We start from the raw sequence: 57,671 nt of genomic DNA on the forward strand, positions 1-57,671 counted from the left end.
AATCCAAAGAACAGCGTCATTATGAACACTTGACTACTTTCTGTCAGAAACTTCAAGAATACATACAAAAAATTGAAATCTGTGGTCCTAACCGAAACAGTTACTCTAAAACAGATAACTCCGCTACCTTTATGCGTATCAAAACGGATTACATGGGCAATGATCAGATTCTGCCGGCATATAATGTACAGATTGGTGTAGCAGATGAATATATTGCAGTTGTTGATGTGAACCATTATCGTTCGGATATGGATTGCTTTGTTCCTTTGATGGAGCACTTCAAACAAACTTATGGATTCTATCCCAAATATCCTGTGGCAGATGCCGGATATGGCTCATACAACAATTATATTTTCTGTGAACAGAACGGAATTGAGAAGTATATGAAATTTCCAATGTTTAAAAAGGAAACTAAGGATCGAAAATATCATGAAGACCCATTTCGTGCAGTTAACTTCAGAATTGATGAGCAAGGAGTCATGAGATGTCCTAACGATAAAGCATTCCATTTTTTATACAGAAAAAATGTGAGGGGAAATCAGTACGGGCGCAAGGAAGAAGTGTATGAATGCGAAGACTGTAGCGGATGTCCATATGCAAAGAAATGTAAGAAGACAGATAAGAATCGAACCGTTCGGATCAATCAGGAACTAACTTCCATGCATCAGGAAGTAATCGAAAACCTGGAAAGTATCCACGGTGCGTTATTGAGAATGAACCGTTCGATACAAGCAGAAGGTACTTTCGGAATTATGAAAAGCAACCGTTGGTACCAGAGAATTGTCCGAAGAGGTATTCATTCAGTCAAACTGGAAGTTTTACTCGTGGCGATAGGCCATAATTTATATAAATATCAGAAAAAAAAGACAAGAAACAGAACTGCCGCATAGATTCAAAAAAAGAATTTCTATGGGGTAGGGGAAGTGTGCTTTTTTTGTGTATGATTTCAGTCATTTATACACAACAAGTGCAAAAAGGGAGATGCGAAAAAACTCAATAGAGTTTTTTCACACCCCCTTCTTTTCATTTGGTCTACGGATTCTGTTCCTCCAAAAAATAAATCGCCTCAACCATATTCTGATAGCGATGAATATAATTTCTCTTTTCTCTAGTCCGAACAAAGTAATAAATGCCATAAACTAATTCGGTCGCAAGAACCATCATAAAGACAATGCCAAAGGCACTGAGTTTATTATTTTTTTCCATAATTTGGGGTTCCTGTAAATATCCAATCAATGAAGCAATCAATGGCAATACCACAAAAATAGAAGATATGATACTATCTGTCGTGTAGTGAAGATCTTCTATCTTTTTCTCATAGAGTTTTCTCAACTCGGCCAGTTGTTCAAAGTCACAAATATCTAATTCATCTTGTAAAAATTCTCCTAATTTATAGTAGGCACGCTTCCTCCTATAGAATTCATCGCTAGAAAATGCTGTCTTTGGTCTATTCTGCACCCCTGCAATTTGATAGATGCAAAGAGTGTAGAGAATCACAGATGCAGCAATCAACCATTTATTTTTCAACACAAAAAGCAATAGAGCAAAGAGGATAAAGACAAATAATCCTGTGTAAAATTTTTCTTTTTTAGCCAATTCCTCATTGCGCAGCCGCCAAAGAAAATCCCCTCTCTGTGCTCTCTCCCTTGTCCTAGCTCGCATACTTCCCTGCCGTCTTGAATTCGTCGATTCTGCCTGCTCCATCGTGCCAATGAGAATTTCTTCATACTTATTCATTATCAATTCTAGCATACCTTCCCTCCGCATTTCCATTATAATATTCTTTTCGTTATTATGACAACTTTTATTTATTTTTTTTGGTTACTGATGGCATTGCTATTTTTTTATTGTTCACTATAATAAAAGCATACAATATTTCGGAGGTATATTATGGCTAGTTTATCTTTAAAGGGAATTCAAAAGAAATACCCTAATGGTTATCATGCAGTAAAAGACTTTAATTTGGAGATTGCAGATAAGGAATTTATTATCTTTGTTGGTCCATCTGGTTGTGGTAAGTCTACCACTTTGCGTATGATCGCTGGACTTGAGGACATCAGTGATGGTACACTTTCTATTGACGGTCGAGTTGTCAATGATGTTGAGCCAAAAGACAGGGATATTGCGATGGTATTCCAAAACTATGCTCTCTATCCACATATGAGTGTATACGACAACATGGCATTTGCTCTAAAGCTTCGCAAAGTGCCAAAGGATCAAATCGATGCCGCTGTAAAGAATGCTGCAAAGATTCTTGACCTTGAGAAGTTGCTTGATCGCAAGCCAAAGGCTCTTTCCGGTGGTCAGAGACAGCGTGTAGCTATGGGACGTGCTATTGTGAGAAGTCCTAAGGTATTCTTGATGGATGAGCCACTTTCAAACCTCGATGCAAAGTTGAGAGTTCAGATGCGTATTGAGATCTCTAAATTACATGAGAGACTTGGCGCAACCATTATCTATGTTACTCATGATCAGACCGAGGCTATGACTTTGGGAACTCGAATTGTTGTTATGAAAGACGGTGTCGTTCAGCAAGTGGATACACCTCAAAACCTCTACAATAAACCATGTAATCAATTCGTTGCTGGATTTATCGGTTCCCCACAGATGAACTTCATTGATGCCATTGTCGAAGTATCTGGAGAGGATGTCTACCTTCTCACAGGTACATATCGCTTAAAGCTTCCTGTAGCAAAGGCGAAGACCTTGATTGCCGCTGGTTACAACAAAAAGACGGTTGTTCTCGGCGTTCGTCCAGAAGATATTCACGATTCTGAGGTATTTATCAACAGTTCACCAGATAGTGTCATCAAATCAAAGATCAAGGTATACGAGCTTCTCGGTGCAGAAGTATTCCTCTACTTTGATGTCGATGGTGCTCAAATGACTGCAAGAGTAAACCCTAGAACAACTTTAAGAACCGGTGATGAGGGTGTCTTTGCTCTTGATATGGACAAGGTACATATCTTTGACAAAGAAACAGAAAAGGCCATTGTCAACTAATCCGCCCATTGACGAAGTTTACAATGTCGAGTAAAATAGGATGAGATGTTCCACCACCTCTCCAGTGCTTGGAAAGTTTGCGAGCAGTCTGGATTGGTGGTGGTATTTTTTTGTAAATCAATCGGAGGGATTACTATGCAGGAGACATTACAAAATGCATTACATCATTTTACCAAATTGACTGGTCTGTCTCTCGACATCTCTCAAATTGACCCAAACAACTGCACTGCGCTCATTCAAAAAATCGAAAAAGTCTCGGATGCTTATAGGGAAAAATTTTCTCCCCACCATCTTCTCTATCAAATGCTCATCGGTCAAATTCCCAATGAACAAATATTAGAGGTTGCCAAAACTTTACATATGAAATCCACCCAGAGTCGTGCTCTATTTTTGATTCAACTTCGCTCACAGACAGATATTTCTACCTTGAAGCTCCTTCGCAATCTCTTTCCACATCAAAAGTTGATTGCTATGGATGAAAGTTTGATTGCTCTCATCTGTGATGTCGAAGAAAATACAGATGCAGAAATCTTAGATCACCAAGCACATCTTATTGTTGATGCCATCAATACAGAGGCAATGCTCGCTGTCAATGTGGCCTACAGCTTGACATTTGATTCTTTATTTTTACTTTCTTTTATTTATCAACAATGTCAAATGGCCCTCTGTATACGCCAAATCTTCTATGCAGAAAATTCCATTATCTGCAGCGAAAAATTGGGGCTGGGAAAGCTCATCTATTCCCTCCCACCACAACTTTGTGAGCACTTCTTGACGGAACAATTTCTTGATGATGCTAGAATACTGGATGATGCTGATGTGCAATCGATGATCAATACCTTTTTCGAGAATAATCTCAATATTGCAGAAACAGCACGCCAGTTACATATGCACCGAAATACATTAATTTATCGACTAGAGCAAATTGAAAAGAGTTGTAACTTACCGATTAAGGATTTTCGTGGTGCAATGAATTACCAAATTGCATTGATGATTAAAAATTATCTCAATTACAAAGAGGAGGAAAACCTTTATGAATGATACATTCTACGAGCAAATTGTATCACGCTCCACAGGAGCACTGGCGATGGTACTTCGCATTGTCATCTATGTCTTTCTTGCTGTCTTAGTATTGCTTTCTTTACTTAGAGTGCCACTTGCGTTTTTCATCGTAATTCCACTGGCAGGATTGTCTTTTTACTATGTCATTCCTAAGCTCTCTGTAGAATATGAATATGCTCTCCTAAATAGTGAGCTCAATATCGATGTCATTTTTAGTAAATCATCAAGAAAACATATTTTGACGATTGACCTCAGGGAGGCAGAAAAAGCCTTTCCAAAGTCTCGCCTCGATATCAATCACTACAGAGAATATAAATGTCGCAATTATATGGGCGAGGACGAAAGTAAGGCCTATGTCTTTGTTCTTCACTTAAATGGAGTAAAGACTCTCCTTTTTCTCACACCAGATGAGGAGATGCTCTCTCTTATGGAAAAACATATGCCAAGAACATTACAAAAATAAAAAAGTTTAGGGAGGATATCGCATCAAGCCATATCCTCTCTAAACTTTTTGTACTATTGATAGACCATAGCTGACTTTGCCTTGCAATGCACACGCAAAATGCCATCACAAATCTCTGTCTCCAATGCCCCGACATTGTAACCAAATCGATCACTCAATATTACCCGCTTTACTTTTTGATTTCTTTTAAATCCACCAATCCAAGCAGGAATTTCAAACTCTGTTTCTAACTCTCCAGTATAAATCACAACCAGCACATGCTCTCTCTGATAACTTCTTGCATAGGCAATCAAATCCTTTTCTGCCACAAGAGGAATCAGTGAGCCACGTTTTAATGCCGTGCTATTGGTGTGAATGCGATTGATATAGCGATGAAAGTCTATCAAGCTCAAATCTTCCTTGCCCCAAGGATAGGTTCTTCTATTATCTGGGTCTGTCCATCCACATACCCCAGCCTCATCGCCGTAGTAAATGGTCGGTGCTCCCTGCAATGTCATCTGCATCACCACGCCCTGACGCAATACAGACAGATCCACACCTAATTCTGCTGCCCTAGATCCATTTTGATGCAATCTTCCAATGACATGGTTGGTTCTTGTCAAAAATCGAGAATGATCATGATTAGATAATTCATTCATCGCTGTCATATAGGCTGGCATTGGCATCTTTGCCTTTGCATAGTTGAGCATATCAAAAAATACTCGCCCATTGCCCAGTAGCTCTTCCTTTCTTTGATCAGAATGCTTCTCCATCCCTGTCAAAAACCAACTCACAGGCTCCATAAAGGCATCATAATTCATCACGCTGTCCCACTGCCTTCCATCCAGCCAACTGGACGGATCTCCGTAGTGCTCAGCGAGAATAAATGCTTCTGGATTCGCTTCTTTGACTACCTGTCGAAACTTTCTCCAAAAGACATGGTTTAGCTCCCTTGAATGTCCAAGATCCGCTGCCACATCTAATCTCCAGCCATCGACACAATATGGTTCGCTCACCCACTTGACGGCCACGCCCATAATTTCCTCAACTAACTTTTCACTGTTTTCATAATACAATTTTGGCAAAGTGCTGTTTCCCCACCATCCATCATAGCTCTTATTATCTGGCCATGCGGTCTTTTTCTGATCAAAAAATTCAAAGTAGTTGTGATATGGGCTATTCTGTGCCGTATAGGCCCCTGGTGGATAACCAGCAAATTTTTGGTAAATCTTTTCTCTGTCCATCCACTTATTGAATGAGCCACAGTGATTGAACACGCCATCAATAATAACTCGCATCCCCCTCTTATGAATTTGCTGCATAAATTCTGCAAATAATGCATCACTTGCTTCCAAATTCTTTGGGTTCGCTGTTCGTATCATATATTTTGTCGCATACTCATTGGTCTGTGCATCTACTTCTAAGAGCTCTCCACCATCCTCAACAATTTTTCCATAGTGTGGATCGATATGCCAATAGTCCTGTGTATCATACTTGTGATTTGAAGGAGAAACAAAGAGAGGATTAAAGTAGATAACCTCCACTCCAAGATCTTGTAAATAATCTAACTTATCCCAAACTCCCTGTAAATCTCCGCCATAAAAATATCCCACATCGAATGTCGATGGATACTCACCCCAGTCCACAATATGTCTTGTCGGAATGCCAAGATAAATGTACTCATCATCAAGTACATCATTGTTCGCATCTCCTCGGTGAAAGCGATCGACAAAGATCTGATACATCAATGCACCCTTTGCCCATTCTGGCGTATGAAAGCCAGCCACAATACAAAAGGCACCTTCAATAATCAACTGCTCATTGATGCCAGCCTCTGTATAATAAAGTGTCTGTCCCGCCGCATGAATTTCAAAATAATAGCGAAAAAACTTCTCTGGCATCACAAGCTTAGCCTCATAGAACACAAAGTCATCATTCTCGCTCACCTTCTCCATGCTGTGATGTTTCCCACTCTCTATGTCCACAAGTTCTACAATCTCTGCGTCTTTTCCTGCTACACGCAGTCTTATCCTCATTCGTTCTCCAGCCTCTGGTTCTGCTGGAAAAACATAATCTTCTGTTTCATCTGAAAAAATGCCTTCTCTAATCATTTAAAATAACGCCTCAAATTCGTCAAATCCAATTTTTTCTCGTTCCAATAACAACGCACTGCATTTTTCCAACACATCTCGATGGGATTCAATAATCTGTCTTGCCTTTTGATAGCAATCGTCAATAATCCCCTTCACCTCTGCGTCAATCAATGCCGCTGTCTGCTCCCCATAGGACTTTGTATGTCCAAAATCTCTATTGATGAGCACATCGTCTCCATCACTGTCATAATTGACCATGCCAAGTTTTTTGCTAAAGCCATAGACTCTCACCATATCTCTTGCGAGTTTCGTCGCCTGCTTAATATCTTGGCTTGCCCCTGTTGTCACATCATCAAAGACTAATTCTTCGGCAATGCGACCGCCCAAGGAGACCATAATTTCGTGCAACATTTGATTTCTCGTATTAAATAGCTGATCATCTCCAGGAAGTGGCATGGTATAACCTGCCGCTCCCAACCCTGTAGGGATAATGGAAATGGTATGGACCACTCCACAATCTTTTAACTCCCTAAATAAAATGGCATGTCCTGTTTCATGATATGCCGTAATCCTTCTATCCTTCTCCGAGATAATCTTGCTCTTTTTTTCTGCACCGATGCCGACCTTAATAAATGCCTGGTCAATATCGGCCTGTGTAATAAACTTACGCCTTTGCTTTGCTGCCAAAATCGCAGCTTCATTCATCAAGTTCTCTAAATCTGCTCCCACAAACCCAACGGTAGAACGTGCTACCTTGTGCAAATCCACATCATTGCCCACAGGCTTGCTCTTGCTATGTACTCTTAAAATCTCTTCTCTTCCGCCAATGTCTGGACGCCCAACGCCCACTTTTCGATCAAATCGTCCTGGTCGAAGAATCGCAGGATCTAGAATATCCACACGATTTGTTGCCGCAAGGACAATAATCCCTTCATTGACACCAAATCCATCCATTTCTACCAGCATTTGATTGAGTGTCTGTTCCCTCTCATCATGACTCCCACCAAGCCCTGAGCCTCTTTGTCTGGCCACGGCATCAATCTCATCAATAAAAATAATACATGGGGCATTTTGTTTTGCCTCCTGAAATAGATCTCGAACACGAGAAGCACCCACACCAACAAACATCTCCACAAAATCAGAACCTGAAATGGAGAAAAACGGAACACCTGCCTCTCCAGCCACTGCTTTGGCTAGTAGTGTCTTACCTGTTCCCGGAGGTCCCACAAGAAGAATTCCCTTTGGAATCCTTGCTCCAAGTGCCGTGTACTTTGACGGATCTTTTAAAAAATCAACTACCTCTTCTAGGTCTTCTTTCTCCTCCTTTAATCCAGCGACATCTGCAAAAGTCACCTTCGTATCTTGGCTGCGCTTTGCACGATGTTTTCCAAAATCATTCATTCGCCCTGCTCCACCTGCAGCACCACCCATGCGTCCCTGAATCATCAACATGCATACAATAATTGTCCCTGCGGATATTAATATCGGAAGGACACTGGTCACAAAAATGCTCTGCTGTGGAACATTGTTCATTGTGTAGTCAATGTGATTGTCCTGCAATTCCTTAATTGCCTGATTGACATCAGATACATAATATTTGGACTTAAGCAGACCACTGTCACTGTACTTTAGAACCACTGCACCACTTGGTGTCTGCGGGTTTTGTTCCACAATGACACTCTCAATCTTTTTTGATTGGATTTCCTGTAAAAATGCCTGATGACTCAATTTTTCCTCACTGATATGATTGCCCAAGCTAAAGAGTAACCATGCCGCAAGCAAAATAATAATCAATACAGAAATTCCCCTTAGTTGTCTTCTTTCTTTTTTCAAGCTCTACCCCCCTTATTGATCAAATACAACCTCACCAATATATGGGAGATTCCTGTATTTTTGATTGTAATCCAATCCATAGCCTACAACAAACGCTTTCGGAATTTTAAATCCAGAGTAATCAACTTGAATATTCTCTACTACTCTGCGGTCATTTCTTTCCAAGAGCGTACAAAGCCTTACACTCTTCGCACCTCTTCCTCTCAACATATTTAAAAGATACGAAAGTGTTCTTCCCGAATCTATGATATCCTCCACAACAAGGACCTCTCTCCCCTCCACGGTCTCATCCAGATCCTTAATAATCTTGACCACTCCACTTGACTCTGTGCCCGAACCATAACTAGACACACTCATAAAATCCAATGTCACTGGCACAGTAATCCTTTTGGCTAGTTCACACATAAACATCACTCCGCCTTTTAAGACACAAACTAGACTAATCTCTCTGCCCGCATAGTCTCTATTAATGGCTTCCGCAATCTCACCAATTCTTTCATCTACTTCTTTTTCCGAAATCATTTCCCTAATGGTATACGACATCTTTTGTATCTCCTTTAATATATTTTATCTCCCTCACATAAGTTGTGGAAGATTTTATCTTATATGCCTGTGAAATTCGATAGCCAACAACCCACACAATGTGACTGCCGTCAGCAACTAATAAAATTTTATCTCTTATTAATGCAGGTATCTTTTCATCAATCATCAAGGCCTTGATACTCTTGTGCTTCCCACCTGCAATTTCGATGTAATCTCCAGTTTTTCTTGTTCGGAAGCAGACTTCTCCCTCAAAGGCCTCCTCATCAAACCATTTGACATCTTCTTGTGTCGGTATTTCCATATTTTGGGTATATAAAAATCTTCGACACTCAAATCTGCCATTCTCTTTCTCTTTGCTAATTTTTTGGGATTTGTGGATAATCCAAAGCTTGCAGTAATCCCTGTGTGCAAAGTAACCCTGTGGTAAATCCATATGGCTCCCTGTCTCCTTAGAAAACATATCTTTTAATCCTTCAATATGTATACTGGAGATATCCCGCAATCCGTCCATCGCCTCTTCCAATAAAAGACGAATGACTTCACCTTGCAAAAATAAAGGAAGCTCCTTCACTTTTTCGCAGGACAAACCTACTTTTTTGTCCTCTCGAACCACAACTTGTTCATAATGTTTTCTCGCCTGCACTTGAATATAATCAAAAACTTCTCCCAGCTGCCCTGCAGCTGCCGAAATATGCTTGATGCTTGCAATGTTGACTTCTGCCTCGAGCATTGGCAAGATACTTCTTCGCACTCGGTTTCTTGTGTAGTCTAAAGAAGCATTGGTACTATCGCTAATATACGAAATTTGATGTGCTTTTAGATATTCTTCAATCTCTCTTCTGCAAAAAAATAGTAGTGGACGAATAATATTTCCTCTCTGCAAGTGCATCCCCGTAAGGCCACGCAGACCACTGCCCCTGCAAAGATTCATCAATAGAGTTTCTGCTTGATCATTGCAATGATGTGCTACAGCAATACACACCTTTCTTTCAGTTGAATATTGCCCTGCGACCTCTGCAAAAGCTCGATAGCGGAGGATTCTTGCCCCTTCCTCTGTAGAAACCTTGTGTTCAAGTACATAGGATTGAACATCAACATGACAAAGAACAAAGGGGATATCCTTCTCTTTGCAGATATTTTCAACAAATACTGCATCTCGATCTGCCTCATTTTTACGCAATCCATGATGTACATGAACTGCCAATATTTCAAACCCCATCCCCTGTCGCAAATTGCAAAGAATATGCAATAATGCTATAGAATCTGCACCGCCACTCACTCCCACAATGCAGAGCTGTCCTCGGTGCAAGAGTTTATGTTCCTTGATCATTTTCTCTGTCTTTTCTACCATATCCATACTAAAAATCCCCCGAACCTGACTACAAATCGGTTTCGGAGGACAATTTTAATTTCCCGGTTTCAATATAATCTCATCCGGATATACAAGACCAAGTTTTTCTCTGGCAATCTCCTCAATATACTCATCCGACTGATAGCGCTCTTCCTTTTTCTTGAGTGCCTCACTTCGAACCTTCTCCTTTGCCGTATTCTCTGCGATCAATTGCAACCTTGCTTTATTTTCTTCGAGGCGCTGATGCAATCCTCTATTTCCCAAGCTAAAGAGAATGGCAACACTTGCGATAAAAGCGATCAGTATGACTACCGACCATTCACCGACTATCCTGTGGTTCTTCTTCTTTTTCGCAACCCCCATAACGCACCTCACGAAACTCTAACTTATAACTACCTATATTCTATAGCATTTACACTTCAATTTCAATAAATAAGCGGAAAGAGTTGCAAAATAGGTAAAGTTCACAAACAAAAATACCGCAAAGTAAATATTTAACTTACTTTACGGCATTTTTTGTATTAGAGATACTTAAACAACTCTTTTGCTTCGTCTTTTTTGGTTGTATCTGCCAATGCGAGTACCTCGACTTTTACTGACTTTCCACCAAAAAGAATTTCGATCACATCTCCCACCTTCACCGTATAGGATGCCTTCACAGCATTGCCGTTGACTAAAACTCTTCCTGCATCACAGGCCTCATTGGCCACTGTTCTGCGCTTAATCAGACGGGAAACTTTTAAAAATTTGTCTATTCTCATTCCTATTGATTTACGATATCCTTTAATGCCTTACCCGCTTTAAACTTTGGAGCTGTACTTGCTGGAATAATCATTGTCTCCTTTGTTCTTGGATTCTTTCCTTCTCTCTCAGATCTTTCTGATACCTCAAATGTTCCAAATCCAACAAGTTGAACTTTTTCTTTTTTCTGAAGTTGCTCTGCAACGGTGTCTGTAAATGCCTTCAATGCTGCCTCAGCATCCTTCTTTGTAATTCCAGCCTTATCAGCAATTGCTGTAATCAATTCTGCTTTATTCATCTTTTAAAATCCTCCTAAGAATGTCTAGTGTCAAACTAATTTATATCTTTTTTGCTCTCCTTTGTCAAGCTATTTTGCACTTTTAACAGTAGGGTATTCATCCTCTCTACAATCTCTAATGTCTTTTCTAGGCTATTTGTACAATCTGTTTGTTTCTTTCTCTGCCGATAAATCAGTTCTACCTCTTCGCCGTGACGAATCGACAATTCTGGAGAAAATGCTTCTAAAAGTTCTGGAAGTTTTTCCAGATTTACTTTTGCTTTTGGGTAAAATTGCATATGTACCTCCTGCTTCTCAATTTTAATTTCTGTAATGTAAACATTATGAGCCAAGCTTTTTACCCTCGCTACCGTAAGTAAGTTGTCCACTGCACTATTCATTTCTCCAAATCGATCAAGCAATTCATCTTGCATATCCAGATAGTCATCCAAAGTCTCAATTGAGGCAATGCGCTTATATACATCTAATTTTTGTTCTTCATTTTTAATATAAGATGATGGAATATAGGCACTAATATCCACATCGACGCTTGTCTCAAATTCCTCTTTTTCTACTTCTTCTCCCTTGAGTGCACGCACAGCAACGCCGAGCAACTTACAATACAGTTCATAACCCACAGCCTGCATATGTCCATGTTGCTCTGCTCCCAGCACATTTCCAGCTCCTCGAATCTCCAAGTCCCTCATCGCAATCTTTATGCCACTGCCAAGCTCTGTAAACTCTCGAATTGCCTTTAGTCTCTTTTGTGCCTCTGCATTGAGGAGTTTTCCCCTGCGGTACAATAAAAACGCATAAGAAGTTCTACTGCTTCTTCCCACTCGCCCGCGCAATTGATAAAGCTGAGAAAGTCCTAAATGATCTGCATCTTGAATAATCATTGTATTGGCATTAGGAATGTCCAAACCTGTCTCAATAATGGTAGTTGAAACAAGGACATCAATCTCCCCATTGATAAACTCGAGCATAATTTTTTCAAGTTCTCGCTCAGCCATCTGACCATGAGCATAGGCAACGGTCGCATCAGGAACAAGACTTTGAACATGTGCACTGACTTCTGCAATATTATTCACTCGATTGTATACATAATAGACCTGTCCTCGCCTTGCCAACTCTCTACGAATTGCTTCCTTAATAATTTCATCATGTTGTTCCATGACATAGGTCTGAATTGGCTGACGATCAATTGGGGGCTCTTCTAGGACACTTAAATCTCGAATTCCCACCAAACTCATATGTAGTGTCCTTGGAATTGGTGTAGCTGTCAAAGTCAACACATTGACATTTTCTCTCAGTTGTTTTAGCTTTTCCTTGTGCTTTACACCAAAGCGCTGCTCCTCATCAATAATAATCAATCCCAAATCTTTTGCCACTAAAGCCTTGGAGAGCACCTTATGTGTTCCCACAATAATGTCCACCCATCCATCTTTAAAGTCTTGAATGGTCTTTTTTTGTTCCGTGACTGTATTGAAGCGACAAAGTAAATCAACTCGCACAGGAAATTCCTTCATTCTTTGCACAAAGGTATGGTAGTGCTGTTGGGCAAGAATGGTTGTCGGCACAAGATAGATGACCTGCTTTCCTTCCTGTATTGCCTTAAATGCAGCTCGAAGAGCTACCTCTGTCTTTCCATAGCCAACATCGCCACACACCAGGCGGTCCATAATCTTTCCCGCTTCCATATCGTTTTTTATATCGGCAATGGCATTTTTTTGATCCGTCGTCTCTTCAAAGGGAAACATCTCCTCAAATTCCTTCTGCCACTGACTATCCTTGGCATAAAAATGTCCACGCCCCGATTCTCTGGCTGCATAGAGCATCACCAGCTCCTTGGCAATATTTTCTACCGCTGCCTTTACTCTCTTCTTTGTCTTTTCCCATTCTCCTCCACCGAGTTTGTTAAGCTTTGGCACTTTGGCCTGAGACCCTGCAAACTTTTGGATGAGATCAAGTTTCGTCGCTGGAATATAACAACTATCTTTACCCGCATACTCAATTTTAATATAATCCCGAATAATGTGGTCTCTTTCAATCTTTTCAATTCCTCTGTAAATACCAAGCCCATGATCTTCGTGTACCACATAGTCACCAATCGACAATTCGCTCAAAGAACTAATTTTACTTCCTTGATGCCCTGTCTTTTGCTTTCCCCTCTTTCTCTTTTGTCCCCCAAAGAGATCGCTTTCCGATAAAACCACAAATTTACATTGCAAATAAGCAAAACCTTTGTGCAAATTTCCATGTGCAACTAAAATTTCACCACACTCAACAACTTCATCGTCCTGTGTGGCGATTTTGGCAATAAATTGATATTCTCTCAAGCTCTGAGCAATTCTCTCTGCCCTTGTCCTTGACGGTGTGAGAAGAACCACACGATAATTTTCTCTTCTATATTTATTCAAATCAGAAATCATTCGATCAAGTGCATTGTGATAGGAGGGAACGATTTGTGATGCAAGCATAAAATTTTTCTTTATTGGAATTTCTTTTATTGGATGTTCTAATGCTGTCATACAGATCGTAATCGGTAGAGATAGCCTCTCTAAAATCTCCCTTGCTCCAAACAAATCGACAACATCTTCTCTCTTGATCTGCCCAGACTCAATTCGCCCACTCATTCCCTCCTGAAATTCCTTCTCGACAACTTCTGCCTTTTCTTTCACACGCATAGGTTCATCGACAAAAATCAATGTCTTTTCCTTGCAAAAATAGCACAAAAAGGATTCTTCTACTGCTGTCTCTCTTTCCTTCGCTGGATAAATATTCAATTCTTCTACTGCATCCTGTGAGCGCTGGGACTCAGGATCAAAAGTTTTCATTGCGTCAATATCTTCATCCCAAAGCTCTATGCGCACAGGCACATCCCAAGTCATCGAATAAATATCAACAATGCCTCCTCGAATGCCAAATTGTCCCGGTGCTTCTACTTGGGTCACACGCTCATAGCCAAGATCGACCAATTTTTTGCTCAATTGTTCCACATCAATTTTGTCATCACTGTGAATGGTGAGTACCTCTTCCCTAAATGTTTGATACCCTTCTAACTTGTCCATCAATCCATCCACCGTGGTCACCACAATGCCACTCTCATCTGTCAAGAGATGCTGCCACACACTCACTCTTTCTCTTGTGATGAGATTGCCCTGAATATCTGCCGAAAAAAAGAGGAGATCCTTTGCAGGATAGAGCCACACATTCTTGCCAAAGACGAGTAAATCCTCATAAATCTCTCTCGCTCTTGTCTCGTCATAAGTCACCACCAAACGCCATGGCTTTTCTTCCTTTAAAAGTTCAGCCACTAGATGAGCCTTTGGCGTATCCGCCATATCACTAATTTGTATGGGACCTTCCTTCTTCTTTATGGATGCTACAATATCTTGATAATCAATAAATTCCCCAAGGGGACTTTTAAATATACTCATCAAACCTCCTTCTTCTTATTGTATCTATTCATTGCTGCTTCAACCTCGCCCTCCATCATCATTTTTGCTGCCTCAGCAGCCTCCTTCAACGCCCCATTCAGGAATATGGCCTCATCTTCCCCCACTCTTCCCAAAACATAGTCAGCTAAATCCCATCCCTTTGGTTTTTCACCCACTCCAATTTTAATTCTTGGGAAATCCTGACTACCCGTCTGTGCAATAATGGACTTAATTCCATTATGTCCACCTGCACTGCCCTTTTTTCTAATGCGAATATTTCCTAAGGCTAGACTGACATCATCAAAAATCACCACTACATCTTCAATACCAACCTTGTAGTAGTCCATGGCCTGGCGGACACTCTCACCACTCAAATTCATATAGGTCTGTGGCTTCAATAAAATTACCTTTTCACCACCATACATTCCCTTGGCCATAAACGCCTTGAACTTTTTCTCTGTCACATCCACATTCATCAAAGAGGCAATGACATCGATTGCTTCAAATCCTACATTATGTCTTGTATGTTCGTACTCTCTTCCTGGATTTCCCAGTCCTACAATTATTTTCATCTTTTCTTTCTCCATTCCAAAATCTCTTCCCACTATATCAAAATAAAGGCATCTTCTCAAGCAAAAAGAGAGCCTGTGGACTTCCACAGACTCCCTCTATTTTATCTCTATGCCTCTAAATTTGTTTTTACTTTCTGATAGTTATAGGCATTTGAGAGGATAACAACCACAACATCTGGATGATTTGCAGCCTTAATCTTTTCCTTTGAGAACTTAAGAATTGGCTGACCAGCCTTTACCTTGTCTCCAGTCTCCACAAGGGCATCAAAGCCATCACCATTCATTGCAACCGTATCTACACCGACATGCAAAAATGCCTCCATACCACCATCGCTCTGTAATCCAATGGCGTGCTTTGTATCAGCCACGAGACTGATCACTCCATCAAATGGTGCATATAAAACGCCTTCGTCTGGCCAGATACCTACAGTCTCTCCCAAAACTCCAGCTGCAAATGTATCATCTGGAATCTCTGTCTTTGCGACAACCTTACCCTTTACAGGTGCAAGAATCTCTCCACCTTCGCAGCTAATTACAGGAGAACCCACATAGTTTTCAAGTTTCTCTTCCTTTTGTTCTGCATCTTTTTTTGCTGTTCCCTCATCTTCCTTCCAGAAAATCCAAGTGCCAACAAAAGCGATACCACCTGAGATCGCAAGAATAATCGTATATACAGCTGGATTATTGATGGTCAAATATCCTGGTAGACCAGTAACACCATAGGCTGTCGCACCAATCTTTGAAATTGCAGCGAAGAACGCACCAATGGCACCACCGACCATACCACAAATAAATGGCTTAAAGAAACGCATATTGACACCAAAGATAGCTGGCTCTGTAATACCAAGTGCTGCTGACATAGAAGATGGTACAGCAACAACCTTTGTCTTTTGCTTTGCAGCCTTTAAACCAACTGCAAGGCAGGCACCAAACTGTGCAAAGTTTGCTGCAGAAGCCACTGGCATCCAAGTGTTTAATTGTCCAGGCACTGCAAGCATACCTGCCTCAATAACATTGTACATATGATGGAGACCCATAACTACCGTTACTGGATAGAGTGCACCCATGGCCATCGCACCAATTGGATTTCTTACCAAAATCTTTGCCGCTGCAAGGATGTAAGTTTCTGCTGTTGAAAAAATTGGTCCAACAACAGTAAATGTAATCAGTGTAGTTACTAATACTGTACAAAGTGGTGTAATAAAGAGGTCAAACATCTCTGGCACACGCTTATGCAAGAATTTCTCAATCTGACACATACACCAAACAGAAATAATAACGGGAATAACATGGCCTTGATAACCCAATTGGTTAATCTGACCTAAGGTATAAGTTGATGTAATCTTGATATGTCCAAACAAGTACCAAACCTTATATCCATCTGCTGCATTCCAACCATTGGTCAAGTTCGTATGAATCATACAAAGACCAATAACGGCACCAAGGAATACATTTCCACCAAATACTCTCGCTGCTGAAATTGCTACAACTACTGGCAAATATGCAAATGTGGTGTTAGAAACCATATCAAGGAACTGGTACCAATCTGTATTTGCAAATCCAAGACCTGGAATCTTTCCCAGAGCTTCGACCAGACCCATCATCAAACCAGAAGCCACGATAGCTGGCAAAATTGGAACAAATACATCGCCCAATGCCTTAATCAGTCTTCGCCACAACGGTGCACTTGCCGCTGCCGCCGCCTTTACATCATCTTTTGTTGCTGCTGTCATGCCTGTCACAGCCAAGAATTCGTCGTATACTTTGTTGACTGTACCTGTACCAATAATCAACTGTAGCTGACCATTGGACTCAAAAATTCCCTGCACCCCTTCCACTTCATCGAGTGCTTCCTTGTTGACTTTGCTGTTATCTTTAATAACGAGTCGAAGTCTCGTTGCACAATGTGCTGCCTGTGCGACATTGTCTCGTCCACCAATAAGACCAACAATTTCTTCCGCACACTTTCTGTAATTCAGTGCCATTGTTCTACCCCTTCTAAAATTTTTTTATTAATATAACTTTCTATACCTTGAAAGTAATATCTTAAATTAAACCAAATTTTTCAAATGCTTTGTAGATTCCATCGTCGGTCACTGACGGACAAATATAGTCGGCATAGGTCTTCAATGTCTCAGAGCCATTCTCCATACACACTGCTGTTCCCACAGTTTCAAGCATCTCTACATCATTCATTCCATCACCAAACCCAAAGGTATCAGAAAGTGGAACATTCAAATACTCTGCAATCTTTTGAATGCCTCTTCCCTTATCAAATTGGCGATTGACTAATTCGCCATTGACACAACCATGGGCTGGAACATCTTGAATGACAAATTGAAAGTCCTTTTCCAGTGCCTGTCTACACTCATCAATCTGTTGCTCCTGCCTGGCCATAATCACAACTTTATAAATTGGCTGTCCATCATATTGAGACATTGGCTTGATGCCAAGATTTTCAGAGAGTGCTTTTCTCCAGCGCTCAATCTCCGAATTTCCGCCCTCTGTGCCGTCCAAAAGTTCTTTCAAATCCTCATCGCCGAAAGAGCCATCCTTACCTTCAATCGTACAAAACACACCTTTTTTATGAAGAAGCTCAAGTGCTGTATCTAGCTGCTCCTTCCTCATTGGAATATCAACAATGACCTTGTCCTTATAAGTGACATAACCACCAGAACTGCCTACAACACCATCAAATCCATAGACAAGAAGTGGCTTTAGCATATCTAAATTTCTTCCTGTGCAAAGAAATACCTTATGACCATTTTTTTGTGCCCTGCGAATGGCCTCCAGTGCACTGTCTGGCGGGACATTGGTTCCTGCCGGTGTCAAGGTTCCATCAATATCTAAAAAGATTAACTTTTCCATAATTCCCCCTATTTAAACTTTGTCACCAACCACACAAAGTCATGATTTGGAATTTCAACTGCCTTAGCTTCTCTCTTTTTATTGGTCAACATATCCTTATAATCTTCTGGCTCATCAATCCAAGCAGTTTGATAAAATGGACTAAAGTTAAAGAGTGCAATCAACTTCTCACCCTTATAATATCTTCCAATGCCAAGTACTGCGTCATTATAGGTTTCCACAATCCAAGTATCCGCTGCTCCATCAAATACACTGTGCTTACTTCTTAACTTCTCCAGCTTTTGAATGGCCTTAAAAATTCTTCCTTCTCTGCTCTTTGTCTGCTTTCTCTTCTTTGCCTCATCCCAACGGAAATCTCCTCTGTGCAAATATCGAGAATCATCCCATTTCAGTGGATTCTCGTGATAGCTATAATCATTGAGCTGACCAATTTCATCTCCCGAATAGAGCACTGGAATGCCCGATTGTGTGAGCAAGAAGGCATGTAACATAATATCTAGACGAATAGCACGGTCTAATTTTTCTGTATCCCTTTCATACTCTGCTGCCTCAATTCCACAAAGAGATGCCGTTGTTCCACAAAGTCTTGCATCACCAAGTCTAGGGTCATCATTATATAGCTCTCCTCTTGCATCTGAATAATCAGTATATCCTCTAAAGTAAGCATTTAAAAATCTCTTGTGCTCCACCTCATCTACACCAAATTGCTTGAGGAAATTGTAATCGAGTCCCCAACCAATATCGTCGTGGCAACGCAAATAATTTAAGAAGACATACTGCTTTGGAAGTGAAAACACCTGTCCGAGCTGATGCTTCATCAATCGCACATCATGTGTGGCCAATGTATGCCATGTCGTTGCCATTGTCGTTACATTATAAAGCATATTGCACTCTGGCTTTTCTACGGTTCCAAAATATGGAACAACCTTACTTGGTCCCATAACCACTTCACCGAGAAGGAGAGTTCCTGGACAAACAATCTCTGTTGCAATTCTCATAATGCGAACAAGGGTATGAACCTGTGGAAGATTTCGACATGAAGTTCCCAATGTCTTCCAAATATATGGAACTGCATCCAGTCGAATAACATCCACACCATGGTTGCACAAATTGAGCATATTGGCCATCATATCATTAAATACTACTGGATTGGCATAATTTAAATCCCATTGATATGGATAGAATGTCGTCATCACAACCTTTCCAACCTCTGGGCACCAACTAAAGTTTCCTGGTGCTGTCTGTGGAAATACTTGTGGAACGGTTTCCTCAAAGGCATTTGGAATATTCCAATTGTCAAAAAAGAAGTATCTCTTTTGATACTCATAATCCCCTGCTTTTGCCTTTCTCGCCCACTCGTGATCTTCTGATGTGTGATTCATTACAAAGTCAAGGCAAAGGCTTACATTATTGGCATGACATTCCCTAGCTAAGTCAGCCAAATCCTCCATTGTACCCAACTTTGGATCAACTTTTCTAAAATCCGATACCGCATAGCCACCATCTGATCTTCCCTCTGGACTCTCCAAAAGTGGCATCAAATGAAGATAATTTACACCTGATTCCTTGATATATCCCAAATTTTCCTTGACACCCTTTAAATTCTTAGCAAAGCAATTCGTATACATGAGCATTCCGAGCATATCATTGCCCTTAAACCAGTCCGGTGAAGCCTCTCGGATTAAATCCAACTCCTTCAATGCATCTTCTCTCTCTGTATAATAATCCTTCAATACTTTCATAAAATAGTCAAAGGCCTGTGTATCATTATTATAGAGCTCGCAATAGAGCCACTTTAATTCATCATAGTATCTCGCCAAGCGCTGATCAAAAACTTCTTCTCTCATGTTGTCTCCTTTATATATGGCATCGGTTCCAGTATTTTATACAAACAATTCTTGTTAATTATAAGCCAATTCCTTTATTTGTGCAATCAATTGCACTTTCAAACTAATTGCAATACTATACAAATTTTTTTTCTTAAATTGTGCAGTTTGCCAGCCTTCCACACAATTTAAAATTCCCAGATAGACAATTCTATCTGGGAATTTCATCACCCCTATGAGCTAAGCTCCAACTCTCTATGCGTCTGCCTTCCGACAACTTTACAACTCATCTTAATTTCTCGCACTACCATTTCTTCTCCAGAAATCATATTGAGCAAGAGTTTCGCCGCCTCCATGCCACCAGTCTTGTAGTAATAGTGTATTGAAGTTAACTCTGGTGTACTCATCATTCCCATATGGCTATCGCCCATGCCCGCAATCTGAATATCTTGAGGGATATTCATGCCAAGCTCTCTAATTCTTTTAATTGCCCCAAGAGCAATATTATCTGTTGCACAGACAATGGTATCCACATCTGGAACTTCCTGTAAAATTTTCCCTGCCTGCTCGTATCCAGCCTCTAGACTGTAATCTGCTTCCTTTGTAATAATCCGATTTGTATCGATGTTGTTCTCTCTTGATGCGGTCATAAACCCATCATAGCGATTTTTTCCCGTTGCACGATCCTTATTGCTCACTCCAATATAAGCAATTTTTCTTGCTGTCTTTACCATTAAATCCGTCAGTGATTTTGCCGCATCAAAATCATCATAATATACACATGGAGAACCTTCTAGTTGCTGTGCTAATACCACCACGGGCACCTCAGATTCTTCAATGGTGATTCTATGCTGCTTTGACAACACCGTACCAAGCAAAATAATTCCGTCCACATTGTACTCTTTCAATGCATTCAAATAAGTCAACTCTTCTTTAGAATTGTTCGCAGTGTCAGCAAGCAGTAGTTTAAATCCTTTTTTCTTTAAAATACTGCCAATACCCTCGACCATTCTGCTGACAGATTCAGAACTGATTTTTGGAATAATTACCCCAATCATTCCTGTTCGCTTTGTTCTGAGTGTCCTAGCCTGACTCGATGGCTTATAGCCTGTTTCTTCAATAATTCTCTTAATGTTTTCTCTCTTGTCTGAGCTAACATATCCATCGTTTAAGTATCTGGATACCGTTGCCTTTGATACACCCGCTAAGCGGGCAATGTCACTGATGTTCATATTCTGTCTTCCTCTTTAGCCTACCTCATTGCTACCACTCAGTGTCTCTCGTCCAAAAGATCCTCCTCATATTTTTCTAATACAATCTTTTGAATTTTTTCCCTTGTTTCTGTATTAATTGGATGAGCAATATCTCGATACTCCCCATCTGATGCAAGTCGACTTGGCATGGCAATAAATAGCCCCTTTTCACCCTCAATAATCTTGATGTCATGTACAACAAATTCTCCCTCGATGGTAATAGAAACGACGGCTCTCATCTTTCCTTCCTTGTCAATTCTGCGGATTCTGACATCAGTAATTTCCAATACTCTTCCTCCTCCCTATATTCAATCCTATATTGATTCTGGATAGCGTAAACTCTTTTCCACCACTACCCTAACCTTACCTGGTTCACCAATATACGAAGAATCTCTACCAATTGTATCTCGGCTCTCCACGATACAATTCTCAATGACACAATTTTCTCCAATGATGACATCATTTAAAATGATAGAATTTCGAATGACACATCCCTTTCCAATATTAACTTTTTGGAAAATAACAGAATTTTCTACTGTTCCTTCAATAATGCATCCGCTAGAAATTAAGGAATTTTTTACAACTGCCCCTGGATTGTACTTTGCTGGTGGCAAATCGCCTGACTTTGAAAAGATTGGTGGTGCACTCTTAAGGAAATAGTCTCTCACATCCTTCTTTAAAAAATCCATATTGGCTTCATAGTAGGATTGATTGGTTGCAATATTTTTCCAATATCCTTCAAGCATATAGGACTGAATCTTTTTGACTTCCATATATCTCATCACAATGTCAGCCACAAAATCCCTTCGTCCTTCCATCACGCTCTTTTTTAGCAAATCAATCAATAATCTTCTTCGAATAACATAGATGCCACAGGAGACAATATTGGACTTTGGCTTAATTGGCTTTTCTTGGAAACCAACAATTCTTCCCGTCTCATCGATATTGACCACACCAAATCGCTTGAGCTCTTCTTCGCTTACATCCATTCTCTTGCATACAACGGTGACATCCGCCATCTCATCGATGTGATAGCTAACCACTTTTTCGTAGTCTAATTTATATACGCCATCACCAGCTGCAATCACCACATAGGCCTCGTGGGAGCGTTCTAAGTAGGTAATATTTTGATACAATGCGTCAATAGTTCCCTTATACCAATCGGCATTTGATGGTGTAATGGTTGGAGTAAAGACAAATAATCCTCCTTGCTTTCGTCCAAAATCCCACCACTTTGAAGAATTCAGATGCTCATTGAGAGATCTTGAATTATACTGTGTAAACACTGCAACTTTTTGAATTCTTGAGTTACTCATATTACTCAAAGCAAAATCAATGCTTCGATAACTTCCCGCAATCGGCATTGCAGAGATTGCTCGCTTATCAGACAAAACCTCCATTCTCCTTGAGTTTCCACCAGCCAAGATAATTCCAATTGTTCTTCTCACCATTACTCCTCACCTGCCTTTATCACAAAACCACCGCTCTCCAGATAGCCATTTGGATAATCCTTCTCATCTGTCACACCCATAATCGCTACATTTCTTCCAATGCTCACACCGCTTGGAATCACACTCTTTTCTCCAATCACAGTCAATTCTGTGTTGTAGACCTTTTTGTCATATTTACTCTCTGCAAACTCACCTACACCGATATTGGTTCTCTCTCCAATATGGCATTTCTCAGCAACAATGCAGTGATCAAGTACAGCACCCGGTCCAATCACAACATCATTCATAATGATAGAGTCACGCACGACAGCACCCTCTTCAACCACTACACCTACACCAATGACTGAATTCTCTATCCTACCGTAGATTTCTGCTCCCTCACTGATAATACTTCTCTCAACTTGTGCATTTTCTCCAATGTATTGTGGGCGAATCGTTTCACTAGAAGTATATACTGGCCAAAAAGTTTCATAGAGATTAAATGCTGGAACAAGACTAATCAGTTCCATATTTGCTTCCCAATAAGACTGCAATGTTCCCACATCCTTCCAATAGTCATGGAAGGAATAGGCAACCACCTTTTCTCCCTTGCCAAAGATATAAGGAATCACATGCATACCAAAATCACATCCTGGCTCATCCTTTAAATCAATTAGAGCCTGGCGAAGCACTGGCCAACTAAAAATATAAATGCCCATGGATGCCAAATTGCTCTTTGGATTTTCAGGCTTCTCCTCAAACTCCATGATGCGATGTTCTTCATCCGTCACCACAATACCAAATCGCTTCGCCTCCTCCCAAGGAACAGGCATCACAGCAAGGGTTATAGCGGCATCATGAGCCTTATGAAAATCAAGGACAACTTCATAGTCCATCTTATAAATGTGATCACCTGAAAGAATCAACACATAATCTGGATTATATGCCTCAATATATTCCAGATTTTGATAGATTGCATTGGCTGTTCCTGAAAACCAAGATCCACCTCTTTTATCCTCATAAGGAGAAAGAATACTTACACCTCCAATATTTCGATCCAAGTCCCAAGGAATTCCAATGCCAATATGTGAATTTAACCTCAACGGTTGGTACTGTGTTAATACGCCCACTGTATCTATGGCAGAATTAATACAATTTGTCAGTGGAAAATCAATAATACTGTACTTTCCACCAAAGGAGACTGCTGGCTTAGCCATCTTCTGTGTGAGCACACCTAGACGGCTACCCTGTCCTCCAGCCAACAACATCGCAACTATCTCTTTCTTAATCATTCCATCACCTCTCCGTTCTGCATAATTGGTGCTTTATTATAATCATATCATATCACAATATCATGTTATTGTTAACAATTTTTTATTGTTTTTTTTACTAATATTGTTCAATTTTTATATCTATTTTTTCCCTATAAATGGATCTTGTCTCACAATGACTGTAAGAGATTCAAAAACTGATGCACTCTCTATGTATCTGTGATATAATACAGCCCATAATGTGTATAAGAAAGGAATTGTATACTATGAAACTTACCACTGTCAGAGAGATATATAAAAATCATGAAAGCTTTTTGGAGCAAGAAGTGACCATTGGAGGATGGGTCAGATCAAACCGTGATTCCAAATCTTTTGGCTTTCTTTCCATCAGCGATGGCTCCTATTTTGAACAAATCCAAGTTGTCTACCACGATGCTATGAAAAATTTTGCTGAAATTGCAAAAACCAATATCGGTGCTGCCCTCATTGTTTCAGGAAAACTTGTGGCCACACCAAATGCCAAACAACCATTTGAAATTCAAGCAAATGATATTCAAGTAGAAGGTGTCTCCTCCCCTGATTATCCTCTTCAAAAGAAGCGCCACACACTTGAATATTTGCGTACAATCACTCATCTTCGTCCTAGAACCAATATGTTCCAGGCTGTGTTTAGAGTGCGTTCTTTAATTGCCTATGCCATTCATCAATTCTTTCAGGAGAGAGATTTTGTCTATGTGCACACACCAATTATCACAGGTAGCGATGCTGAGGGTGCTGGTGAAATGTTCCAAGTGACAACCATCGACCCACAAAATCCACCAATGACAGAAAATGGTAACATTGACTACACAAAAGATTTCTTTGGCAAACCGACCAACCTCACAGTGAGTGGTCAGCTCAATGGAGAAACCTTTGCTATGGCCTTTAGAAATATTTATACCTTTGGTCCTACATTCCGTGCTGAGAATTCAAATACCACTCGTCACGCCGCAGAATTTTGGATGATTGAACCAGAATTTGTATTTGCTGATCTTGAAGATGCTATGGATCTTGCTGAAAATATGCTCAAGTATATTATCCGCTATGTCCTCGAAAACGCACCTAAAGAAATGGAATTTTTCAATCAATTTGTTGACAAGGGACTACTTGATCGCCTAAATCATGTGGTCAACTCCGACTTTGGCCGTGTCTCCTATACGGAAGCTGTAAAAATTTTACAGGAACACAATGACAAATTTGAATACAAAGTAGAATGGGGAACTGATCTTCAGACAGAGCACGAGCGCTACCTCACAGAGGAAATTTACAAGAAGCCAATCTTTGTCACAGATTATCCAAAGGACATCAAGGCCTTCTATATGAAACTCAACAAAGATGGCAAGACCGTGGCTGCTATGGATTGCCTTGTTCCAGGCATTGGTGAAATTATTGGTGGAAGTCAGCGTGAAGATGACTACGACAAATTGATGACAAGAATCAACGAGCTTGGAATGGATGCAAAGGACTATGATTTTTATCTCGACCTGAGAAAATACGGTTCTGCTCGTCACGCCGGATTTGGTCTTGGCTTTGAACGCTGTGTAATGTATATTACTGGAATGGGAAATATTCGAGATGTTCTTCCCTTCCCAAGAACGGTAGGAACTTGCGAATTATAAAACCAAAAAGAGCTTCTAAACTGAATTGCTTAGAAGCTCTTTTTTATGTCACTGATTCTATGATTTCTTTACCAATAGACAGCGAATGGCATTGAGCACGGCCAGAACCATCACACCGACATCAGCAAACACAGCCAACCACATATTGGCAATGCCAATCGCACCAAGAAGCAAGCAAATCAATTTAATACCAATGGCAAAATATAGATTCTCATAGACAATCCGCATACATTTTTTTGCAATGCGAATGGCAACAGCAATCTTTGCTGGGTCATCATCCATCAACACCACATCGGCAGCTTCAATGGCCGCATCCGAACCAAGTGCTCCCATCGCAATGCCCACATCGACTCTAGAAAGAACGGGTGCATCATTAATTCCATCCCCAACAAAAGCAAGTAATCCATGGCGATTTGGATCATTTAATAATTTCTCCACCTGATTGACCTTATCTCCAGGAAGAAGTTTCGCATAGTATTCATCAAGTGGCAACTGACTTGCCACCTCTTTGGCCACATCCTCCTGATCTCCAGTCAACATCACAAGTTTTTTCATTCCCATCGACTTTAGATTCTGCAAAGCCTTCTTAGAATGGGGTTTGATCACATCGGAAACCACAATATGTCCCATATACTCTCCATCTCTTGATACATGGATAACCGTTCCTGTCTTATGACATGGTCGCCACTTTGCCCCCACTTCTTCCATCAACTTTTCATTGCCCACACATATTACATGACCATTAATTTTTGCCTGAACCCCTCGACCTGCAAGCTCCGTTACATCTTCTACATCACAATGATCATCCTTCGTATATTGGTAAGCTTTTCGCAGAGACACTGCAATGGGATGAGTCGAATTTTCCTCTGCATGAGCTGCTAAATGTAATAATTCCTCCCTCTGAATATCTGTAGTATGCACTGCACTGACATCAAATTGTCCCTTCGTCAATGTTCCTGTCTTATCAAAAACCAATGTACTTACCTTAGATAGGGCCTCCAAATAATTTGATCCCTTAATTAATACACCCACGCTGGATGCCCCACCAATTCCTGCAAAAAAGGAAAGAGGAATGCTCACCACAAGAGCACATGGACAACTAATGACAAGGAAGGTCAATGCTCGATAAATCCAATCAAACACATGGCTGTCTCGCCCCATCACCAACAATACGATTGGAGGAAGAATGGCAAGGAGTACTGCTGAAATCACCACGGCCGGTGTATAGACTCTTGCAAACTTTCCAATAAAATCTTCGGACTTTGATTTTCTTGAACTTGCATCCTCAATCATTTCCAAAATTTTTGACGCTGTCGACTCATCAAACTCCTTGGTCGTACAAATTTTTAATAGACCACTTTGATTGATGCAACCAGAAATTACTTCACTTCCCTTGGAAACATCCCTTGGTATCGACTCCCCTGTCAATGCTGCAGTATCAAGACTCGATGCTCCTTCAATTACCACACCGTCAATTGGAATTTTCTCTCCCGCTCTAACTACAATCACACTTCCAACTTCGACTTCATCGGGATCCACTTTTGTGTATCCTCCCTTGCCATCTTCAATATTGGCATACTCCGGTCGAATATCCATCAAGGCACTGATGCTCTTTCTACTCTTCCCCACAGCATAACTTTGGAACCACTCGCCAATTTGATAAAATAGCATAACCGCAATGGCTTCCGTATAATCGCCATCTTGAACGACTGCAAGAACCATTGCACCAACAGTTGCCAAAGTCATCAACAAATTTTCATCAAGTGGCTGAAAATTTCGAATTCCTTTTATTGCACGCAGGACAACATCATATCCCACAATGACATAAGGTACAAGATAAAGGAAAAATCGCAATAATCCATGCACTGGCAAAAAGTGTAAAATGATCATCAATATCGCTGAAATCAAAATGCGAATAAGATTTTTCTTTTGTTTTTTGTTCATCTTTTTTCCTCTTTTCTTTAACAATTAAGCAATCTTTTAATTATATATTGTACTCTACCACCAAATCTATTCTATGTCAATCATTTTAAACTTGTATACTCAAAAAAGAATTGCTACAATATAGTTTCAAATCATTTCAATAAAAATGAAAGAGAGGGGAATTTATGGAACATATTCCTAGTGTCGAAGAAATGCAAACTGTGGCAATGGCCATGAAACATCTTGGTGATCCCGTTCGCCTTCGCATATTTTGGATTCTCTGCCACCATGAGGTCTGCGTCATGGAGCTGGCTGAAATGACTCAAATGAGTAGCCCCGCCGTTTCCCACCACTTGCGTCTACTAAAGACGGCCAATCTCATCTGCTCAAAACGAAATGGCAAGGAGATGTACTACCGTGCCTATGACAGCGAGCTAGTCAACTTTTTGCATCACACGATCGAAGATATTGCAAAGATTACCTGCCCACAAAAATAAATCAACGCCTTTTTCCACTTCTTAGCAGAAAAAGGCGTTATATTTTATTCTAAACTCCTTGCATGAGCACAAATATCATTGAGACAACATTGATTGCACTTTGGTCTCCTCGCAATACACACCGCTCGACCATGAAAAACCAACCGATGACAAAAACTACTGCCCTCATTTGGTGGTACCAATTTCCACAATTCTCTTTCCACTTTTGCTGGCTCTTTAATTCCATCCACAATCCCAAGCAAATTACAAATGCGAATACAATGAGTGTCCGTGACGATAGCTGGCTCACCAAAGACATCACCCATCACAAGATTGGCACTCTTTCTTCCCACACCTGGAAGGGCCAAGAGTTCCTTAAATGTCCTAGGAATTTCATCATTGTACTTTTCATGTAATACTTTCATACACTTTGAGATATCCCTCGCCTTGACATTCCCCAGCCCACATGGGCGAACAATGGCCTCAATCTCACTGACATCTGCCCTTGCTAAATCCGCTACTGTCGGAAACTTTTCATATAATTTGGGAGTGATTTCATCCACCCGCTTGTCCGTACACTGTGCTGCAAGACGAACACTAATTAAAAGTTGCCATCCATTTTCATATTCCAATGTACAATCTGCATCGGGATATTCCTTGGCTAGGCGAGAAATCACTTCTAAAGTTAATTCTTTCTTATCCATTCTTTTCTTCTCTTTTGATCTCTTTGATGACTCTGCACGGATTTCCAACCGCAACCACACCGGATGGAATATCCTTTGTGACCACACTACCTGCTCCAATCACAGTGTCGTCTCCGATGCTCACCCCTGGTACGACAATGACACCGGCCCCCAGCCAACAATTTTTTCCAATGTGCACAGGCTTATTGTATTGATAACCTTTTCTTCTTTCCTCTGGATCCAACGGATGTGCTGCTGATGCCAAAATCACATTGGGTGCCATCATTGTGTTATCTCCCACATAGATATGAGTGTCATCTACTGCTGTCAAATTGTAATTGACATAGACATTCTTGCCAAAATGGCAGTGATGGCCACCAAAATTAGCGTGAAATGGCGGTTCAATATAGCAATTTTCTCCAATCTCTGCAAACATTTCCTTGAGCAAATTCGTCCTCTTCTCCTGCTCACTTGGACGAGTTTGATTGTAATCATATAACTTTTCCTGGTATTGTATTTGCTCTTTCAAAATCTCAGGGTCACCTGGAAAATAAACTTCTCCCGTGTGTTGCTTATCCTTTTCTGACATATTGTGCTTCCTCCTATGCGAAATCCTATCCATAAAATCTTACCATAAGCCTATCAAAAAAGATATCAAAAAAGTGTGCATTTCCTTTTCTTGACATTAACTTCTTTTTGGTGCTACACTTTTATTCATGTGACAAATTTGCAAATACAGGAGGACTCCTTTGGAAACAATAGAAATCTCACTACCACAGATGCTCGATGCCAGAGAACGGCGTGCCCATCATCAGTTAGAGTTACTTCATCAATACCAAAAACCATTGCTGTGCTTTACTATGAATATTGCAGGGCCAATTAAAAACTCTAATTTAATTTTGCGTGGTTTCTTGACTGGTGTAGAGGATATGAAACTTCAACTCAAAAAGAACCATGCCAAGATTTTATTTGAGGAAATTTTACAAGATCCCACTGGGAATGAAGGTTATTTTGTCATTGATTTCGACGCTTTTGCCCTCAAATCACTCACCTGTGAATTGGAAGATTTTGATGAACTTGGTCGCCTATATGATATGGATGTTCTCCTCCCACCAGAGAGCAACCATCCATTTGGACGAAAAATTGACCGCCAAGAAATTGGACTTTCAGGACGACATTGCCTAATTTGTAAAAGACCTGCCAAGGAATGCTCCTCAAGACGCAAACATAGTATTGAAGAGTTACAGACCTACACTACAGATATTCTCTCCCGCATATTAAGAGAAAGAGAGGCCAAACGCATTGCCAATTTTGCCCTGCGCTCCCTTTTATATGAGGTCTCTGTATCGCCCAAACCTGGCTTGGTTGACCGCTTTGATTGTGGAAGCCACAAGGACATGGACTTTTTTACTTTTTTAAATAGCTCCTCCGTGCTCTGGCCCTACTTTTATCAATGTGTCTGTTTGGGACAAACTCATCCAAAATCTCATCCACTGAATGAATTGCTTCCAAAGCTTCGCATTCATGGAAAACAGGCCGAAAATGAAATGCTTCTGGCCACTGACGGAATCAACACACATAAGGGAGCCATCTTTACTCTCGGTATTCTCTGTGCTGCCATTGGCACTCAATTTCCTGTAGACACAAGTGATGTCGACACCATTTTAGAAAGCTGTGCTCAAATCACTAAAAATCTAATCAAAGATGATTACAGAGATTTAACTATGCAAAAGGCAACCACAGTTGGACAAAGGCTCTATCTTGAATATGGAATTACCGGAGTTCGCGGAGAAATTGCCAATGGTCTTCCTGTTGTTAAAACTTTTGGACTACCAACACTCAAAAAAGCCTTAGATGATGGCGATGGATTTGACCTTGCCGGTGCCAAAACATTACTTTCCATCCTGACGCACATGGTCGATACAAATATGATTGCTAGAAGTGATGTAAAGACCGCCAAAGAATATCAAAACGATATTAGACTACAACACAAGATCAATATCGACCTACTCCATCAACTCAATCAAGAATTTATTGAAAAAAATCTTTCCCCCGGAGGAAGTGCCGACTTATTGGCTGTCTGTTTTCTACTTTATTTTTTAATGCATTAAGGAGATTTTTATGGCTGAATATTTAATTTCACATGTACTGCCAAATGATACTTCAACGCTTGCTCAGATTGATGAATTATTACTTGAAGAGGGTATTACAAGAGACAAGAACCTAGATTATATCTGTGTCATGTATGACGAAGATTACCATGTCATCGCCACAGGAAGTTGCTTTGGTCACACCCTGCGCTGCTTTGCTGTCAGTTCCAAACATCAAGGTGAAGGGCTATTAAATCAAATTCTCTCCCACTTAATTGACATCCAATTTCAGAGAGGCAATTCTCATCTTTTTCTCTACACAAAGATCAGCACAGCAAAATTTTTTGGCGACCTAGGATTTTATGAGATTGCCAGAGTCAACGATCAGCTTGTCTTTATGGAAAATCAAAAAAATGGATTTGCCCAATATCTCCAAAACTTGGAAGCACAAAAATGTGAGGCAAAATCTGATCGTGGAAATGCAGCTGTAGTGATGAATGCGAATCCATTTACATTAGGTCACCTCTACCTTGTGGAGCAAGCCGCAAGCCAATGCGACACTCTTCACTTGTTTATGGTCAGTGAGGATTCTTCTCTTGTTCCATTTTCAGTGAGAAAGAAGTTAATTATGGATGGCACTGCCCATATCCAAAATATTGTCTACCATGAGAGCGGAGACTATATGATTAGCAATGCCACTTTTCCAAGTTATTTTTTAAAGGACGAAACTTCTGTCATCACCAGTCACGCCAAACTAGATATTGCCATCTTTCTTGAAATTGCCTCTGCCCTTCATATCCGTGCACGTTATGTCGGTGAGGAACCAACTAGCCAAGTGACCGGTATTTATAATCAAATTATGGCGAGTGAACTTCCAAAACATGGCATTGAATGCCATATTATCCCTAGAAAAATGATCAATGGGCAAGTGATTTCCGCCTCCACTGTGCGAAAGGCTATTCACGATAAGGATTTAGAAAAGATACGAGATCTCGTTCCTGCCTCTACCTATACCTATTTTACTTCTGACGAAGCAAAAGACATCATTGATAAAATCCAAAATGCCCACAATGTCATTCACTACTAAATGCTTCAAAAGAGAGAGTCATCCAAAGACTCTCCCTTTTTATTTCTACATACGAAGCATCAACTCCTGATAACTCACCTCATGATTTTCAATATAAATTCTATGCACACGCCTGCTCACAGCACATACAATTTCATATGGAATCGTTCCTGCCATTTCAGCCATTTTTTCCACCGGTTGATGCTCACCAAAAATTTCAATCTCACTGCCAACATCCACACTTGTCTTGCCTGTCAAATCTACCATACACATATCCATGCAGATGCGTCCACATTGCTGTGCCTCTCCCTCATTTGTCCACACTCGATATTGATTTGATAAACAGCGCATAAAACCATCGGCATATCCATAGGGAATGACACCCATTCTTGTGACCTTATCTGTTGTGTAGATGCCACCATAACTAATCTTTGTACCTGCTGGATAAATTTTAATTGTACTCACTGTTGTCTTTACTGACATCACTGGACGAAGATTTAACTTTCTGGCAAATTCACCATAACCATAGAGTAGTAATCCTGGTCGCACCATGTCCATATAGGTCTGTGGATACTCCACCGTTGCCCCTGTATTGGCACAGTGATGAATCTTAAATTTCCTTCCCAATTTTTCTTCCACTTCTTTAATAGTGTGACAAAAGAGCTCATATTGATGTAATGTATATTTTTTGAACTCCTCTCCCTCTTCATCTGCCACAGCAAAGTGTGTAAAAATTCCCTCTGCGTCAAGCCCTGGAAGATTGCAGGCATTGACAATTCCTTCGACTCCTGTTTTAAAATGTTCTCCCTCGCACAGATAACCAAGTCTTGACATTCCTGTATCGACCTTAATGTGAACCTTTAATTTCCCACCATAGGCAAGGGCCTGCTGATTGTACTCCAGTGCCTTAGCCTCACAAGTTACTGCCTGTGTAATATTAAAGCAAATTAAGCGATCCACTTGTTCAAGAGGAGTGTGTCCAAGAATTAAAATTGGCATTGTGATCCCATTGACACGAAGCTCCATCGCCTCATCAATGCTGCTGACAGCCAAATAATCAGCTCCTAATTCTTGAAGTTTTGTTCCCACCTGCACAGAGCCATGACCATAGGCATCGGCCTTGACCACACCGAGAAACTTTACCTCCTTTCCAATATACTCTCTAATTCTTTGATAGTTATAGGCAAGGGCATCTAAATTAATCTCTGCCCATGTTCTTCGTAATGTTGATTTCATCTTCTGCTCCCTATATTCCAAGACTTGTCTTCGTTTTTTGTGTAGCTTCTTTTAAGGTGTCCATAATCTTTACAAAGGCCTCGTGATCCTCTGGCACCTGCTTTCTCTCCCAAGCTAAAAGTGGAACTTGAAGATAGGTCTCACCGCCCCATTTCTTGCCTTCATCCTCATCCGTAAACTTCTTTAATTCCTTAAATTTCCCATTTTCCATTCCATAATAAGTATAACTAACTTCCTCTTCATTGACATAGCCCAAAAGATAATAGGTATTCTTTCCCTTCTTTGAAAATTCTAACATATCTCCTGTGCTCTCGGCCGTAGTTCCTGCAGGTCCTGTATATAATTTCTTTGCACCCTTTCCAGTATCACTGTAGACTTCCATCTGATAATCATCCGTTGCATCCTGATGTGGCACACCATAGACAACCACCAGTTCATCTCTTCCATCTCCATCAAAATCAATCAATGCTGAATAGCAAACACCACTGGCATACGAAATTTTATAGCCTTCACCACTGCCATCATCGCCAAATGTCTTCTCTGCAAGATCCCCATGAGCTGCAATCAATGACTTTAGCACTTCTGCATAAGCTTTGTTCTTTTCATCTGAATTTTTTTCAGTGCTCGAAACACTTGAACTTTCTGCCACTGTGGTCGCAGTTGTTTGCTCAGAATTACTTGCATTTGTTGTATTCGTTCCATTCGCTTTACTCTCTGTACCCTCTGTTCCCTTGCTCTCTGTACTTTTTGTGCTCTCCTCTACACTGCTCCTAGTACTTTCATCGGCGGTGCTCTCTACTTTAGCTCCCTGTTGGGTATGTTTGCATCCACTGAGGGCTGCCCCCATGACCAGTGCCCCAAAAACACCAACCATGATTTTATTTTTTCTCTTCATATCTTATCTCCTATCCATACTATAGATTTTTTAGGCCTTTCTTTATCCCCTTTAATATTTCTACGACAATGCCTCCAACAAATGGAACTCCCAAAGGACTAAGAAAAATTGCAATCAGTAGTGCTGGAATAAATAGTATAGTCGCTCGAAATTCCCATGCGATAATGGCTGCAAGTATCGCAAATCCAGCAAATAAGCCTAAAATTATCTTACTAATGCCAAGCAAAATCTCTAATGTAATAATAAGAATGTCCATCAACAATTGAACTGGAAAAAGTATACATTTTAATAAAAATTTGATCATCTCTTTATTTTATACTCTTCATTTCCAAAAGACAAGTTTTTCTATAAAAAGCATTGTTTTCTGCTATTTTTTTTCGTATCATTAACTGTAGATTTACAGTATAAAGAAAGGATTCTATTCTAAAGTTGATGAAAAAATTATTTCCTATTATCCTAACCAGTGCATTGATTGGTACAGGATGCACTCAAGCCCATACTGCATTTTCAGTTGGTAGCATCAAAGATGGCGTATATATAAACAAAACATTTAATTTGAAGTTTGAAGGAACTTCCCACAACTTTACCTATAGCACAACCGAGCAGAGCAATCACGACCTTTCCACCCAGGAGGCGGTTGCCCTGCTCAAAGAGGGAAAAACTTACACCGATATGACCTGTGCAGATGCCAAGGCCTACAATACCATCAATGTCACATTGCAAAATGCAACCATTGTCTATCCTGATGCCAATAAAAATATCGACAAAATTGTGGATGCTGCCTGTGAAAAAGCAAAGGAAACATTTCAACAATCTGCAGGAAAAGAAATCGATGTGGATAAGACGATTGTAAAAATTAATGGCGACAATGTCCCTGCCTTCACTCTGTCAGCAACTGCAGGTGAGCAGACCTTTTACTCCACCTATGCCTTTTTAGTGTCAGGTGACTATGTAGCCACCATCTCCACTGCGAATTTAGGCGAAAATCATGCTCAAGAAATTTATGATCTATTTACACCAGCAAATGAGAAAGGAAAAAACAATGAGAAAAAATAAGCTTTTTGCTGCGGCTCTTCTCCTTGGCAGTGCCATTAGCTGTTGTGCCTGCGGTAGTTCAAAATCAAATGATACCTCATCAACAACACCACCAATACAAACCACAACTGCCCCAGAGACCACCAAGGCCTCAGAGGCCAAGCCACTCTCTATTGGAAAGTTTTCTAATGACGGCATCTATACTAATGAGGCTTTTGATCTTCAGTTTGATCCGAACCCCCTACAACTCATTATGGCCAACGACGAACAGCTCTCTCAGATGAGTGGAATTTCTATTGAAAACTCTCTCACACTGGAAAATGCTCAAAAGGTTATTGATGAGGGTAAATTCTACATGGATATGGCAGCCTATAGCTCTGATGGCAATTCCACTGTCAATGTCGGCATACAAAACATAGAAAAGGTCTATGGCTCCACAACAAATATCGATCATGCTATAGAAGAATCCATGAATTCCATGAAAAAACAATTGGAATCTTCTGGTATGACCAATGTGGAAATTTCAAAGACCACAGCTACCTTTAAGGGCAAGGAAACTCCTGCTCTTCGTATCAGTGCAGAGGCCAATCACCGCAAAGTCTATGAGACTCAAGTCTTTATTATGGATGGCAATTATATGGCAACGATCACCGCCACAATGGTCAATGAAAATCACGAGCAAACATTGCTCGATGCATTTTTGAGCATCAACAAATAATTTGTCACAAAGCGTGAGCAATATTGAGTAAGAATACCAATATCGCTCACGCCTGTTTTATTCCATTTCTATTCTTCTATAAATTCTTGGATGTGAAAACTTGCACTTTCCATAGAAAGTTGTAACATCAATTTTTGAAAATAAACATCATGAATATCTCCAAGAATCACTAGCTCAAAGGTCACTGCCCGATTATCCTTTGCATATTCTAAGAGTTTCATTTGATCCATATTAAAACCATAGTCGCCAATCATACTCAAAATTGAAGACATTGCATTGGGAATGTTCGGTCTTGTGAGCACCAACTTTACCGATTTCATTTTTTCTGGAATCTTTAGTCCTTCAATCAATCTTTCAAATAATTCTGGTACCTTTTCATATAAAATACTGTATTGATACATTCGACTTGTTTCTGTCACTTTGCGAACAACCGATAAGTACTCTGCTCTTCGGTCGATTGGCACATCTGCTCCTAAATTTTCAAGCATCGACTCCTCTCGATCCGCACGATAAATTACATAATTCTTGTCTCGAATTTTAGATGCCACAACCTCTGTGGAACAATTTAACCTCTCCATAATGAGCTCTCGAATTTTTTGATCAATGCGATCGATATCCTCTCGAATTTCTGCTAATTCTCTCATCCCAACCTCCTAAAATTTCCAAAACGCAAAAAGAGAGAAAAGCCTAAGACCTTCCTCTCTCCATTAGAGCGCGAGACGGGACTCGAACCCGCGACCCCGACCTTGGCAAGGTCGTACTCCACCAACTGAGCCACTCGCGCAAATTCATACCTTCAAAACCACATATCAAACACCATCTATCCATTTCTAACCAATCCGACCTGTTGGTTAAACCCTCGACCGATTAGTAACAGTCAGCTAAGTATGTTGCCACACTTACACCTCTGCCCTATCTACCTCGTCGTCTTCAAGGGGTCTTACTACTTGCGTATGAGATATCTCATCTTGAGGGGGGCTTCACGCTTAGATGCCTTCAGCGTTTATCCCGGCCCGACTTGGCTACCCTGCGATGGGGTTGCTCCCCAACAGGTGCACCAGCGGTCAGTCCATCCCGGTCCTCTCGTACTAAGGACAGCTCCTCTCAAATATCTTACGCCCACGCCGGATAGGGACCGAACTGTCTCACGACGTTCTGAACCCAGCTCGCGTACCGCTTTAATGGGCGAACAGCCCAACCCTTGGGACCGACTTCAGCCCCAGGATGCGATGAGCCGACATCGAGGTGCCAAACCACTCCGTCGATGTGAACTCTTGGGAGTGATAAGCCTGTTATCCCCAGGGTAGCTTTTATCCGTTGAGCGATGGCAATCCCACTTTATACCACCGGATCACTAAGTCCTACTTTCGTACCTGCTCCACCCGTCGGTGTCGCAGTCAAGCTCCCTTCTGCCTTTGCACTCTTTGAATGGTTTCCGACCATTCTGAGGGAACCTTTGAGCGCCTCCGATACCCTTTCGGAGGCGACCGCCCCAGTCAAACTCCCCATCTGACAGTGTCCCCCACCCGGATCACGGGTGCAGGTTAGAAATCCAATCATACAAGGGTGGTATCCCAACAGCGGCTCTGCAAAGACTGGCGTCCTTGCTTCTTCGCCTCCCACCTATCCTGTACAGGTATAATCGAATCCCAGTATCAAACTAGAGTAAAGCTCCATGGGGTCTTTCCGTCCTGGCGCAGGTAACCAGCATCTTCACTGGTACTTCAATTTCACCGGGTGCATTGTTGAGACAGTGCTCAAATCATTACGCCTTTCGTGCGGGTCGGAACTTACCCGACAAGGAATTTCGCTACCTTAGGACCGTTATAGTTACGGCCGCCGTTTACTGGGGCTTCAATTCAAAGCTTCGTTGCCTGACTTCTCCTCTTAACCTTCCAGCACCGGGCAGGCGTCAGCCCATATACCTCACCTTTCGGTTTCGCATAGACCTGTGTTTTTGCTAAACAGTTGCTTGAGCCTATTTTCTGTGGCCATCCCGGAGGATGGCACCCCTTCTCCCGAAGTTACGGGGTCATTTTGCCGAGTTCCTTAACAATGCTTCTCCCGCCGGCCTTAGGATTCTCTCCTCATCCACCTGTGTCGGTTTACGGTACGGGCACTTATTACACAATAGCGGCTTTTCTTGACAGCTCCTTCTCCAACTTCCCTACTTAATTTCGGTCCGCATCACCTATTCCTGTTGCATGGCGGATTTTCCTACCATACCAGTACTTGGCTTGCCCCAGTCTTTGCATTCCTGGGTTTGGATACGTCTCTGTGTCCCCACATTTCTGATAATAAGCGGTACAGGAATCTAAACCTGTTGTCCATCGACTACGTCTTTCGACCTTGCCTTAGGTCCCGACTTACCCAGAGCAGATCAGCTTTACTCTGGAAACCTTAGATATTCGGCCTGAAGGATTCTCACCTTCATCTCGCTACTCATTCCGGCATTCTCTCTTTTTATTACTCCACTGCTCCTTATCGGTACAGCTTCTACGCCTATAAAAATGCTCCTCTACCAATGTATTGCTACATTCCTAAGCTTCGGTGTTGTGTTTTAGCCCCGGACATTTTCGGCGCAAGACCTCTCGACTAGTGAGCTATTACGCACTCTTTGAATGTGTGGCTGCTTCTAAGCCAACATCCTAGTTGTCTCTGAAATCTCACATCCTTTTCCACTGAACACATACTTTGGGACCTTAGCTGTAGGTCTGGGCTCTTTCCCTTTTGACTACCCAACTTATCTCGTGCAGTCTGACTCCTGTTCATCATTTCGATGGCATTCGCAGTTTGATATCTCTTAGTAAGCTTTGACGCCCCCTTAAGAATTCAGAGCTCTACCTCCATGAAACTAAAACAAGGCTAGTCCTAAAACTATTTCGAGGAGAACCAGCTATCTCCGGGTTCGATTGGAATTTCTCCCCTATCCACACCTCATCACCACCCTTTTCAACGGATGTGTGTTCGGTCCTCCATTCACTTTTACGCGAACTTCAACCTGGACATGGATAGATCACCCGGTTTCGGGTCTACATCCACTGACTATTTCGCCCTATTCAGACTTGGTTTCCCTTCGGCTTCACACCTGTAGTGCTTAACCTTGCCAGTCAATGTAACTCGCCGGACCGTTCTACAAAAAGTACGCGGTTGTGCGTTCATGTATCGCACTTCCACAGCTTGTAAACATAGGGTTTCAGGTTCTCTTTCACTCCCCTCCCGGGGTCCTTTTCACCTTTCCTTCACAGTACTATGCGCTATCGGTCACTAAGGAGTATTTAGCCTTGGGGGGTGGTCCCCCCGACTTCCCACAAGGTTTCTCGTGTCTCGTGGTACTTTGGATCCTGCTCGCTGTCTATTGTTTTCCCATACGCGGCTCTCACGCTTCTTGCCAGCTTTTCCAAAACTGTTCTGGTAACAAATCGACTCACTTGTCGCAGTCCGTAACCCCGCGGTGCACGCACCACGGTTTAGGCTCTTTCGGTTTCGCTCGCCGCTACTCCCAAAATCGAGTTTTCTTTCTTTTCCTCCGGCTACTTAGATGTTTCAGTTCACCGGGTTCCCTTCCATGCGTTATGTATTGGCGCATGGATACTTGGAGTTTGTCCAAGTAGGTTTCCCCATTCAGATATCTACGGATCAAAGGATATGTGCTCCTCCCCGTAGCTTTTCGCAGCTTATCACGTCTTTCATCGGCTCTTAGTGCCTAGGCATCCACCCTACGCTCTTTATGTTTAACCAACTTCGTCATCTTCTGCGGTGAAGATCACTTTCTCAGATACTAGCGTGTATCCTGTTGGTCGGTTTGGTTTGTTTCTTTTTTCGGATACTAAATCATTGCAATTTAATATCACCTCGGATGTCTAAAATATTTAATCAAATATTCTAAATCTGTTTGATATGCAGTTTTCAAGGTACGATGCTAGATCTCTCTAGCGAGTGGAGATGGAGAGATTCGAACTCTTGACCCCCTGCTTGCAAGGCAGGTGCTCTCCCAACTGAGCTACACCCCCATAAATTTGGCACCCACCTACTCTCCCATACCGTCTCCAGTATAGTACCCTCGGCCGCTTAGGTCTTCACCATCGTGTTCGGGATGGGAACGGGTGTTACCCCTAAGCGCATCGGCACCAAAAAGGTTTGATGACCTTGGATTAAAGATCAAACAGTACCCACAACCCTTACTTCTTCCTTAGAAAGGAGGTGATCCAGCCGCACCTTCCGATACGGCTACCTTGTTACGACTTCACCCCAGTTATCCTCCCTGCCTTCGGCAGCTCCCTCCTTGCGGTTGGGTCACTGACTTCGGGCATTGATGACTCCCATGGTGTGACGGGCGGTGTGTACAAGACCCGGGAACGTATTCACCGCAGCATGCTGATCTGCGATTACTAGCGATTCCAGCTTCATGTAGGCGAGTTGCAGCCTACAATCCGAACTGAGACGTTATTTTTGTGATTCGCTTGACCTCGCGGTTTCGCTTCACTTTGTTTACGCCATTGTAGCACGTGTGTAGCCCAAATCATAAGGGGCATGATGATTTGACGTCATCCCCACCTTCCTCCAGGTTATCCCTGGCAGTCTCCCTAGAGTGCCCATCTGACTGCTGGCTACTAAGGACAAGGGTTGCGCTCGTTGCGGGACTTAACCCAACATCTCACGACACGAGCTGACGACAACCATGCACCACCTGTATCCGCTGTCCCGAAGGAAAGTCCCCATTACGGGACGGTCAACGGTATGTCAAGACTTGGTAAGGTTCTTCGCGTTGCTTCGAATTAAACCACATGCTCCACCGCTTGTGCGGGTCCCCGTCAATTCCTTTGAGTTTCATTCTTGCGAACGTACTCCCCAGGTGGAATACTTAATGCGTTAGCGGCGGCACCGAAAGACTATGTCCCCCGACACCTAGTATTCATCGTTTACCGCGTGGACTACCAGGGTATCTAATCCTGTTTGCTCCCCACGCCTTCGAGCCTCAACGTCAGTTATCGTCCAGTAAGCCGCCTTCGCCACCGGTGTTCCTCCCAATATCTACGCATTTCACCGCTACACTGGGAATTCCACTTACCTCTCCGACACTCTAGCTTCACAGTTTCCAAAGCAGTCCCGGGGTTAAGCCCCGGGCTTTCACTTCAGACTTGCCAAGCCGTCTGCGCTCCCTTTACACCCAGTAAATCCGGATAACGCTTGCCCCCTACGTATTACCGCGGCTGCTGGCACGTAGTTAGCCGGGGCTTCTTAGTCAGGTACCGTCATTTTCTTCCCTGCTGATAGAGCTTTACATACCGAAATACTTCTTCACTCACGCGGCGTCGCTGGATCAGGGTTCCCCCCATTGTCCAATATTCCCCACTGCTGCCTCCCGTAGGAGTTTGGGCCGTGTCTCAGTCCCAATGTGGCCGATCACCCTCTCAGGTCGGCTACTGATCGTCGCCTTGGTAGGCCTTTACCCCACCAACTAGCTAATCAGACGCGGGTCCATCTTGCACCACCTCAGTTTTTACCCCTGTACCATGCGGTACTGTGGTCTTATGCGGTATTAGCAGTCGTTTCCAACTGTTGTCCCCCTGTGCAAGGTAGGTTACCCACGCGTTACTCACCCGTCCGCCACTCAGTCTGTCATTCTTCCACCCGAAGGTCTCCAAACAACAGCTTCGTTCGACTTGCATGTGTTAAGCACGCCGCCAGCGTTCATCCTGAGCCAGGATCAAACTCTCATGTTTAAGTTTTGATCTAGGTCATGATTGCACTAGCAATTTGTATCCTATGATTACTGAAGCTTTGTTTTCACAAAGCCAAAGGTTTTATTACATTCTTGAAATTCTTATAAGAAATTTCAGGGTTATGTGTACTGTTTAATCTTTAATTTTCAAGGTTCTTTGTTGTCGCTTCGTCAGCGACTCAGATATAATATCATAGTGCCATAACTGCGTCAAGCACTTTTTTTATTTTTTTTATTTTTTTATTTTCCAGACAAAATATCGAAAAAGGCAGGACCTTTTTGGGTTCTGCCTTCTCATCGAGTTTACCAAAACTCACTTTATTTATTTCGCCCACAGCACTTCTTATATTTCTTTCCACTTCCACATGGACATGGGTCATTTGGATAAATCTTTTTCTCCTGTTGCTTTTGAGGCTTAGATAAAAAAGCGTGTGCTGGTGCCTGCAAAGAAACTTTCTTGGCCACCTCTTTTGGCTTATGTCCTCTGAGTTCAAACATTCTTGTGTTTTGACTTACTTCTTCCAAAATATGTGTAAATTTCTTCACCATCTCCTCTGAGCGAAAAATGATTCTCTCTCGATTGACAATCTCCATATAGTCATTGACTTTTCCAGAAGCCACAAAGGTATGAAAGGCATGCAAACAGAGATTCCTTGCTCTATCCTCTCCCAGTTCCATATCCTCTAAATAAAAGCGAAACAACTCCTGATAGGACTTCTCACAACTTGGATAACCATTCTTTGCATAGGTTAAAATTTCTTCCACTGTCGGAATATAAAATTCTACATTCCTCTGCAACATCTCTGCTCTTTTTTCGCTTCCATCCTCCAAGACATGCTTTGCAATCACCTTATCTTTAACGACCCTACAAGCCATAAGGTAATCTGGCAATTCTGCTAAAACTTTTTCAAAATGTGGATAATCCACATTGATATGCCTTTTTTCCTTGTACATTCGATACAATATTTTTACAGGTGCAACAAGATAGATCACCTGAAATACTCTAAGACAAGTCAAAAGCCAGCTGGCTTCTTCATGAAACTTTGCATACCCCGTCTCCAATAATTCCTCATAAGCTAGCTTTACCTCTTTAGGTACTTCCACCATATTATCTGCAAAAATAGCAATATAATTTAAATCATAGAAAATCGTAAGCCTTGACCATTCCTCTGGTGTTGGAATAAATGAGTCCCTCTGCATAGCCTGATCAAATGCATCCAATTCCTCTTTGGTCGCAAGTAAGAGTTGCTCTCCCATCACCTTCTTTGAAAGAAGCAATGAAACTAACTGTGCACGCATATTAGGAATTGTATCATCTTTTAATTCGCATCCCACACGCCCTGCCAATGCACAAAGATCAGCTTTTCCATAACTATCAATCAAATCCGAAACTTCCACTTCTTTTTCATCTTCAGCTACCCAAACGGCATTTTCACTTTTTAGTGCATCTAACCTCTCTTGTACTATCTCTTTGCTCTGCCAATACTCATCCTTACTCGGTGCTACTTGCTTAAGAATAGTAGTGTGCTCTAGGGCATCCACTTCCCCTTCCATCTCTACTCTATACTCTGGTAAATTTTCTCCCATTTTAAGAGTAAACCACTTTTCACTTTCTAACCACTCTTTGGCCAAAAGCTCTGCACCTAATTGATACTGATAAGTAGAAGTGACTTTAGATAGATCACTGACAACTCTTTCTTTTCTATTATAAAACTCAAACTCATAGCTTTGTTCACTTGGTAATTCCAATGCTACAGCCAAAACATCCGCTAGTTGTGCAAAGGTCACTTCTGCACTCAAAGCCATCCTTCTCCATATTGGTGGCTTTGAGCCCTTTCTAATTGCCTTTACTTGAATAAACTTTGTCATAATTTTTATTTTCTCCTCATTCTGCAATAAACCCCCTATTATGATATCATATCTTCCAATACTTTGTGAATATCTGCGATGATTGACTCATTATCCATTCCAAGCTCTTTCACTAGCTTCGATGGCGAATATCGATCATAGAATACCTTGTCCAATCCATAATTTTTTACTTTCATAGGAGATATCCCATAAAATGAAGCAATTTTTTGACCAAATCCACCTTCTACGACACCATCTTCTAATGTAACAACAAGCTTATGTTGCTTTTCAAGTTCTTCTAGCATCTCCTGATCAATACTAGAAGCAAAGCGTGGATTGATGAGTGTTGGTTTAAAAGAAAGCTCCTTTTCAATTTCATCCGCAAGTTTTTCACCTCGCTGATAAAAATCTCCTAGAGCAATAATGGCCACCTTTTCCCCTTTTCGTTCCATCTTAAAGCTACCTAGCTGACTATAATCTTTATCTGATTCTCGATAGGTAACCTCATTTCCCGGAATGAGAATCATCACAGGATGTTCCTTTTGATCAAGTGACCAATCCAACATATGGATATACTCCGACTTAGAGGATGGTGCTAATACGACAAGGTTTGGAATATTTGCAAATTCTGGGATGCCAAAAATTCCAAGATGAGTAACATCTGTCATTGCATCAAAACTACTATAATTGAGCAGTATCGTCACTGGAGTGCGATTGATACCTACATCTTGAGAAATCTGATCATATGCTCTTTGCATAAATGTAGTACAGGTCACAACCAGTGGTTTTACCCCATTTTTTGCGGCTCCAGAAGCCATGGCCACAGCCTGTTCTTCTGCAATCCCTACATCAATATACTGACTTCCAAGTTCTTTTCTAAGGTGAGCATCCAGTCCAGCAGCTGATGGCATGGCTGGTGTAATAACCAGTAAATCCTTATCTTTTTTTGCCTTGTCCATAATGTATTTGGCTGTAATGCTTGTATAATCCTCTCCCTCTCCAAAATCAACAGTTGGAATTCCTGTTGAACGATCAAATGGAAGCGTCCAATGCCAATTTTCTTTATTTTTCTCTGCTAGCTTATATCCAAAGCCTTTTATTGTGTGAATATGAAGCACAATCGGATGATCGATGTCCTTTACCTCCCTAAAGGCCTCTACCATAGTCTCTATGTCATTTCCATTTTCAACATATCTGTAGTCAAGTCCAAAGGCTTTGAATAGATTATTGCTGGCCTTTCCATTGGTGTCACGAAGTTCTTTTAGATTTTTATAGATACCACCGTGAGTTTCTGCAATCGCCATTTCATTGTCATTGACGACAACAATAAAATTTGAATTCAGCTCTGACCCTACAACATTTAAAGCTTCTATTGCCTCGCCACCTGATAGTGAGCCATCTCCAATAACGGCAATGATGTTTTCGTGATCCCCCTTTAGATCTCTAGCCTTTGCCAGCCCAGATGCTAAAGCTATAGAAGTGGAAGTATGACCAATATTGAAAAAGTCATGTTCACTCTCATCAGGATTTGTATACCCTGAGTCCTCTCTAAACCTGTCCTCATCGATATAGCCTTCCTTTCGCCCTGTAAGAATTTTATGCGGATAGGATTGGTGCGACACATCAAATACAATCTTGTCCACAGGTGAATGAAATACATAGTGCATTGCAATTTCAGCTTCTACCATACCAAAGTTTGGACCAAAATGCCCCCCAATATGGGTCAGTCTATTGAATAACGCCTCCCTAATTTCACCTGCTAAAAGCTTTAACTCCTCCAAGCTAAACTTCTTTACATCCTCTACTCCATGAATTTTTTTTATTAATTCGTACATCCCTATCTCCTAATCTTGTTTTTATACATATTATATCACTTTTCTGAATCCATATCAGCTAATGTATAAATGTAAATTTAAGGTTATTGAACTTGAGCAATCAACTTCTCTACCTCCTGCATTGTCATCGCTTGTATTGGCGTGCTAATAGAATAAGTATAACCTCTATCTGTCCATGTTACCAAATTGTACTTTCCATTTTCCCCACTCAATTTTACTTTCTTTCCTAAAATCTCTCTTTCTACTTTTTCTTTATATGGTGTTAGAATATAATTAGTACAAAACAAAATGAGATATTCCCTTATTTGTTATATAATAAACCTTAGGAGGAACTCATTATGTCAAGTAAAAGAAACCATCACTCAAAACAGTTTAAGCTGGATGCTATCAACTATCGAAATGAACATCCTGATCTTACTCAAGTTGAATGTGCCAAGAATCTTGGTATTGGTGTTAGTACACTTGCCAAATGGGAAAGTCAATTTCGTAATAATGACGGTGACATTCCCGTTCGTGGCTCAGGTAACTATCAATCTGATGATGCAAAAGAAATAGCTCGCCTTAAACGTGAGCTTCGTGATGCTCAGGATGCTCTTGATGTACTAAAAAAAGCCATAAGCATTCTGGGGAAAAGCTAACTATTGCTATCTATACAGAGATTTCTGCAAAGGTAGAGGCAGCTAAAGTAAACGGACACCGTGTCTCTACTTCCGGAATGCTTAAATTTTTAGGTGTGTCTCGATCCGGATATCGTTCTTTTCTTAATAGAAAACTATCTTCTACTATTCAGAGGAAGGAAACTATCAAGAAGAATATCCGGCTTATTTATGATACTTCAAAACAAAACTATGGTGCTCCTAAAATAACCAAAGAACTTCGTAAGTCGGGTGAAACTATTGCTGAACGCACTGTAGGAAAATATATGCATGAAATGGGTATTAAAGCCCAATGGATTAAGCCTTTTACTACCACCACCAGAGGCTCTGATTTTAGTACTGAACTTACAAACATACTTGATGAACGATTTAACCCGGAACGCCCCAATGCCGTATGGTACACAGATATTACTTATATATGGACTCAAAATGGCTTTGTCTACCTTAATTGTGTTATGGACTTATTTGCCAGGAAAATAATAGCCTGGACTCTTTCTGATACTATGGAAGTATCAAATGTTGTAGCCACAATTAATAAAGCAAAGGCTTATCGTAATATCGAACAACCTTTAATAATACATTCAGATCGTGGTAGCCAGTATGTATCAAATGCTTGGCGTGAAGCCACCAAAACTATGCAACGAAGCTATTCTCGTTGTGCCTATCCATATGATAATGCGTGCATTGAATCATTTCATTCATTGATTAAAAGAGAATGGCTAAACAGATTCAGTATTCAAAACTACAGCCACGCATATAGGCTTGTATTTGAGTACATTGAAGCACGGTAAGGATTCATAGTCATTGTGATTATATGTCTCCTGACGAGTTTGAAAAGCTATATAATAAGGCACGTGTTCTTCCGGCATCTTAGCCGGTAGAACCTCTCATTTTAATTTGTACTAAATCTTGACATAGGACCAAATAGCCCTCTCTCTCTAACACACCTTTTAATTGTAAGCGAAGTCGAGACAAGGTCATTTTCACTTTGCTCTCGCCACAATTCATTTTTTTTGCAATCTCTTGAATGGAATCACCAAACCAATATCTTCTCATAAAGATTATTCTTGCCTCTGGTCTCAACGCTCCCAAAAATTGGTCAATTACTTCTGTCAATCCAGTCTCATCCAAAGTAGTTTCTTTCATAGCTAAGCATTCTGCAAGTTCATCAAGTAACACAGGAATTTCTCCCTCCCCCCGCTTTTTCGCATGAAGATAGTCATAGCGATCTAAGGAAATATTTCGAATTACTTTTGCTAAAAATGATAAAAACATCTTTGGTCTCATTGGCGGAATGCTATTCCATGTCTTTAAATAAGTGTCATTTTCACATTCCTTGGCATCCTCCATTAATCTCAATATTCCATAAGAAATACCAACCAATATTTTTCCGTATTTATTTTTTGTCTCCAAAATGGCATCTTCCACACGCTCAAAATAGAGAGCAACAATCTGTTGATCTTCCACAACATTACTCCTTTCTTTCCCCTTCACTATGTTAGACGGCAATATCTTTTTCTTGGTCACAATACAATAAAAAATATAGGGAAAATTCTTAAACTAAAAGAATTTTCCCCATCTGTGTCAACATCATCAACTATTTTATTCTTCTACCGCCTTTACAAATGCTCTTGCTATCTCTGTCACACTTTCATAGCCTTCTGTGGCAACCTTGCTAGCCAGTGCAGAGCCCACACCCACAGCACAAGCTCCTGCCTTTTTCCATGCCGCCACATTCTCGACAGCCACACCACCGGATGGCATCAAATCCACCTCTGGAATCGGTCCATGCAAGTCCTTAATAAACTTTGGACCAAGCACATTTCCTGGAAAAATTTTAATAATCTTACACCCTATTTCCATCGCAGAGACAATTTCTGTAGGTGTCGAGCAACCTGGAAAATAATAACTATGATTTTCTAGTGCCACTTCTTGAATAGCTGCTGAAAAATGTGGACTTACCAAAAACTTTGCTCCTGCCTCTAGTGCCTCTCTTGCGTGCCTTGGACTCATCACTGTTCCCGCTCCGACTACGATATTTTTATCGCCCGCAAATTCCTTTGACAATGCAGCAATGGCCTTTGGTGCATCTGGAGTTGTAAATGTAATTTCAATATTATAAATTCCGCCCTTTGCCGCATGTCTTGCAATCTCCATTGCATCTTCAACAGATTTTCCGCGAATAACCGCAAAAAAATAATTCCTCTTTAACTTTTCTAACATAAACCCCGCTACATAGATTGCCAATCTCATCCGCATCTATGCCCTTTCTTTTCGAATTGATGTTGACCTGCTACGGGGTATTATAACATATCGCTAGTTATTTCGCCATATTCCCATAAATAAATGTATTTTTTGCCATATCATAGGTATATCCGACCTTTGCAAGCTTTTCCTTCAATTCATTTTCATCAATGTCTTCACTTACACAAAAATCACCTAAAGTGCTATAGTAGTCCCTCAACTTTGTGTTGACATAGGACAATAATATGATTGGATCTTTTGGCAGACTCATTTTTTCTCCTCTTTCTCCTTACTCCCACTTTACTATCGAGTATAGCAAAACCAAATATCAATGTCCATATTCCAACAAAAAATTTTATAAATAACAACCACATTACAAAGGAAAATATGTTATACTACATTTATAGATAACAGTAAAGGAGGTTAAGCGATGTACTATACCATCACACTCAATCCAGCAATTGATATGCTGACCAAAGTTGAAAATTTTGAACTTGGCAAACTCAATCGAACTGGAGAATCCAATTATGTTGTAGGAGGAAAAGGGATCAATATTTCTCTATTGCTAAAAAATATTGGCAAGGAGAGCAAGGCTCTTGGCTTTGTTGCTGGTTTTACGGGAGATTTTATTAAAGAGGAATTGACAAAGCAGGGAATCAAATCCAATTTTATCGAAACGGAGGGCTTTACAAGAATTAACATCAAGTTAACTACAGATACGGAGACAGAAATCAATTCCCAAAGTAGCAAAGTGAATAGGACAAATATTCTTGATTTCTTCTCTTCATTAGATGAATTGACCTCTGAAGATACTGTCTTTTTGTCAGGAAATATTATCCCTGGTATGGAAGATGACGACTTTGTCCATATTGCCAAAAAAGTCAAAGAACAGGGAGCAAATTTGGTTGTAGATAGTAACAAGGATATGGTTCTTCACACCCTAAAGTACCATCCTTTTATCGTCAAGCCAAATGAATTTGAACTGGGGGAGATGTTTGATGTTCATCTTCAGAGCTTGGAAGACATTGCAATTTATGCCAAAAAATTGCAGGAAATGGGTGCTCAAAATGTCTTAGTTTCCAGAGGAAGCAAAGGAGCGATTCTCTTTACCCACAGTGGAGAAATTTTTAGTGCCAATATTGCCAAGGGAAAAGTAGTCTCTACGATTGCCGCAGGAGACAGTATGCTTGCTATGTTTGTGGCCAAATACGACGAAACCAAAGATTTTCCACTAAGTCTACAATATGCCTCTGCTGCTGGAGGAGCCACTTCTTTTTCTGCTGGAGTAGGAAAGCAAGAATTAATTAATGAACTTCTCGTCCAAATCAATGTTGAGAAAATATCACTATAAAAAGGAGGGAAAAGATGAAGTTAACCGAGCTGATTCAATTTGACTTAATTCAATTCAATTTCTCAGCAAGTGACAAAAAAGATGCCCTAAATAAGTTGACAGGAATGCTCGTAGAAAAAGGAATTATTGAAAATAGAGACGAATTCCTTCAAGCTCTCTTTGATCGAGAGGCCATGTCAACCACAGGAGTAGGAGATGGCATTGCCATTCCTCACGCCAAAGCCAGTTGCTTTAAAAAAGCTATGATTATCTATGCAAAGAGCAATGACGGTGTAGAGTGGGAAAGTTTTGATGGTCAAGCTGCCAAACATATTTTTATGATCTGTGCACCAGCCAATGGAGCAGACGAACATCTCAAGGCATTAGCTACGCTATCTACTGCTTTGATGAATTCAGAAGTGAAGACTCGACTTGATCAAGCCACCACAAAGGAAGAAGTCAAAAGTACATTTGAAGACTTTGTAAAATCCACACAAGAAGAGCCAAAGCAAGAGTCTCAACAAAGTGGAAATCAAAACAAGAAGTATATTCTGGCCGTCACAGCTTGCCCTACAGGTATCGCCCACACCTTTATGGCTGCTGAAAAGATTAAAGAAGCTGCCAAAGAAATGGGACTGGATGTCAAAGTCGAAACCAATGGACAAATTGGTGTGGAAAACAAATTGACGAAAGAAGACATTGATCGAGCTGTGGGAATTATTGTTGCCGCAGATAAGAAGGTAGAAATTGCTCGATTTGACGGTCATCCTACGCTCTTTACTAAAGTTGCCGATGGCATCAATAAGCCAAAAGAATTAATCCAGACCATTTTAGATGGCAAGGCGGAAATTTATCACCACCACGGTGATGGCGAAAAGCATAGCAGTGAAAGTGCTGAAGGTGAAAGCTTGGGACGACAAATTTATAAGCACTTGATGGAAGGTGTCAGCAATATGCTTCCATTTGTCGTCGCTGGTGGAATTTTAATTGCACTCTCCTTTTTTTGGGGCATCAATGCCTTTAACCCTGAGGATCCAAGTTACAACCCATTTGCCGAACTTTTATTCGTCTTAGGTAAGTTGTCCTTTAGTATGATGCTCCCTGTACTAGCTGGCTTTATCGGAAGAAGTATCGCCGATCGACCTGGATTTATTGTCGGTATGGTCGGTGGAATTTTAGCAGACCCAAGTATCTTGGGATTAAAGAGTATTCAATGGCTCAATTACACACCTTCTGGATTCTTAGGTGCTCTTGTCGCTGGATTTTTAGCAGGTGGTATTATCTTTATCCTTCGACATGCCTTTTCATGGGTACCTCGCTCTATGGATGGAATAAAACCAATCTTTCTCTTTCCAGTGCTGGGATCCTTTATTATGGGTATATTGATGCTCTTTGTTGTCAATGCCCCTATGGCATGGATTATGACATCACTAAAAAACTTCATTGAAAGTCTAAATGGCAGTGGAAAAATTGTCTTGGGATTTTTAGTTGGTTCTATGATGGCCATTGACATGGGTGGTCCGATCAATAAAGCAGCCTATGTCACAGCAACTGCACTGGTCACCACATCAGGAACCGCTGGAAGTGATGTAATGGCAGCCACAATGTTAGGCGGTATGATTCCTCCACTCGCCATTGCACTTTCTGCTAGTATTTCAAAGGATATTTGGCCAAAGGCACAAAGAGGAAATGCCTTAGTCAACTATGTCATGGGACTTTCCTTCATCACCGAGGGTGCCATCCCATTTGCAGCGAGCAATCCTTTGAGAGTCATTCCTCCACTGTTTATTTCCAGTGGTGTTGCCGGTGCCTTGAGTATGCTCTTTGACTGCAGATCAAAGGCTCCACATGGTGGTATGTTTGCTGTCTTAGTGGGTGCAATTACCAATCCAATCATGTATATTCTTGCAATGATTATTGGAATGGTTTTGGGTGCACTGCTACTGATTGTCTCCCTCAATTTAGGAAAAAAAGCCAATAAGTAGAACGGCCACAAAAGCCCTATCGCTAGAACACATAGCGATAGGGCTTTTTTCCATTTGTTAAATGATATCGTGATTTGTATAAGTGAACTACCCATAGTCTAAAGCCTATGGGCTTCCTGCTTCGCTGACCTCGCAACCTACTATCTCCACAGGCGTTAATTCGGGCAGTCCCTGCCCTATTGTTTTTTCTTATACTACTTGTCTTAATCCTTCTGCCAATATATTTTTTGCCGCATTGATATCTCTATCGTGTTTTGTATTGCAGAAAGGACACATCCAATCTCTTACTTTTAGATCTTTTACATTTGTATTTTTATATCCACAACTAAAACATAGCTGGCTACTTGCATAAAATGTATCTATCTTAATATAATTTCTACCATTCCATTTTGACTTATATTCCAGTTGTCTTGTCAGCTCATACCACGATACATCGCTTATAGTTTTCGCTAAATTATGATTTTTCACCATATTTTTTATCTGTAAGTTTTCCGAAACTATCACTTGGTTTTCGTTTATAATTTCGCTTGAAATCTTATGCAGATAATCTTTTCTTGTATTAGCTATTTTCTCATGGCATAGTGCTATTTGTTTCCTTTTTTTCTGATAGTTCCTACTCCCCTTTGTTTTATTTGCTAATTGTCTTTGTAATCTTGTAAGCTTTTTCTCATATTTTTTAATTGTCTTCGGATTTTCATATTGCTTCCCATCTGATGTGATACATAAATCTTTTATCCCTAAATCCAATCCTATTTGTCCGTTTGTCTTTACAAGTGGACTATGTTCAGTTTCTACAAGAACAGACACATAGTACTTGCCGCTTGGTACCTTAGATATAGTTGCTGTTTTTATCCGACCTGAAAATTTTCTATGTAATTTTATTTTTACCCTTTTTAATTTTGGCAGCTTTATTCTTCCTCTATCAAAATCTACAGTTATATTCCCATTTGTAAAATTGGTTGTATATGATTTACGATTACTGTGCTTACTCTTAAACTTTGGATAACCTGCATGTTCTTTGAAAAACTTTTGATAAGCACTATCCATATTATAAATTGCATTTGTTAAAGCAAATTTATCTACTTCTTTTAGCCATTCATAAGCTTTTTTCAGCTCTCTATTGCAATAATTATTACAATATATGTCGAGCCAAAGCAAACAGATGGGGAAGTTCTTTGACCTCATCATTAACCAGAGCAATGTCTGCGGCATCCACTGCAATATCACTTCCAATTCCGCCCATAGCAATGCCCACCGTTGCCTTTTTTAACGCTGGTGCATCATTAATTCCATCTCCAATCATACAGACAAGTTCATTGTTCCTTTGATAGTGATCAATGGTCTTTAATTTATCTTCTGGCAAACAACTGGCATAAACTTCCTTAATTCCTGCCTCCTCTGCAATTTGATTCGCTGCTGCGGTATGATCTCCAGTGAGCAAAACAGGCACAACGCCAAGTTGATTTAACCTAGAAATCACTTGTTTACTATCACTTCGCAGTGCATCCGACAAGGCAATCAACCCATTCTAAAATTTCCTCTAATTTTTTCATTTACAAGTCACCTTTCTATACCCCTATGGGTATAGAAAGAGTATACCCCTATGGGTATATCTTGTCAATCCTTCACTTTCTATTGCATATTGGCGAAACGCTCAATGGCCTTGGTAAAACTTTGTATCTTTTCTTCATCTCCACTTTCAATCGCATCTTTAATGCAGTGATGAATGTGCCCCTCCAATACAACTTTTCCACATTTATTGAGTGCTGACTTTGCTGCATTTAGTTGTGACAAAATATCTTCACAAGGTACATCCTCATCGATCATTCGATCAATGGCTTGAACCTGACCAATTATTTTTTTTAATCTCCTGTGAAGGTTTTCTGAATCCATACATTGTTTCATTTTTCAACTTCTCCTTATTTTTTCTCCTTATTTTTCATTCTATCAACTCCATTTTCAAAAAGCAATATGTAGTAATAATAGCTAAAAATAAGAATGATTCTTATTTATTTAGCTGAAAATATATATTTTTATTGTGTATACAAAAAAAGTATGGTAAAAATAACAATAGTGAGTTAGGTTATCCTATCACTTGTATTTCGCATGAATTTATTATTTATTTTATGTATATAAGGAGGAATTGTTATGTCATTAATTAACAAAGAAGTAGAAGAATTTAGTGTAAAAGGCTTTCACAGGGGAGAGTTTATTGATGTGTCCAAAAAGGATATCTTAGGAAAATGGAGCGTTTTCTTTTTCTATCCTGCTGACTTTACCTTTGTCTGCCCTACAGAATTGGAGGATTTGCAAAAGAATTATTCCGATTTTCAGGACGCAGGTTGTGAAATCTACTCTGTTTCTACAGATACCCATTTCACTCACAAGGCTTGGCATGATCACTCAGATCGTATTTCAAAAATTGAATATCCTATGCTCGCCGATCCAACTCATGTTTTGTCCAAGGATTTTGAAGTCTATATCGAAGCTGATGGCTTGGCAGAAAGAGGATCCTTTATTATTAATCCTGAGGGAAAGATTGTTGCCTATGAAGTAAATGCTGGTGGTGTGGGAAGAAATGCCGAGGAACTTTTGAGAAAACTTCGTGCCTGCCAATTTGTTCATGAGCACGGCGATCAGGTTTGTCCTGCAAAGTGGCAACCAGGTGCTGAGACATTAAAGCCAAGCCTTGACCTTGTCGGACAGTTATAAGATTTAGGGGAAAACTATGAATGAGAATATGTATGATGTCGTCATTGTAGGTGGAGGTCCAGCCGGTCTGACCGCTGCAATTTATTTGGCTAGAGGATGTTATCGTGTACTTGTCATAGAAAAGGAAAAATTTGGCGGTCAGATTTCTCTCACTGCAGAGGTGGTCAATTATCCAGGTATCGAACAAATTTCTGGTGCCCAACTCGGCGAACAGATGCGAAGACAGGCACAAAATTTCGGTGCTGAATTTTTACTAGCCACTGTTGATTCTCTATCCGTCGATGGAGATATAAAAACCATTCACACCTCAAAGGGCAAGATTTTATGTTTTGGCATTCTTCTTGCCACTGGGGCTAGCCCAAAAATGATTGGTTTTGAGGGAGAAAAAGAATTTAAAGGTCATGGCGTTGCCTATTGTGCAACCTGTGATGGCGAATTTTTTAAGGGAAAAGAAGTCTTTGTCGTTGGCGGTGGTTTTGCAGCCGCAGAAGAAAGTGTATTTCTCACAAAATATGCCACTCATGTGACCATTTTAATGCGAAAATCTGAGTTTTCCTGTGCCAAGGCCGTTGCACAACCTGTCTATGAAAACGAGAAAATCACCGTACTGCCAAATACAGAAGTAGTCAAAGTAGAAGGGCGAGATTTCTTAGAAAAGCTCACCTACAAAAATAACCAAAACGGTAAAGAGACTACTTTTAAAGATACCCATGGTTTTGGTGTCTTTGTCTTTGCAGGATATGAACCAGCAACCTCATTTGTCAAAGAATTAAATATCACTGATGAAAGAGGTTATATTGTCACTGATCGCACTCAAAAAACGAGTATCGATGGCATCTATGCTGCAGGTGATGTGTGTATTAAACCACTTCGTCAAGTTGTCACTGCTGTGGGTGATGCTGGTCTAGCTGCCACAGAATTAGAGAAATATGTTGCTGCTATGGAAAAAAAGACAGGCATAAAGCCTACTTTTTCTCAACCCGAAAAGCCTTCACCTGCAAAAGAAGAACAGGCAAAAAAGCAAGACTCCAGCCTATTTACTTCTGATATGTTAAGTCAGCTCCATACTGTCTTTAGCAAAATGGAAGCTCCTCTTGTTCTCAAAGTGTACACAAAGAATGATGCCCTTTCTAATGAATTGCTTTCCTATCTATTAGAATTGAGCCGTCTCACTGATAAGATCACTTTGGAAGAAATCAAAGATGAACAAAGAGCCCCTCTCGTAGAAATTTATAAAAATGGAGAATACAGCGGTCTTGCCTTCCACGGTGTTCCCGGCGGACATGAATTTACTTCATTTATCTTAGGTCTTTACAATGTATCTGGACCAGGACAAAGTGTCAGTGAAGATGTACTAACTCGAATTGAGAATATCAAAACCCAAACCTCTCTGCAAATATTGGTTTCTCTCAGTTGTACAATGTGCCCTGACCTAGTTGTTGCTGCACAGCGGATTGCATCCCTAAGTCCTTATGTTTGCACCGAAATTTATGACATCAACCATTTTCCAGATTTGAAAGACAAATACCATGTGATGAGTGTGCCTTGCATGGTAGTCAATGAAGATAAGGTCAGTTTTGGAAAGAAAAACATGGAAGAAATCCTAGACTTTATCCATAAATAAATCACATATCCTTACAAAAATAGGGAGAAGCTTCAAGTCAAATCACTTGAAGCTTCTCCCTACATTGCTATAATTACAATTTTTCTGGATGCTTTTTAAAGTACTCTTTGAAATGTTCCTTGATTTCTTCCATGTCCTGTACCGCCTCCAATGTTCCCACATAGTGATTCTCCTCATCCCGAACCGCCATGTAGGTGACTAAAAATGGCTTACCACCCTTTTCCATCCAAATCGGGAGTTTATCCTGTTTTCCCTCACGAAAATCAGAAATAATTGAGCGAACCATCGGCTCAATTTTAGGCGGATGGCAGGAAAATACCTCTCTATCAATGGCCATTTGTGGTCTCTTAAAGACTTTTGGTCCCTCATTAAAAAAGCGATTGATATTATCCTTATCCACAAAAGTAATTTCCACAGGAATAGTATTGAGCAAGGCAATCAATTCATCTTTTTTTAGATGTCCCCCAGGCATTACAATTTCTCCACTTCCTTCTTGATTGGACAAAGAGTCTATTTTTTTCTTTCCTTCTGCCTCATCCCACAAGTGATTTTCTACCAAAAAACAAGGGGCATAATCCTTTGAATCAAAATAAATTTGTACCCATTCCTCTTTTTGAAATTGCAGAGCACACATTGGAAACAGAATATTCTCTTCCTTGTAAATCATTTCCTCCATGCGCTGGCGAACCGCTTTATATTTTTCTACAAACTCCTGATTTACAAAACTCAAATTTCCAATTTCTCTTTTGAGTTCTCCCAATGTATCTCGAATTTCATCATCCACCGTCCACATCACTTGAGATGGTCCAGAAATATCATATTTTATCTTTAATAGCGGATATAAAAGATCCCCCTTCTTGGCATAGTGGATTGAAAAATTTCGAAGTTCATCTAGCTCACTGCTCAATTCCTCAATCAAAGCCTTTTTTTGCTCCTCTTTTAGCCCAACAACTTCTTCCCATCTTCCCTTCGTCTTTTGTAAGTAGGCTTCTAAGGCCTGATTTTCCATGGTAAAAGTATAGAGTGGATGTCCAATCTCTTGCACAAGCTGATTGGCTTCCTTGCTCTCATTGATATAATTTTTTCCCTTTTTTAGCGATGCCTGCACTGCTTTTTCTGCATTTTCAATTTTTTCTTCCTCGCTCTCACCGTGAAACAGTGCAGAGTGAACATCACAGAGTTTTTGCACCTTCGACAGTGGCATTCCCGATTCCATCAATCCCTGTTCGGCCTTCATAATCTCAGCAGGATCAACATCTTGAAAATCTCGCACAAAATCCTCTCGCACTTTTTCTATATCTTCTCCCAAAGAGAGGCGATCTAAAAGCTTTCTCAATTTTTCTGGGCGGTCTTCTTTTTCCTCCTCTGTATTTCCATTGCCTGAAAGCCTTTCTTTTTCCACTGTAGAGGGTTTCTTCAGCTCATTCTCCCCATCCACAACGGTAAATCCTTTTTCCACAAAGGCTCGAATAATTTTATCCATTGGGATATTCTTCATCTTCGATCCTCGTTTGATATTCATCACTTTCCCAACCGAAGCAAGCATCGCCGGCTTTTTAATTTCTGCAAATCCCAAATCAAACATAATATCAACTACTTCAGGGTACGCTTTTGACAATGCAAATATACTCTGATTGAGATCAATTTTCTTCTCCATTGCATCTCCTTTCTCATCATGAAACGACTGACTTGTCTCTTTAAATTCCTTGTAAAATGATTATATCCTATCCGCCTTTATAATGACAAGTACAGATAGCAATCCTAATAAAAAAAGGTTCTTTGTCAAATGTTGGGGTGGGTTGATTTTCAACCCACAAGAAAAGTATTGGACTTTCATCCGTTTAGACTGATCAAGCGATTTAAAATAGTCGACCAGACAAGTTCCTTTTCTAGAATAGAGTACATCAAATACTCTATGTTTTACAGG

50 protein-coding genes, 2 tRNA genes, 3 rRNA genes and 2 pseudogenes (2 of these 57 only partly in view) are annotated in these 57,671 nt (G+C 40.7%); 16 read left to right on the top strand and 41 right to left on the bottom strand.

Translation table 11 applies throughout. From position 1 onward, the window contains the following. On the top strand, nucleotides 1-890 hold the 3' portion of the coding sequence (locus J5A74_02270) for an IS1182 family transposase (GenBank protein QUI96191.1). Its footprint begins 685 nt before the window's first position; 890 of the gene's 1,575 nt are visible here — the last part of the coding sequence; its start codon lies off the left edge, out of view; it ends in the stop codon at nucleotides 888-890. Nucleotides 891-1,032: 142 nt separating this feature from the next. On the opposite strand, the gene J5A74_02275 is transcribed toward J5A74_02270, so the two are convergent. Continuing rightward, entirely contained in the window at nucleotides 1,033-1,752 is a 720-nt protein-coding gene (locus tag J5A74_02275; GenBank protein QUI96192.1) for a hypothetical protein, read from the bottom strand. Nucleotides 1,753-1,890: 138 nt separating this feature from the next. Here J5A74_02275 and ugpC point away from each other — a divergent pair, with 138 nt between their 5' ends. From ugpC to J5A74_02290, 3 genes are all read left to right on the top strand, one after another. Then, entirely contained in the window at nucleotides 1,891-3,003 is a 1,113-nt protein-coding gene (gene ugpC / locus J5A74_02280) for a sn-glycerol-3-phosphate ABC transporter ATP-binding protein UgpC (GenBank protein ID QUI96193.1), read from the top strand. A gap of 135 nt (nucleotides 3,004-3,138) precedes the next feature. Further along, nucleotides 3,139-4,044 carry a helix-turn-helix domain-containing protein gene (locus tag J5A74_02285; protein ID QUI96194.1) on the top strand — a complete coding sequence of 302 codons (906 nt, stop codon included), beginning with the start codon at nucleotides 3,139-3,141 and terminating at the stop codon, nucleotides 4,042-4,044. After that, complete coding sequence (locus tag J5A74_02290; GenBank protein QUI96195.1) at nucleotides 4,037-4,528, top strand: hypothetical protein; 492 nt, start codon at nucleotides 4,037-4,039, stop codon at nucleotides 4,526-4,528. Before J5A74_02285 ends, J5A74_02290 begins: the two co-directional genes overlap by 8 nt. 53 nt (nucleotides 4,529-4,581) lie before the next feature. Here J5A74_02290 and J5A74_02295 read toward each other — a convergent pair whose 3' ends face one another. The 17 genes from J5A74_02295 to J5A74_02375 form a co-directional block, all read right to left on the bottom strand. Beyond that, nucleotides 4,582-6,618, bottom strand: coding sequence for a glycoside hydrolase family 13 protein (locus J5A74_02295; GenBank protein ID QUI96196.1), 2,037 nt, complete (start codon nucleotides 6,616-6,618; stop codon nucleotides 4,582-4,584). Further along, complete coding sequence (ftsH, locus tag J5A74_02300; GenBank protein ID QUI96197.1) at nucleotides 6,619-8,433, bottom strand: ATP-dependent zinc metalloprotease FtsH; 1,815 nt, start codon at nucleotides 8,431-8,433, stop codon at nucleotides 6,619-6,621. A 12-nt stretch (nucleotides 8,434-8,445) separates the two neighbouring features. Then, complete coding sequence (gene hpt / locus J5A74_02305; protein QUI96198.1) at nucleotides 8,446-8,976, bottom strand: hypoxanthine phosphoribosyltransferase; 531 nt, start codon at nucleotides 8,974-8,976, stop codon at nucleotides 8,446-8,448. After that, complete coding sequence (gene tilS / locus J5A74_02310) at nucleotides 8,960-10,333, bottom strand: tRNA lysidine(34) synthetase TilS (GenBank protein QUI96199.1); 1,374 nt, start codon at nucleotides 10,331-10,333, stop codon at nucleotides 8,960-8,962. The genes hpt and tilS overlap by 17 nt, the downstream gene beginning before the upstream one ends. 48 nt (nucleotides 10,334-10,381) lie before the next feature. Next, on the bottom strand, nucleotides 10,382-10,690 hold the full coding sequence (locus J5A74_02315; GenBank protein QUI96200.1) for a septum formation initiator family protein: 309 nt from the start codon (nucleotides 10,688-10,690) through the stop codon (nucleotides 10,382-10,384). Between the two features lie 158 nt (nucleotides 10,691-10,848). Beyond that, nucleotides 10,849-11,088: an RNA-binding S4 domain-containing protein gene (locus tag J5A74_02320; protein ID QUI96201.1), complete on the bottom strand. Its 240-nt coding sequence runs from the start codon at nucleotides 11,086-11,088 to the stop codon at nucleotides 10,849-10,851. A 2-nt stretch (nucleotides 11,089-11,090) separates the two neighbouring features. Further along, the gene (locus J5A74_02325; protein QUI96202.1) at nucleotides 11,091-11,366 is read right to left on the bottom strand and encodes an HU family DNA-binding protein; all 276 of its coding nucleotides are present in this window, start codon (nucleotides 11,364-11,366) and stop codon (nucleotides 11,091-11,093) included. Nucleotides 11,367-11,401: 35 nt separating this feature from the next. Continuing rightward, the gene (mfd, locus tag J5A74_02330; GenBank protein QUI96203.1) at nucleotides 11,402-14,785 is read right to left on the bottom strand and encodes a transcription-repair coupling factor; all 3,384 of its coding nucleotides are present in this window, start codon (nucleotides 14,783-14,785) and stop codon (nucleotides 11,402-11,404) included. Further along, nucleotides 14,785-15,357 (bottom strand): aminoacyl-tRNA hydrolase, encoded by a 573-nt coding sequence (gene pth / locus J5A74_02335; protein QUI96204.1) that lies wholly within the window; start codon nucleotides 15,355-15,357, stop codon nucleotides 14,785-14,787. The genes mfd and pth overlap by 1 nt, the downstream gene beginning before the upstream one ends. A gap of 107 nt (nucleotides 15,358-15,464) precedes the next feature. Next, nucleotides 15,465-17,342, bottom strand: a complete 1,878-nt coding sequence (locus J5A74_02340; protein ID QUI96205.1) for a glucose PTS transporter subunit IIA — start codon at nucleotides 17,340-17,342, stop codon at nucleotides 15,465-15,467. Between the two features lie 61 nt (nucleotides 17,343-17,403). Then, entirely contained in the window at nucleotides 17,404-18,225 is an 822-nt protein-coding gene (locus tag J5A74_02345) for an HAD family hydrolase (GenBank protein ID QUI96206.1), read from the bottom strand. An 8-nt stretch (nucleotides 18,226-18,233) separates the two neighbouring features. Next, nucleotides 18,234-20,072 (bottom strand): alpha-amylase family protein, encoded by a 1,839-nt coding sequence (locus J5A74_02350; protein QUI96207.1) that lies wholly within the window; start codon nucleotides 20,070-20,072, stop codon nucleotides 18,234-18,236. A 54-nt stretch (nucleotides 20,073-20,126) separates the two neighbouring features. Continuing rightward, entirely contained in the window at nucleotides 20,127-20,279 is a 153-nt protein-coding gene (locus tag J5A74_02355) for a hypothetical protein (GenBank protein QUI96208.1), read from the bottom strand. Between the two features lie 5 nt (nucleotides 20,280-20,284). Then, complete coding sequence (locus tag J5A74_02360; protein QUI96209.1) at nucleotides 20,285-21,283, bottom strand: LacI family DNA-binding transcriptional regulator; 999 nt, start codon at nucleotides 21,281-21,283, stop codon at nucleotides 20,285-20,287. 38 nt (nucleotides 21,284-21,321) lie between these two features. Further along, on the bottom strand, nucleotides 21,322-21,591 hold the full coding sequence (gene spoVG / locus J5A74_02365) for a septation regulator SpoVG (protein ID QUI96210.1): 270 nt from the start codon (nucleotides 21,589-21,591) through the stop codon (nucleotides 21,322-21,324). A 27-nt stretch (nucleotides 21,592-21,618) separates the two neighbouring features. Then, entirely contained in the window at nucleotides 21,619-22,755 is a 1,137-nt protein-coding gene (gene glgD / locus J5A74_02370; GenBank protein ID QUI96211.1) for a glucose-1-phosphate adenylyltransferase subunit GlgD, read from the bottom strand. After that, nucleotides 22,755-24,026, bottom strand: coding sequence for a glucose-1-phosphate adenylyltransferase (locus tag J5A74_02375; protein ID QUI96212.1), 1,272 nt, complete (start codon nucleotides 24,024-24,026; stop codon nucleotides 22,755-22,757). The genes glgD and J5A74_02375 overlap by 1 nt, the downstream gene beginning before the upstream one ends. Before the next feature lie 245 nt (nucleotides 24,027-24,271). Here J5A74_02375 and asnS point away from each other — a divergent pair, with 245 nt between their 5' ends. Beyond that, nucleotides 24,272-25,663, top strand: coding sequence for an asparagine--tRNA ligase (asnS, locus tag J5A74_02380; GenBank protein ID QUI96213.1), 1,392 nt, complete (start codon nucleotides 24,272-24,274; stop codon nucleotides 25,661-25,663). A 57-nt stretch (nucleotides 25,664-25,720) separates the two neighbouring features. Here the strand turns inward: asnS and cadA are convergent, their stop codons facing one another. Next, nucleotides 25,721-27,607 (bottom strand): cadmium-translocating P-type ATPase, encoded by a 1,887-nt coding sequence (cadA, locus tag J5A74_02385; GenBank protein ID QUI96214.1) that lies wholly within the window; start codon nucleotides 27,605-27,607, stop codon nucleotides 25,721-25,723. 164 nt (nucleotides 27,608-27,771) lie between these two features. Here cadA and J5A74_02390 point away from each other — a divergent pair, with 164 nt between their 5' ends. Then, complete coding sequence (locus J5A74_02390) at nucleotides 27,772-28,083, top strand: winged helix-turn-helix transcriptional regulator (protein ID QUI96215.1); 312 nt, start codon at nucleotides 27,772-27,774, stop codon at nucleotides 28,081-28,083. Nucleotides 28,084-28,127: 44 nt separating this feature from the next. Here J5A74_02390 and J5A74_02395 read toward each other — a convergent pair whose 3' ends face one another. Together J5A74_02395 and J5A74_02400 are read right to left on the bottom strand one after the other, a co-directional pair. Then, nucleotides 28,128-28,766 (bottom strand): endonuclease III, encoded by a 639-nt coding sequence (locus J5A74_02395; GenBank protein QUI96216.1) that lies wholly within the window; start codon nucleotides 28,764-28,766, stop codon nucleotides 28,128-28,130. Beyond that, nucleotides 28,759-29,334: a sugar O-acetyltransferase gene (locus tag J5A74_02400; GenBank protein ID QUI96217.1), complete on the bottom strand. Its 576-nt coding sequence runs from the start codon at nucleotides 29,332-29,334 to the stop codon at nucleotides 28,759-28,761. The genes J5A74_02395 and J5A74_02400 overlap by 8 nt, the downstream gene beginning before the upstream one ends. A gap of 160 nt (nucleotides 29,335-29,494) precedes the next feature. On the opposite strand from J5A74_02400, the gene citG reads away from it, so the two are divergent. Both citG and citC read left to right on the top strand, forming a co-directional pair. Then, nucleotides 29,495-30,856 (top strand): triphosphoribosyl-dephospho-CoA synthase CitG, encoded by a 1,362-nt coding sequence (citG, locus tag J5A74_02405; protein ID QUI96218.1) that lies wholly within the window; start codon nucleotides 29,495-29,497, stop codon nucleotides 30,854-30,856. Between the two features lie 10 nt (nucleotides 30,857-30,866). Then, nucleotides 30,867-31,922, top strand: a complete 1,056-nt coding sequence (gene citC / locus J5A74_02410; protein QUI96219.1) for a [citrate (pro-3S)-lyase] ligase — start codon at nucleotides 30,867-30,869, stop codon at nucleotides 31,920-31,922. Between the two features lie 45 nt (nucleotides 31,923-31,967). Here the strand turns inward: citC and alr are convergent, their stop codons facing one another. Genes alr through J5A74_02425 form a run of 3 tightly spaced genes read right to left on the bottom strand, consistent with a single transcriptional unit; the run spans nucleotide 31,968 to nucleotide 34,336 of the window. Then, nucleotides 31,968-33,137 carry an alanine racemase gene (alr, locus tag J5A74_02415; GenBank protein QUI96220.1) on the bottom strand — a complete coding sequence of 390 codons (1,170 nt, stop codon included), beginning with the start codon at nucleotides 33,135-33,137 and terminating at the stop codon, nucleotides 31,968-31,970. A gap of 10 nt (nucleotides 33,138-33,147) precedes the next feature. After that, a complete protein-coding gene (locus J5A74_02420; GenBank protein QUI96221.1) occupies nucleotides 33,148-34,032 on the bottom strand; it encodes a hypothetical protein in 885 nt (294 codons plus the stop codon). 19 nt (nucleotides 34,033-34,051) lie between these two features. Continuing rightward, nucleotides 34,052-34,336: a hypothetical protein gene (locus J5A74_02425; GenBank protein ID QUI96222.1), complete on the bottom strand. Its 285-nt coding sequence runs from the start codon at nucleotides 34,334-34,336 to the stop codon at nucleotides 34,052-34,054. A 128-nt stretch (nucleotides 34,337-34,464) separates the two neighbouring features. Here J5A74_02425 and J5A74_02430 point away from each other — a divergent pair, with 128 nt between their 5' ends. Both J5A74_02430 and J5A74_02435 read left to right on the top strand, forming a co-directional pair. Continuing rightward, a complete protein-coding gene (locus J5A74_02430; GenBank protein QUI96223.1) occupies nucleotides 34,465-35,088 on the top strand; it encodes a hypothetical protein in 624 nt (207 codons plus the stop codon). Next, nucleotides 35,075-35,785 carry a hypothetical protein gene (locus J5A74_02435; GenBank protein QUI96224.1) on the top strand — a complete coding sequence of 237 codons (711 nt, stop codon included), beginning with the start codon at nucleotides 35,075-35,077 and terminating at the stop codon, nucleotides 35,783-35,785. The genes J5A74_02430 and J5A74_02435 overlap by 14 nt, the downstream gene beginning before the upstream one ends. Before the next feature lie 68 nt (nucleotides 35,786-35,853). Here the strand turns inward: J5A74_02435 and J5A74_02440 are convergent, their stop codons facing one another. The 9 genes from J5A74_02440 to J5A74_02480 form a co-directional block, all read right to left on the bottom strand. After that, complete coding sequence (locus J5A74_02440) at nucleotides 35,854-36,429, bottom strand: chorismate mutase (protein QUI96225.1); 576 nt, start codon at nucleotides 36,427-36,429, stop codon at nucleotides 35,854-35,856. 67 nt (nucleotides 36,430-36,496) lie between these two features. Further along, nucleotides 36,497-36,569, bottom strand: a tRNA-Gly gene (locus J5A74_02445). Nucleotides 36,570-36,631: 62 nt separating this feature from the next. Further along, nucleotides 36,632-39,526: ribosomal RNA gene (locus J5A74_02450) — 23S ribosomal RNA — on the bottom strand. Between the two features lie 199 nt (nucleotides 39,527-39,725). Beyond that, nucleotides 39,726-39,798 (bottom strand) — tRNA-Ala (locus J5A74_02455). Nucleotides 39,799-39,802: 4 nt separating this feature from the next. After that, nucleotides 39,803-39,920, bottom strand: a 5S ribosomal RNA gene (gene rrf / locus J5A74_02460). A gap of 61 nt (nucleotides 39,921-39,981) precedes the next feature. Then, nucleotides 39,982-41,511 (bottom strand): 16S ribosomal RNA (locus tag J5A74_02465). Together the 16S, 23S and 5S rRNA genes with 2 tRNA genes alongside form the textbook arrangement of a ribosomal RNA operon. Nucleotides 41,512-41,828: 317 nt before the next feature. Continuing rightward, the gene (locus tag J5A74_02470; protein QUI96796.1) at nucleotides 41,829-43,316 is read right to left on the bottom strand and encodes an SEC-C domain-containing protein; all 1,488 of its coding nucleotides are present in this window, start codon (nucleotides 43,314-43,316) and stop codon (nucleotides 41,829-41,831) included. A 101-nt stretch (nucleotides 43,317-43,417) separates the two neighbouring features. Then, complete coding sequence (locus J5A74_02475; protein QUI96226.1) at nucleotides 43,418-45,193, bottom strand: 1-deoxy-D-xylulose-5-phosphate synthase; 1,776 nt, start codon at nucleotides 45,191-45,193, stop codon at nucleotides 43,418-43,420. Between the two features lie 83 nt (nucleotides 45,194-45,276). Next, a complete protein-coding gene (locus tag J5A74_02480; GenBank protein ID QUI96227.1) occupies nucleotides 45,277-45,480 on the bottom strand; it encodes a hypothetical protein in 204 nt (67 codons plus the stop codon). Nucleotides 45,481-45,531: 51 nt separating this feature from the next. On the opposite strand from J5A74_02480, the gene J5A74_02485 reads away from it, so the two are divergent. Next, nucleotides 45,532-45,831, top strand: a complete 300-nt coding sequence (locus J5A74_02485) for a transposase (GenBank protein ID QUI96228.1) — start codon at nucleotides 45,532-45,534, stop codon at nucleotides 45,829-45,831. A gap of 2 nt (nucleotides 45,832-45,833) precedes the next feature. Next, nucleotides 45,834-46,723, top strand: a pseudogene (locus J5A74_02490) (IS3 family transposase). Here J5A74_02490 and J5A74_02495 read toward each other — a convergent pair. The 3 genes from J5A74_02495 to J5A74_02505 all read right to left on the bottom strand — a co-directional run bounded on the left by J5A74_02495 (nucleotide 46,720) and on the right by J5A74_02505 (nucleotide 48,364). Continuing rightward, nucleotides 46,720-47,316, bottom strand: a complete 597-nt coding sequence (locus J5A74_02495; GenBank protein QUI96229.1) for an RNA polymerase sigma factor — start codon at nucleotides 47,314-47,316, stop codon at nucleotides 46,720-46,722. The pseudogene J5A74_02490 and the gene J5A74_02495 overlap by 4 nt on opposite strands. Nucleotides 47,317-47,451: 135 nt before the next feature. Continuing rightward, nucleotides 47,452-48,102, bottom strand: a complete 651-nt coding sequence (gene eda / locus J5A74_02500; GenBank protein ID QUI96230.1) for a bifunctional 4-hydroxy-2-oxoglutarate aldolase/2-dehydro-3-deoxy-phosphogluconate aldolase — start codon at nucleotides 48,100-48,102, stop codon at nucleotides 47,452-47,454. Nucleotides 48,103-48,169: 67 nt separating this feature from the next. Then, on the bottom strand, nucleotides 48,170-48,364 hold the full coding sequence (locus tag J5A74_02505) for a DUF4250 domain-containing protein (protein ID QUI96231.1): 195 nt from the start codon (nucleotides 48,362-48,364) through the stop codon (nucleotides 48,170-48,172). A 159-nt stretch (nucleotides 48,365-48,523) separates the two neighbouring features. On the opposite strand from J5A74_02505, the gene pfkB reads away from it, so the two are divergent. After that, on the top strand, nucleotides 48,524-49,444 hold the full coding sequence (pfkB, locus tag J5A74_02510; protein ID QUI96232.1) for a 1-phosphofructokinase: 921 nt from the start codon (nucleotides 48,524-48,526) through the stop codon (nucleotides 49,442-49,444). Nucleotides 49,445-49,458: 14 nt separating this feature from the next. Next, the gene (locus J5A74_02515) at nucleotides 49,459-51,408 is read left to right on the top strand and encodes a fructose-specific PTS transporter subunit EIIC (GenBank protein QUI96233.1); all 1,950 of its coding nucleotides are present in this window, start codon (nucleotides 49,459-49,461) and stop codon (nucleotides 51,406-51,408) included. Nucleotides 51,409-51,597: 189 nt separating this feature from the next. Here the strand turns inward: J5A74_02515 and tnpB are convergent. The 3 genes and pseudogenes from tnpB to J5A74_02530 all read right to left on the bottom strand — a co-directional run bounded on the left by tnpB (nucleotide 51,598) and on the right by J5A74_02530 (nucleotide 53,313). Further along, nucleotides 51,598-52,545, bottom strand: a pseudogene (gene tnpB, locus J5A74_02520) (IS200/IS605 family element transposase accessory protein TnpB). Continuing rightward, nucleotides 52,541-52,930, bottom strand: coding sequence for an HAD-IC family P-type ATPase (locus tag J5A74_02525; protein QUI96234.1), 390 nt, complete (start codon nucleotides 52,928-52,930; stop codon nucleotides 52,541-52,543). The pseudogene tnpB and the gene J5A74_02525 overlap by 5 nt, the downstream one beginning before the upstream one ends. A gap of 110 nt (nucleotides 52,931-53,040) precedes the next feature. After that, nucleotides 53,041-53,313, bottom strand: coding sequence for a metal-sensing transcriptional repressor (locus tag J5A74_02530; protein ID QUI96235.1), 273 nt, complete (start codon nucleotides 53,311-53,313; stop codon nucleotides 53,041-53,043). Nucleotides 53,314-53,556: 243 nt separating this feature from the next. On the opposite strand from J5A74_02530, the gene ahpC reads away from it, so the two are divergent. Then, nucleotides 53,557-54,120 (top strand): peroxiredoxin, encoded by a 564-nt coding sequence (ahpC, locus tag J5A74_02535; protein QUI96236.1) that lies wholly within the window; start codon nucleotides 53,557-53,559, stop codon nucleotides 54,118-54,120. Between the two features lie 16 nt (nucleotides 54,121-54,136). After that, the gene (locus J5A74_02540; protein ID QUI96237.1) at nucleotides 54,137-55,744 is read left to right on the top strand and encodes an FAD-dependent oxidoreductase; all 1,608 of its coding nucleotides are present in this window, start codon (nucleotides 54,137-54,139) and stop codon (nucleotides 55,742-55,744) included. 73 nt (nucleotides 55,745-55,817) lie between these two features. Here the strand turns inward: J5A74_02540 and J5A74_02545 are convergent, their stop codons facing one another. Then, nucleotides 55,818-57,401, bottom strand: a complete 1,584-nt coding sequence (locus tag J5A74_02545) for a DUF438 domain-containing protein (protein ID QUI96238.1) — start codon at nucleotides 57,399-57,401, stop codon at nucleotides 55,818-55,820. A gap of 60 nt (nucleotides 57,402-57,461) precedes the next feature. Further along, nucleotides 57,462-57,671 carry the 3' portion of a transposase gene (locus J5A74_02550; GenBank protein QUI96239.1) on the bottom strand. It continues 108 nt past the right edge of the window, so only the last 210 of its 318 coding nucleotides appear in the window; its start codon lies beyond the right edge, outside the window — the gene reads right to left on this strand; the stop codon is at nucleotides 57,462-57,464.

It is taken from the genome of Lachnospiraceae bacterium oral taxon 096, assembly GCA_018141845.1.
GTDB lineage: Bacteria > Bacillota > Clostridia > Lachnospirales > Lachnospiraceae > F0428.

What these genes read in the sequence shown, in the direction of transcription:
- J5A74_02400 (QUI96217.1), bottom strand. Translation starts at nt 29,334, where the DNA reads ATGTCAGAAAAGGATAAGCAACACACGGGAGAAGTTTATTTTCCAGGT.
- J5A74_02475 (QUI96226.1), bottom strand. Translation starts at nt 45,193, where the DNA reads ATGTACGAATTAATAAAAAAAATTCATGGAGTAGAGGATGTAAAGAAG.
- J5A74_02435 (QUI96224.1), top strand. Translation starts at nt 35,075, where the DNA reads ATGAGAAAAAATAAGCTTTTTGCTGCGGCTCTTCTCCTTGGCAGTGCC.
- J5A74_02275 (QUI96192.1), bottom strand. Translation starts at nt 1,752, where the DNA reads ATGCTAGAATTGATAATGAATAAGTATGAAGAAATTCTCATTGGCACG.
- alr (QUI96220.1), bottom strand. Translation starts at nt 33,137, where the DNA reads ATGAAATCAACATTACGAAGAACATGGGCAGAGATTAATTTAGATGCC.
- pth (QUI96204.1), bottom strand. Translation starts at nt 15,357, where the DNA reads ATGAAAATAATTGTAGGACTGGGAAATCCAGGAAGAGAGTACGAACAT.
- J5A74_02505 (QUI96231.1), bottom strand. Translation starts at nt 48,364, where the DNA reads ATGAGTCTGCCAAAAGATCCAATCATATTATTGTCCTATGTCAACACA.
- J5A74_02545 (QUI96238.1), bottom strand. Translation starts at nt 57,401, where the DNA reads ATGGAGAAGAAAATTGATCTCAATCAGAGTATATTTGCATTGTCAAAA.
- J5A74_02325 (QUI96202.1), bottom strand. Translation starts at nt 11,366, where the DNA reads ATGAATAAAGCAGAATTGATTACAGCAATTGCTGATAAGGCTGGAATT.
- glgD (QUI96211.1), bottom strand. Translation starts at nt 22,755, where the DNA reads ATGGTGAGAAGAACAATTGGAATTATCTTGGCTGGTGGAAACTCAAGG.
- mfd (QUI96203.1), bottom strand. Translation starts at nt 14,785, where the DNA reads ATGAGTATATTTAAAAGTCCCCTTGGGGAATTTATTGATTATCAAGAT.
- J5A74_02425 (QUI96222.1), bottom strand. Translation starts at nt 34,336, where the DNA reads ATGATCAAATTTTTATTAAAATGTATACTTTTTCCAGTTCAATTGTTG.
- J5A74_02440 (QUI96225.1), bottom strand. Translation starts at nt 36,429, where the DNA reads ATGAGAGAATTAGCAGAAATTCGAGAGGATATCGATCGCATTGATCAA.
- J5A74_02375 (QUI96212.1), bottom strand. Translation starts at nt 24,026, where the DNA reads ATGATTAAGAAAGAGATAGTTGCGATGTTGTTGGCTGGAGGACAGGGT.
- J5A74_02285 (QUI96194.1), top strand. Translation starts at nt 3,139, where the DNA reads ATGCAGGAGACATTACAAAATGCATTACATCATTTTACCAAATTGACT.
- J5A74_02530 (QUI96235.1), bottom strand. Translation starts at nt 53,313, where the DNA reads ATGAAACAATGTATGGATTCAGAAAACCTTCACAGGAGATTAAAAAAA.
- J5A74_02395 (QUI96216.1), bottom strand. Translation starts at nt 28,766, where the DNA reads ATGGATAAGAAAGAATTAACTTTAGAAGTGATTTCTCGCCTAGCCAAG.
- J5A74_02390 (QUI96215.1), top strand. Translation starts at nt 27,772, where the DNA reads ATGGAACATATTCCTAGTGTCGAAGAAATGCAAACTGTGGCAATGGCC.
- J5A74_02345 (QUI96206.1), bottom strand. Translation starts at nt 18,225, where the DNA reads ATGGAAAAGTTAATCTTTTTAGATATTGATGGAACCTTGACACCGGCA.
- tilS (QUI96199.1), bottom strand. Translation starts at nt 10,333, where the DNA reads ATGGATATGGTAGAAAAGACAGAGAAAATGATCAAGGAACATAAACTC.
- J5A74_02485 (QUI96228.1), top strand. Translation starts at nt 45,532, where the DNA reads ATGTCAAGTAAAAGAAACCATCACTCAAAACAGTTTAAGCTGGATGCT.
- ahpC (QUI96236.1), top strand. Translation starts at nt 53,557, where the DNA reads ATGTCATTAATTAACAAAGAAGTAGAAGAATTTAGTGTAAAAGGCTTT.
- citC (QUI96219.1), top strand. Translation starts at nt 30,867, where the DNA reads ATGGCTGAATATTTAATTTCACATGTACTGCCAAATGATACTTCAACG.
- J5A74_02515 (QUI96233.1), top strand. Translation starts at nt 49,459, where the DNA reads ATGAAGTTAACCGAGCTGATTCAATTTGACTTAATTCAATTCAATTTC.
- J5A74_02360 (QUI96209.1), bottom strand. Translation starts at nt 21,283, where the DNA reads ATGAACATCAGTGACATTGCCCGCTTAGCGGGTGTATCAAAGGCAACG.
- J5A74_02340 (QUI96205.1), bottom strand. Translation starts at nt 17,342, where the DNA reads ATGGCACTGAATTACAGAAAGTGTGCGGAAGAAATTGTTGGTCTTATT.
- J5A74_02295 (QUI96196.1), bottom strand. Translation starts at nt 6,618, where the DNA reads ATGATTAGAGAAGGCATTTTTTCAGATGAAACAGAAGATTATGTTTTT.
- J5A74_02355 (QUI96208.1), bottom strand. Translation starts at nt 20,279, where the DNA reads ATGAAATTCCCAGATAGAATTGTCTATCTGGGAATTTTAAATTGTGTG.
- cadA (QUI96214.1), bottom strand. Translation starts at nt 27,607, where the DNA reads ATGAACAAAAAACAAAAGAAAAATCTTATTCGCATTTTGATTTCAGCG.
- J5A74_02470 (QUI96796.1), bottom strand. Translation starts at nt 43,316, where the DNA reads ATGGCTTTGAGTGCAGAAGTGACCTTTGCACAACTAGCGGATGTTTTG.
- ugpC (QUI96193.1), top strand. Translation starts at nt 1,891, where the DNA reads ATGGCTAGTTTATCTTTAAAGGGAATTCAAAAGAAATACCCTAATGGT.
- asnS (QUI96213.1), top strand. Translation starts at nt 24,272, where the DNA reads ATGAAACTTACCACTGTCAGAGAGATATATAAAAATCATGAAAGCTTT.
- J5A74_02320 (QUI96201.1), bottom strand. Translation starts at nt 11,088, where the DNA reads ATGAGAATAGACAAATTTTTAAAAGTTTCCCGTCTGATTAAGCGCAGA.
- J5A74_02430 (QUI96223.1), top strand. Translation starts at nt 34,465, where the DNA reads ATGAAAAAATTATTTCCTATTATCCTAACCAGTGCATTGATTGGTACA.
- J5A74_02350 (QUI96207.1), bottom strand. Translation starts at nt 20,072, where the DNA reads ATGAGAGAAGAAGTTTTTGATCAGCGCTTGGCGAGATACTATGATGAA.
- eda (QUI96230.1), bottom strand. Translation starts at nt 48,102, where the DNA reads ATGAGATTGGCAATCTATGTAGCGGGGTTTATGTTAGAAAAGTTAAAG.
- J5A74_02540 (QUI96237.1), top strand. Translation starts at nt 54,137, where the DNA reads ATGAATGAGAATATGTATGATGTCGTCATTGTAGGTGGAGGTCCAGCC.
- pfkB (QUI96232.1), top strand. Translation starts at nt 48,524, where the DNA reads ATGTACTATACCATCACACTCAATCCAGCAATTGATATGCTGACCAAA.
- J5A74_02420 (QUI96221.1), bottom strand. Translation starts at nt 34,032, where the DNA reads ATGAAGAGAAAAAATAAAATCATGGTTGGTGTTTTTGGGGCACTGGTC.
- J5A74_02290 (QUI96195.1), top strand. Translation starts at nt 4,037, where the DNA reads ATGAATGATACATTCTACGAGCAAATTGTATCACGCTCCACAGGAGCA.
- J5A74_02315 (QUI96200.1), bottom strand. Translation starts at nt 10,690, where the DNA reads ATGGGGGTTGCGAAAAAGAAGAAGAACCACAGGATAGTCGGTGAATGG.
- hpt (QUI96198.1), bottom strand. Translation starts at nt 8,976, where the DNA reads ATGTCGTATACCATTAGGGAAATGATTTCGGAAAAAGAAGTAGATGAA.